Raw genomic sequence first — 57,063 nt, forward strand, 5'->3', positions numbered from 1 at the left:
CCCGGCGAGGGTCGGGTCGGGCGTGAACAACTCGGTGCGGACCAGCAACGCGCCGATGCCACCGACGAGGAAGAAGCCCAGCACCGTGAACATGTACATGATGCCGATCCGCTTGTGGTCGACGGTCGTCGCCCATGACCAGATCGTGCCCATGATGCCTTTTTTCTCGTCGCCGTAGGTCAGGTAGTTGTCGACCTGCGGCTCGGTCTCGGTCTCGGGCTTGGGAACCCCAGTCAGGATGCCGGGTTGGCTGATGGTGCTCATGCTCAAATCCTCTTTCAAACGCTCAAGAACTTATTCGGAAAACACCGCGCTCCACGGTCAAGCGGAGCGAGGCGGGGTGTGGGTCCGGATCAGTCGTCGTAATCCTCGCGTGGGTCGGAGACGGTGCCGTCCTCGGCGACGACCGCGCCGTTCTCGTCGATGGTGAATCCGTCGGTGAGCGACTTGATGTACTCGCCGACCGCGATGGTGTCCTTGACCGAAAGCTGGGCCGCGTAGGAGGGCATCACGTTGCCCCAGCCGGCCACGATCTTGCGACCGGGATAGCGGATCGACTCGGTGATGTACTCCTGATCGACGAGCACTTGTGAACCGTCGGCCATCTCGTGCTGCTGGCCCCAGATGTTCTTCCACGACGGGCCGGTGCCGACCGAGCCGTCGATACTGTGACAAGCGGCACAGCCCTGTTGTTGGTGAATCTTCTGGCCGACCTCCCAGAACGGCACGCCGCCGGCGTAGGGGTTGCTGATCTCCTCCATCTTCGCGTCGTACTCCTCGCGGCTCACGACGTGGACCTTGGTGACCATCTTGCTGTGCAGCGTGCCGCAATACTCAGCACAGAACAGTTCGTAGGTTCCCTCGACGTCGGCTTGGAACCAGAGCGTGTTGAACCGGCCCGGCACCACGTCCTTCTTCACGCGGAACGCCGGGATGTACAGCGAGTGGATCACGTCGGACGAATCGAGCGTGATTTGCACCGGCTCGTTGACCGGCACCCACAACTCGGGGGAACCCTGGCCGAGTGCGTCGGGGTAGCTGAAGAACCACGCCCACATCTTGCCGTTGGCCGAAATCTGGATCGCGTCCGGCGGGGCGAATCGGCTGGAGAGGTATCCACGGAAACCGAATGTGAAGATGACCAACACGATCAGCGTCGGGATCAGCGTCCAGGTGATCTCGAGCGTCGTCGAGTTCGAGGCACCCCGGCCTTCCTGAGGCCCGTCCTTGCGGTGGCGGAAGATGATCGCGAAAGCGACCATCGCGATGATCACGATGCCGCCGAAGAAGAACGAGATGTAGTTGATCATCCACATCGTCCAGTCGACGTCATCGCCACTGGACGAGGCATCGAAGGGCATGAAGCCCTGTCCCCAGCCGGTGTCGTTGGTCACCGGGGCTGCGGTTGCGATCAGGTCGGGCAGGATGCAAAGCGAGTCAGTCCACATGGTTCTTGTCTTTCGGTCTTATGCCGTCGCCGGCGTGCCGGTGTCCTTCGGATCCTTCTCGGCGTTGTCTTCGGTCCGGACGCGCTTTTCGCGGAACAGCCAGTATGCGATCACCACGCCCATCAACACCACCGTCAGCAACGCCGCCGACCGCATGAGCTTCACCGCGCTGGGCGTGTATTGGCCCATCCCCGCGTCGTAGCTGAAGCACGTGATGAGGGCGATCTTGTCCAGGAACGTACCGACCCGCCCGTCGGCGGCCTCGACCAGCGAGAGCCGGACCGTTTGCGGGTCGAAGTCCACGCCGGGAATCGACCGGGTGAGCTTGCCGGACGGGCTGAGGATGAAGATGACCGACGGGTGCGACCATTCCTGGGCGAGCTCGACCCAGCCGTAACCGAAGCCGACCGACTCGGTGAGCACGTCGATGTTGTCCTGGGTGCCGACTAGGAAATGCCAGTCGTCGAACACCTCGGGCCGACCGACCGCGTCAAGCGTGGTGGTCTTCTTGGCCGCACCGAGGGTGTACTTTTCGTTCGGGTCGAAGCTGACCGTGAGGATGCGATACTCGCCGTCCTCGAGCGTTAGGTTCTTGACCGCGTCCGCGATGCCCTTGCTGATCTCCGTGCAAAGCTGTGGACATTCGTAGTAACCCAGTTGCAGGATGACAGGGGTGGTGCCGTCGAAGTAATCGCCGAATTTCACTTCCTTACCGGTCTCGTCGGTAAAGGTCAGGTCCAACGGTATGTCCGTGCCGACCTGGGCAAGCCTGAGGTACGACAGTTCTTCCGCGTCTTGTTGTGCGAGGAAGTCGCGGTTGTTCGGGGCGTCGAAGCTGTCGGGCCGTTGGTACTGCGCGGACGCAACCCCGGCCGAGGCGGCCAAGGTGGTGGCGGCGAGGATGGCGGCGAGACACTTCATGGGCATGGATAACACTAACTACTTCGGTCGTCGGAACTTTCAGTTCTGATTTACTCAACCGACGCGGTCGCTCCGGAGGAGGGCGTCGTGCCGTCGGTCGCGTTGGCGTCGAGCCACATGTCCATGGCCATGTCGATGGGCACGGCCACGGTTTGCTTGGAATCGTCAGTGAACCGGACGGCGGTCATGTTCGCCGTCTGCTCTTCGCTGAGCATGCGCAGGTCACGGTCGCGGGCGTCCTGTGCCCGTTCGGCCATCAGTCGATCGGTCGACCAGTAGTACCAAGCCTGCACGCCCAGCACGAGGTTGACCATGATCAGCAGTGCGATCAGTCCCACCATGGAGACGACCGGCACGTTGATTCCCTGTTTCATCGCTGCCATGACAAATGCTTCTTTCTGCGGACCAACGTTACGCCAAAAACCGAGCCGAACTTGCCGCATGCGACGATCGGTCGCACGTCTTTCAAACAAAACCGATCAGATGTTGTGGAAAGCCAAGCTTTCTGGGAGCCGCGGGTCGCTGGCGGGCACCAACCGGTGCGCCGTGAGGTTGCCCAGGGCGTAGAACGCGAAGATCCCGCCGACGCCGACCGTCGCGAGGATCGGCACCACCGGCACCTTGTACCAAAGCCCGCCGGGCATCTCCGGCATGATCAGCCAGTAGATGTCGATCCAGTGGAAGATCAAAAGCCACACACCCCAGAACGAGAGCAACACACGGTTGCGCTTGACGTGCCGACTCAACAACCCGGCAAACGGGATGATGAAGTGACCGACCAGCACCGCCGCAGCCACGATCGTCCAGAAGCCCGCCGCGTAGATCGTGCCCTGGGCGGTGATCGCGAGGTTCTCGCTCACCATCGACGCGCCACGCCGGGCGAACCACGTGCTCTCCTCGGCGAGGGCGCCGTACCAGATCAGCATGTACTGGCTGAAGGCGATGTACCCCCAGAAGAACACGAACGCGAAAAGGAACTTACCGATGTCGTGAAGGTGCTCGGTCGTGACGGCGTCCTTGAGCAGGCCCTTGCCGAGCATGACCGAGTAGGCGATCGCCATGGTCGCGAAGATCGCCACGGCCGAGCCGGCGAAGAAGTAGACCGCGATGATCGTCGAGTACCAGTGCGGATCGACGGCCATGATCAGGTCGAACGCCGCCAGCGAAACCAGCAACGAGAACAACAGGAAGCCCGGATAGCTCCGAGCTCGCATCTTGATCGAAAGCTCGGGGTCCTTGGCCGTGTCCTGCTTGACCGACGTGCGGTAGTACCAGTTGCCCAGCACGAGCAACCCGCCGAGGTAGATCAGCAGCCGACCGGTCCAGAACGGGCCGTTGAGGTAAGCGGATTTACCCTCGGTGTACTCGTCGTAGATGAAGTGCTTGTAAACCGCATCGACGGTGGCGACCTGGTCGAGCTCGGTGAACGGCTTGGCGACGTGATGATCGCCCGCGTGATGGTCACCGGCGGCATCCGCGGCGACGTACTCGGCCGGGAAGTCGTTGGCGGAGACTTCCTCGCCGCTGCCGTGATCGTCACCGTGATCGTGCCTGTCGCTGTCATCATCGCCGTGACCGCCGGCGTACGGATCGCCGGGGCCGGACGCCCAGGGGTAGAGGTTGGGCATCTTCTCGAACATCTTGTGCGCGGCCCAGTTCTCGCCGGCCACCTCGGTGTCGACCTTGGCGATCTCGATCCGCCCGGGCAGGAACACCGACACCACCAACGGCAACGCCAGCAACACGAGGATCGGGAACGACCCCGCCAGCGCTTCGGGCACGCGCCGCACCACGACCGACCAGCCGGCCTTGGTCGCGTGCTGCAGCATCACCACGAACAGCCCGCCCACCGCGAAGCTCAGGCAAAACACATACGCCATCAGGTACGACAGGTAGAACTGCCGAAGCCCACCGAAGAACCAGCAGGTGATGAACGCACTGATCAGCCCGATCACGCCGCCGGCGAGCAGGAAGAACTTGAGCCCGTCGGCATTGAGCTTCTCGTTCACGGAGTCGGGCGGGGTGGTGGGGGCGTGGGCCATGTGAAGGTGCTGAATGCGAAAGGGAAAGTGCGAAGTTCCGTGTCGAACTAGCGGGCCGCGGCCTGCTCGGTGTCCGTTTCCTCCGCCGGCTCTTCCACCACCGGCGGCTTGCCGTTGGTCAGTGCCGGCTGGACCGGGGCGTTGGCGACGAGCGACGGGTCGACCTCGCCGGCCGGCACCGCTTGCGAGAGTTGCAACGCCCGGACGTAGGCCACCACGGCCCAGCGATCCTTGGGGTCGCGGATGAGCGTGCCGTAGCCGGCCATGTTGCGAATGCCGTTGTTGACCGTGTTGTACAGGTGTCCGTCGGCCCGGCCCAGACGGGTTTCGTCGTGCAGGTTGCTGGGTGTAACCCAAAGGGCGTTCTGGCCCTTGACCGCACGGACGTGGATCGGGCCGTTCCCGTAGCCGTCGTACCCGTGGCACAGCCAGCAGAATCGGTTGTACAACTCTTGGCCACGCTTCATGAACTTTTCGTCGACCTCAAGGCCGTCGGGCATGCCCTCGACCCAGGTAACGTTGCCTTGGCCGTCCATGACGTAGCCGAGGGCGTATTTCTCATCTTCGATCAGCTCGCCGCGGGCGACGGTGCCGGGCACGGGCAGCCGCATGGCCCGACCGTCCTCGAAGACCGGCGACGGGGCCTGGGCCTTGTACTTGGCCTGGTTATCCATATCGAGGAACAGGTGCGGCCGGGGATCAGGGCTTTTGGCAAAGCGGTAGTACACGCTCCAGGTGATCGGGATGAACGACGCGATGATCCCCGCAACCGCGAACCCGAGCAGCAGGAACGGCGGCCGACGGAATCGACGCAACGCACCGATCGCAAAGCTGAACGCCGGGTTTTGCAACGCGCTGCGCATCAACCCTTTCGGGGCGTAATCGTGATCGAGGGGAGTGCGGGACATGGGTGTATCAGGTGCGAACTTGGAACGGCGACCGGCGGGCCTTTCGGTCAGTCCTTGACCACTTCGATCGCCAACGGCGACGAGTCCTCAAGGATGTCGCGGGCCTGGTCGAACTTCTTGTCCTTGGCGTCGATCACGACGAAAAAGCGGTCGTCGGTGACCCGGCGAAAACGTTCATGTTTGAACAGCGGGTTGTAGAGCATCGGCAGCCCGTTGAGCAGCAGCATGCCGAGGCCAGCCGTGAAGGCCGCGGCGAGAATCGTGGTCTCGAAGATCACCGGGATGTATGCCGGCAGCGAGTTCAGCGGCTTGCCCGAGATCAGGTATTCGTACGGTGCGAGTGAGAGCAGCGAATCGAAGGAGCCGAACGCGCCCTGGGTGTACATCGTGAGGAAGAACCCGCCGGCCATGCCCGAGAGCCCCGCGCCCAGCACGATCCACGGCAGGATCGTCGGCTTGATGCCGATGACATCGTCGATGCCGTGGATGGGAAAGGGCGTGTGGACGTCGAACTTGGTGATCCCGGCTTCGCGGACGGCCTTGGCGGCGGCGACGACGCCGTCGACCGTGTCGTACTCGCCGAAGATGCCGACCGTTTCCTCGCGCTCCTGGTCGAGCGATGAGTCGATCGAGTAATCGAGGGAGTCCGGTGTTGAGAGCGGGCTCGTTTGGCGGCGCAGCTCGACGTCGGCGGTCTCGAGGGTGGGGTTGTCGTCAGTGGTGCTCATGGGGAGACCTCGGTCCGAGGGTTACTTCTCGGGGTGCATGTCCTCTTTGGCTTCGGGGTGAGCGTTTGTCTCGTGGGTCGAGTGGCCGATGTGGGCCTGGGGCATGATCGACTTGACCTCCGCCAGCGCGATGATCGGGCCGACGCGAACGAACAGAAGCATGTTCGTGAAGAACAGCCCGAACGTGCCGGCGAACATCGCCCAGTCGACCCACGTCGGCCAGAACGCGCCCCAGCTGCTGGGCAGGAAGTCGGCTTCGAGCGAGATGATGATGATCACGAACCGCTCGAACCACATCCCGAAGTTCACGCACATCGCCACCGCCATCGTGACCCAGAGGTTCTTACGCATCCGGCTCGACCAGAGCACCTGCGGGGCGATCACGTTGCAGAACATCATCGCGTAGAAGAACAACGCCTTGTCGCCGAACGGGCGGTAGAGGAACTGGAACTGCTCGTAGTGGTGCCCGGAGTACCAGGCGATGAAGAACTCGGTGATGTAGGCGAAGGACACGATGCAGCCCGTGAGCAACAGGATGCGGTTCATGTTTTCGATGTGGCGTTTGGTGATCACGCCCTCGAGGCCGAAGAGCCAGCGGGCGGGGATCGCCAGGGTCAGCACCATCGCGAAGCCGCCGAACACGGCACCGGCGACGAAGTACGGCGGGAAGATCGTCGTGTGCCAACCGGGCAGCTGCGAGACCGCGAAGTCGAACGACACCACCGAGTGGACCGAGAGCACCAGCGGCGTGCAGAGCGCCGCGAGGAGCAGGTACATCTTCTCGAAGCGGTGCCAGTGGCGGGCCGAGCCGTTCCAGCCGAGCGAGAGGGCGCCATAAGCGACCTGCTGGATGCGGGTCTTGGCTTTGTCACGCAGCGTCGCCAAGTCCGGGACCATGCCCAGGTACCAGAACAACGCCGAGACGGACGCATAGGTCGACACCGCGAACACGTCCCACATCAGCGGCGAGCGGAACTGCGGCCACATGGCCATTTGGTTCGGGATCGGGAACAGCCAGTACGCCAGCCAGGGCCGACCGATGTGGATGCCCGGGTACATGCCCGCACAGATGACCGCGAAGATCGTCATCGCTTCGGCAAAGCGGTTGATCGACGTACGCCAGTTCTGACGGAGCAGGAAGAGGATCGCGGAGATCAGCGTGCCGGCGTGGCCGATGCCGACCCAGAACACGAAGTTCACGATCGGAAAGCCCCACGCGACGGGGTTGTTGTTGCCCCACACACCCGGACCCGCCGCGAAGAGATAGATCTGTGTCAGCGGCAGCAGTTGCAGCAGCGTGAACGCGACGGCAAACGCCCCGAGCCAGCGGTAGGACGGCAGCTTGAAGTTCTGCCGGGTCGTGACCTCGGTCACCGCGCCGAACGACTCGGCCGGTGGTCCGAGCACCAACGGCTCACGCCCGCTGACCGGCTCGCCCAGATTGTCCGGGTAGAACGGCTTGTACCCGCGCATGCGGTCGATGAGTCCGGGCTGTGAGGGGATCGTTGCCATAAGGAAATGCGGACTGAGGAATGCGGCGTGCGAAACGGAGAAAGGACGGCGTTATGCCTGTTCCACGTCCGTCTTCTCGCTACCGCCTTCCGACTTATCTTCTTCGGGCTTGTTGCGAATCACCGCGAGGTACTTCGTGCGCGGTCGGGTGTTGAGTTCTTCCAGGACCCCGTAGGCGCGGGGCTTGCGTTGGTTTTTCGTGACGGTCTGGTCGGCCTGGTTGAGGTCACCGAAGACGATCGCCTGAGTCGGGCAAGCCTGCTGGCAGGCGGTGATGATCTCCATATCGTCGACGATCTCGCTGTCGGCGTTGCCCTTGGCCCACTCGTTGCGCTTGTTGATCGTGACCGCCTGGATGCGCTGGGTGCAGTAGGTGCATTTCTCCATGACGCCACGCATGCGGACCGAGACGTCGGGGTTCATGACCATCCGCTGGACCGCGTCGATCGCGTCGCCCTGCTGTTGGTCGGGGAGCCAGGGGTACAGGGCCGAGAGCGTGCCTTTGCGCGGATCCTTGTAGTGCCAGTCGAGGTAGTTGAACCGGCGGACCTTGTACGGGCAGTTGTTCGAGCAGTACCGCGTGCCGATGCAGCGGTTGTAGACCATCGTGTTGAGGCCTTCGGTGTCGTGCACGGTGGCGGCGACGGGGCAGACCTGCTCACACGGCGCGTTCTCGCAGTGCACGCACATCATCGGCTGGTGCGTGACCTCCGGACGCTCGGCGTCCGGATCGAGGTTGGTCTTCTTGTCGTCGGTCCACTTGGTCTTGAAGTACCGGTCGACGCGCAGCCAGTGCATCTCGCGGTTCATGTGGACGCCTTCCTTGCCGACGACGGGGATGTTGTTCTCCGACTGGCAGGCGATGACGCAGGCGTTGCAGCCGACGCAGGCGTTCATGTCGATGGACATGCCCCAGGCGTGGGGGGTGTTGAACTGGTTGGGCGGCTCCCAGAGTTGCAGGGCCACGCCGCCGTGCTGGCCCTTGTGCGGGGCGTACTTGTTCTTCTGGAAGTCGGCGAGCGTGGCTTCGCGAAGCACTTTGCCGGGCTTGCCGATCGTGCCGAGTCGCTTGTTCTTGCCGTACTGCTTGACATCACCGACGATGTAGTGTTCCTGGGTGGAGTCCAGCACGTGGGTGTCGGAAGTCGGCTCGACGACGGCGTCAGCGAGGTAGAAGTTGCCGGCCGAGCGGAGTGGATAAACGTCGAAGCCCACGGGTGACACGTTGGCCGCTGTGAGGCCGCCGATGTTGCCCGCGCGGGTCCGGCCGAAGCCGACCGCCACGCTCACGCATCCCCTGGGTTGGCCGGGCAAGAGGTAGACCGGCAGCTTCACCGTCGTGCCGTTGACCGTCACGTTGGCCATCGGGGCGTCGTCGGTCTTGTACCTGCCCGGGTCGATGCCGAGTACCTCGCGGGCATCGGCCAGGCTCATCAGCAGGGCGTTGTCCCAGGTGAGTTTGGTCAGCGGGTCGGGCGCTTCCTGGAGCCAGCCGTTGTTGGCATGGGTGCCGTCGTAGATCGTGTCGTGCTGGACAAACCGCAATGCCATGCCTTGCGGCTCGGGCATCGCTGGGGCCGGCACGTTTTGGGGTACCGCGTTGGCCGTGGCAAACCCGGCAAGTGGGCGCAGGCCGTCGTGCAGTACCTTTTGCCACGCCTTCTTGTCCAGTCCCCAGGTCTGAGCCCACGTCTGGGCGACCGCGGCCATCCCGTCGCCCAAGTCCTGGCCGAGCAGCATGCCCAGCGTTTGGACCATCGACATGCCGTTGTACAGCGGCAGGATGAGCGGTTGCTGGACCGACGGCGTGCCGTCGTAGGCCAGCGCGTCGCCCCAGCATTCGAGGTAGTGGGCCCGCGGCAGGTGCCACTTGCAGACGCCCGAGGTTTCGTTGTCGTCCTGCGAGAGGTGGGCGGTGAACGGAACCGAGATGAGCAAGTCACGGAAGGCCAGCTCGGCCGGAGCGTCGTAGGCGGGGTTGCCGCCGAGGATGACCAGGCCGTTGATCTCGCCAGCGCTGAGTTTGCCGGCCAGTTCGACGATTTCCTCGGGTGACGGCGGCAGTGCGTCTTCCGGAACGTAGAGCAACGTGATCGTGGTGCCGACCGAGCCGATTTTGGCATTAAGTGCCATGCAGGCGGCCTGCACATCGACGGGCAGGTGGGCACCGGCAGTCACGACGCCTCGCGCGCCAGCCGCTTTGAGATCCTTGGCGGCGCTCTTCACGAACTTTGTGGCGTATTCGTCGAGGCCGCTCACCGTGCCGCCGTCGAGCGCGGTGGTCAGGGCGTTGATCATCGCGACGAGCTTGGCCGGGTTGGCCGGCTCGCGGACGTCGGCGGCCGCGCCGGTGTTGGTCAGCGTCGTCTCGGCGACGTAGGTGCGCGACATCGTGCCCGTTTCGTCGACGGCGCGGCGCGACTTGGCCCAATCGCCGGCGTAGCGGATGGCTGCCGGGTGCAGGCCGAGGAAATCGTCGTCGAAGCTGACGATGACGTCGGCCTGATCAAGTTTGAGCATCGGTCGACCGGCAACGCCGAAGGCGGCTTTGGCCGCTTCGGTTTCCTGCCACCGGCTCAACGGTTCGTAGCGGTAGACCTCGACGCCGGATGCTTCGAGCTCGGCCAATAGCCGGCGGGCCGTGGGCGAGGAGGTGTGCTCGGCGAGAACCGCGACTTGGCCGGTCGACTTGGCGTCGGCGAAGGCTTGCTCGAACTCCGCGAACGAAGCCCGACGGGCTTGCGGGCCGCTACGGTCGATGACGTTCTTGGATCGGTCGGGGTCGTAGAGGTCGAGAATGCTCGCCTGGGTGATCGTGCCCGAAGCGCCCCACCTGCCGCCGGCGGTCGCGGTCATCGGGTGTTCGGGGTTGCCCTCGAGCTTGATCGGTCGGCCATCGAAGCTCGACACGAGCACCGGGCGACCCACGCCGCCGTATTCGTGGATCGAGGCGTAGTACTCCGGCACGCCGGGGACGCGATCGCGCGGCATCGCCGAGTAGGGGGCGAGCACTTCCTTGGGCCAACGCCGGCAGCCGCTAAGGGTCATGCCCGCCAGCGCCATCCCGGCCGCGGCGTACTTCATGAACCCGCGACGCGACATCCGCCGCAGCTCGTCGGGGTCGTAGTCCTGAAACTCGTTGGCCAGCTTCTCCTGAATCTCCGGCGAGTCGGCATATTCGGCCAGGCTGCGCCAGTATCCCGCGTTGGGCGATTCGATCGGCGATACGGATGGGTCAGAAGGCTGGTGCATTGCGGCTCTGCTGTCTCGAATCTGAGTCTTCAAGTCCCGTTCAACGGTGACACGTGGAGCAGGCGGTCATGTAGGCCTGGTCCTTGATGTTGTACTGCTCGACAAGAATCTTGCCGACGCGGAGTTGGGCTTCCTCGGGGGTTTCGTCGCCCATGACGACCAGGTCGCCCGGGCCGCCTTCTTCGGTGCCGCCCTTGCCGAGGTGGTAGTCCATGTTGGTCACTTCGCTGATCGGGCGGATGAACTTCTCCGGCTGGCGGTGACAGTCGAGGCACCAGCCCATGTTCAGCGGCTCGGCCTGGTAGACGCCTTCCTCGCCCATGTGATCGACCCGGCCGTGGCAGCTGTAGCAGCCGATGCCCTTGTTGATGTGGGCCGAGTGGTTGAAGTACGAGTAGTCGGCCAGGTCGTGAACCTTGGTCCATTCGATCGGCTGGCCGGTTTCCCAGGATTCGCGGACCGGGGCGAGCTTGAGCGATTCGGTCTCGACAGCCGTGTGACAGTTCATGCAGGTCTGCGTCGACGGGATCGCCGCGAAGCCGGCTTCGTCGACGGTCGTGTGGCAGTACCGGCAGTCCATCCCGAGTTGGCCGACGTGCAACGCGTGGCTGTACGGCACCGGCTGCTCCGGGCGGTAGCCCACGTTGAGCGTGGTCGGGTTCAAGGCACTGAAAACGACCGTCGGAACATAAACCGCAGCCCCGACGGCGTTTAACACGATGAATGGCAGAAGAAAGTTGGCCCACCGCGGGAACTGAAAACGGCCTGCGGGCTTGTCGGAGGGTTGAGAGGACTTGGCCATGAGCGTCGACGGCGGAAACTAAGGGGACGAAACGGGTCGCAGCATACGCACAAATCGCCACACTCCAAGCGCCGGGCGCACTGGGGCAGCACAATATAATTCGTGTGCGGCAGACTGTAAGGATCGGCCCGGCTCACTGCACCCCATTACTCCCGAAGATGACTGTGGCAATCCGCCACACCAAGCCGGCCCGGCAAATGAAAAGCCGTCCGCGTTCCAGGCGGAACACGGACGGCGAAGTCGGAAGGTCGGAATCTGTCGAAGTCGCTTAGCGGCGACGACGCACCAGACCAAGGCCGGCGACCGAAAGCAGGCCGAGGCTCGCCGGTTCGGGGATGGCGGTCAACGAGATGTTGGCCACGGTCACGGCCAGCGCGTCCGTACCGCCGAAGGGCGTCTGGAAGCTGGCTTCGGTGATGCCGGTGCCGGAGAACGCTCCGTCACCGCTGTTGAAGAAGAAGCTCTCGATCGGCAGGCTCAGCGTGGTGAAGGTCGAGCCGTTCAGGTCGGCCGTGGCAAAGCCGTAGCTGAAAACTTCGCCGTCTTCGATGAATGCGACGACCAGTGTGTCGCCGACGTTGCCGTCTTCCAGCTTGGCGGTGACGTTGATGGTGCTGCCGGCGGCCGGGACGGGGTTGGCGTCAAGGCTGACATTGGTGCCGGTGCCGCCGAAGTTCGAGGCCGGGGCGTCGACACCGGGAATGATCGCGGTGAGGCCGTCAGGGCCGGGGGTGGTGTTGCCGCCGAAAGCGTCGAACTCGAAGTCAGGTGCGACGCTGCCGGTGTAGTCGACGGCGATGACTTGGGCACCGGCCGAGGCGGTGACGGCGAAAGCGGTCGCAGCGGCGACCGAAGCGATGGATGTGCGGATGGACATGGTTTCTCCTCTGAGAAAAAATTGAGGCCCGCGGAGCGGCGGGCCGGTGAAACTGTTACAGCAAATCATGATGACGCGCCCGCGCCATGTGTCAAGGTGCGAAATCATGCGCCCGCCCCGACAGGTTCATCCCGCAAGGGTCATGCATGTCATTCTGGGAATGCTGTGACGCGTGTGAAGCCATCGACCCTCGTTAGCGCCCGCCAAGCGGTGTTGGAGGTGGTTGGCGTTTTCGAGAATATTCTTCGTGAAAAGCACCTCTGATCACCACGGTTGCCCCCGCCGGCCGACCGATATACGTTCGCAGACCATGGCCACCGCATCCGTCCCCGCCGTACCAACCACGAAACTGGACACCGACCAACGCGAGGCGGTCAATATGGCCATGCTTACCGCGTGGGGCGTTTATCTCGGGCTTGGCGGGCTTCCGGCTCTTGCCAGCGTCATCGGGATCTGGACGTCGCTTCTGGCCGAGACTTCCAGCCCCGAGGTCAACATGTGGTTCATGCTTGCCTCGTGCGCGTGGTTGACTTTCGGTGTGCCAGCGGCCCTGCTCTTTCGCCGGTCCGCGTTTTCGGAGTTCTACAAAGGCAAGCCCGTCTCGCCGGCCAACTTTCTCAAGGGGTCGATTCCGCTGTGGGTGGTGCTCGTCACGGGTGGCCTCATCGCACAACTCGGCTGGATCGTCAGCGGCACCCCGGTGGTCTCGGGCTTCATTGCCGCTTGTGCGTTGATCGTCTTCCTCGTCTTCTATCCGACCGGCGTCGCGATGCTTCATCCGGTGGGCGGACACGATGACGCAGCCGTTTACGAAGAACCGGCGTAGTCTCACTTTTCCATGACCAAATTGAGCACCGAGCGTTCGCCATCAATCGCGCTGACGTGGTTGGAACGTCTGCGCTGGGTTGCGGTCGCGGGGCAGCTATTGGCGGTGCTGGTTGCCGAGATGGCGGTGGGGTTGACCGTGCATTTGCCGGCGGTGTTCGCCGTGGTGTCGGTGACTGTCCTGACGAATCTCGCACTGCTCTGGTCGCGGCGTCGCCGGATGGTCGGCCCGTCGGTCGCGCGGGTCGCCGTGACGGGCAAAGGTCGTTCGATCTCCGATCGGCTCGTCCCGGCGGTGATTGTTCTCGACGTGATGCTGCTGACGATCATGCTCGCGTTCACCGGCGGTGCCGAGAACCCGTTCTCGATGCTGTACCTCGTGCACGTCGCCCTGGCGACGGTCATGCTCGGCACGCGCGGCGCCTGGGCGGTGCTGTTCCTATCGGCCCTGTGTTACGGGTCGCTCACGATCTGGTGGGTGCCGTTTAACGAGGACGCATTTTCCCGCAGCGTTCGTGTCGGGGGGCAGTGGGTCGCACTCCTGTTGATCGGCGGTTTGATCGTCTACTTCACGGCACGGGTGCTGGCCGCGTTGCGACGCCGCGAGCTTGATCTTGCGGAGGCGCACGAGCGCGCCCTCCGCAACGAAGGTCTGACCACGCTCGCCGCCGGTGCCGCCCATGAACTCGGCACGCCGTTGGCGACGATCAACATCGTCGTCGGGGAACTCGAGCACCAAACCGACGGCGACGTCCGCGAGGACATCCGGCTGATCAAGTCCGAGGTCGATCGCTGCCGCAACGTCATTGACCGCATGCGTGGCGAGATCGCCGAGGGGGCGGCGCTCAGCAAGCGGCACGCCGAATGGCAAGATGTTCTTGCGGGGGTGCAGCGTTCGCTGGGCGATCGTGCCGAACGGCTCGCGGTGGTCGCGACCGATGTGCCGCCGATCGGCGTGCAGCCGAGGGTGCTCGAGCAAGCGCTGGTCATCATGATCCGCAACGCCTTCGACGCTTCGCCGCCCGATGCGTGGGTGACGCTCACGGCCAAGCAGGTCGACGGCACGGTTCGGTTGGAGGTGCGTGACGATGGCGAGGGGATGAGCGCGGAAGTGCTCCGTCGTGCCGCCGAGCCGTTCTTCACGACCAAGCCACCGGGCAAGGGGATGGGGCTCGGGCTTTTTCTTGTACGACTCACGGCGGAACGGAACGATGGCGTGCTTGAAATCGACTCGACGCCGGGCGAAGGTACGGCGGTGACGATGCGCCTGCCGCTCGCCGCGGGCGCGGCGACCCGGCCGCACGTCGAACCCCCAGCGGCGGGGCGAAATGCCGCACTTGATGAGTCGGTGGATCAGCCCATGAACGCGACAAACGGGCCTTAATCAGATAAGATTGTCGCGTTATGGCCACGCTCACAATCCCCACGTCCGAGATCACCCCCATGACTGAGACGACCGATGACAACCACCGGCTGATGCTCGTTGACGACGACGAGATTTTCCGTCGCCGACTGGCCAAAGCCATGGATGCCCGCGGCTTCGAGGTCTGCCAGGCCGGCGATGCTGCTGAGGCCGTCAAGGTCGCTAAGCAGCAGCAACCCCACTACGCGTTGCTCGACCAACGCATGCCCGGCAAATCCGGCCTCGAACTCATCGGCGATCTCGCCAAGCTCGACCCTGACATGCAGATCGTTCTGCTCACCGGCTACGGCTCCATCGCCCACGCCGTCGAGGCGACCCGTGCCGGCGCGATCGACTATCTGACCAAGCCCGTCGACGCCGACCAGATCGTTGCGGCGTTCGAGCGGAGTCGAGACGTCGACAAGGCCGCCCGCCTCGCCGCCGACGAGACCACGCCGAGCCTGGCCCGCGTCGAGTGGGACTACATGCAGCGCATCCTCCACGATTGCGGCGGCAACATCAGCCAGGCCGCCCGCAAGCTCGGCATCCACCGCCGGTCGTTGCAGCGCAAGCTCGCGAAGTACCCGCCGGTCGATTGACGATCACGCAAACAACGCCGGCTCTTCCGTGACCACGCGTTCCGCTACGCTCGGCGCGGCGACGACGTAAAGGAACTCCTTGTTCCGCAGGTGGCTGACCTTGCCGACTTTCTTGCCGGTCAGGTCATGAATGCCGATCTGGGCACCGACGTAACGCTTGAAGTCGTTCTCGAGCGTGACCACCGCGCGGCCCGGGAACACCTCGGCGAGCAGCGCCTCCATCGCAACCCGATCGAGGTAGCCCTCGTTGTTGAACGAAATGATCAGCGCTTGGCACCGGATGTTGCGGAGGACTTGCTCGAAGGCTTCGGCGAACTTCGGTCGGCTGTTGAACAAGCTCCGCCTTTCCCGCACGTCGACGCGTTTGCACGCCTTGCCGTAGACCGCCGGCTTGTCCCAGCGGACCAGCGATTCCCAAACGTGGTAGTTGCCCAAGTACGAGTGTTGGTTGTACGGAGGGTCGAGGTAGACGACATCGGCCTCGAGCTTGCGGGCGGCATCGACGGCGTCGAGTTGATGAGCTTCGCCTTTGCCGTGTCGGGCACGAGGTAGCAGGACGGGGACGCGGAGCTCAAGGGCGTTGTGCGAGCGCGGTGCCCACTGCTTGAGATACGCCATCTGCACGCCGGTGGTCGAGTCGACGCGATCGGCCGCCTCCATCAACGACACGAGGATGACCGCTTCGAGTTCCGGCGGCAGGCCTTTCGCCGCGATCGCTTCACGGATGGCGTCGATCCGTGCGCCGTTCTTCGGCTGAAAGAACCATGATTTCTCGCAGAACGTCTCGGTGAAGTACCCCGGCTCGCCCCGGAGCGCGTTGAACTCCATCACCAGCTTCGCCGCGTCGTCGGCCCAATCGTCATCGGCCTGCACGTAGCACCGCGCCAACGTTGCCGCGTAAGCATTGTGATCGTTGCTCCGTACCGCGTACCCCGCCGCCTTGAGCGCATGCCCGACCCGCGCCGTTCCGCTGAACAGGTCCGTCACGGTCCGCACATCGGCAAGCTTGCCCACGGCGTTGAGAATCACTGGCAACAGCGTGCGCTTGGACCCGAGGTACTTGATCATCCGCCCACCACCCGCAGGGCGACGGCTCTGGGTGGTTTGACGTAGCCGTAGTCGCGCAGCTCCATGCGGATCGCGTCGGGCAGTGGCATGCGTGTCGCGCCGCCGGCGATCCACGTCGCGGCGAGTTCGCCGTTCCAGGCGATCTCCAGGGTCTTACCCGGTGCTTCGGCGACGGTTTCGATCGTGAGCTGCGGGTTCATGCGGTGGGCCATCGCGACGTTGTCACCGAGGCGGGCGTCGGCGAGGCTCGCCAGCCACTGTGCGGTAAGCGGCGGGACGATGCGGTCCTTGGTCGGTGTCTCGACCGGCAGCATGTACGGCACTTCCGGCCGGGCGGTGTCGGGCAGGGCCACCCGTCGGCCGTCCTCGGTGTAGCGCTTGTACCACACCCGCACCGCGCCTGGAACGCTGCCGACGATCAGGATGGCCACGATGATCCAGTTGATCTTCGTTTCACGCCGCATGTCGAATAGTACGGCGTTGTGGGCGTGAAGGGTTTCTCTGCTTTGCGCAGCCGGCCAGGTCGTTTAAGCTTCAAATCATGCGGAAGCTCAAGCGAACGGTCCTGGCCACCTGTGTTCTTGGCGTCGTTGGCGCCGTCGCGCTCTCGAACAGCTGGGCGGCCCAGAATCGTCAGACGGCACGCGGCCCGGAGGCTTACCTCTCCAATGCCGACGTTCAAGCCATCCGCCGCGCCGAGCTGCGCGACGATGACACGGGGGTCGGTTTCCGCTTCACCAACAACCTGATCCGCCGGTTCGTCGAAAGCAAGCAGGGCATGGAGCTGCGCGACTTCTCCCGCGGCACGGACCTGCAAAAGGCGTTGTACATCATCCGCAACACCGACGACCCCGACTTGCTCAACGATCTGGTCATCCGCAACGACCCGGCGTCGATGCGGGTCTGGCGGCAGAACGTGCAGCCGATCGTGTTGCAGGGCTGCGCGAGCGCCGGCTGTCACGGCGGCACCGAGCCGGTCGGCGGGCTCCAACTGTACCGAAACGCCCAGAACGAGAACGTCGCCTACACCAACTTCTACAACCTGGCGACGTTCGAGCAGGAAGTCGAGGGCGAGGGGATGTTCGGCGGCGGGATGAAGAAGATGATCGACCGTCAGCGGCCGATCGATTCGCTGCTGCTCCAGTACTCGCTACCGGCCAACGTTGCCGACACGCCTCATCCCAAACCGCCGGGCGGTCAGGACATCGCGATGTTCCGCAGCACCAACGACCAACGCTTCCGTGCGATCGGCCTGTGGATCGAGCAGGGCTTGGTGCCGATGGACAACAAGGGCTACGACGTCGAGTTCGCCATGCCGGGTCAGGGCTCGACGACCACGCCGTCCACCCAGCCCGCCGAGTGATCGCGGCGATGGCGGACACCGAAAACGTAGAGGCGGACGTGGTTCGGACCGACGGCGATCCGTTCGACGCCTCTGCCAAAGCCGTCCCGCATCTTCCGATGCTCGCCGCCGACATTCGCGTGCTGCGGACGCATTACCGTGCGACCGCCAGCGGTCCGCCGACGATCGTTCGGCTGGACGTGTCTTACGTCCTCGGATTACTGAGCCGGCGTCGAATCCGGTACGCGACCGTGGAGCTACCGGCCTCGGACTCGTGACCTCTTGCCTGTCCGTACGCGGCCGTGTGTAATCCGGATCACCGCGACGGCCCTACGCTGCCCGTTCATGGACGTCGGTGCGCTTCTCGACAACCTGCTTTCTCCGGCGATCTTGTTGTTCGTCGTCGGCATCATCGCCGCGACCCTGCGGTCGGACCTCGAAATCCCGCCGCCGATTCCCAAGGCACTGGCCTTGTTCCTGCTGTTGGCGATCGGGTTCAAGGGCGGCATCGGACTGCGGGCGGTCGAAGGGGATCAAGTCGGCATGGTGCTGGGGGTTCTCATCGTGTCGGTGGCGGCGTCGGCGCTGTTCCCGCTCGGGGCGTATGCGCTATTGCGGCTCAAGCTCGGTCGGCCCGATGCGGCGGCGATCGCGGCTTGTTACGGGTCCGTCTCTGCCGTCACCTTCGTCACGGCGCTGGCGTTTCTCGACTTCGAGGCGGCGGTTTACGGCGGCTACATGGTCGCCGCGCTCGCGCTGATGGAGTCACCCGCCATCGTCACCGGTGTGCTGCTCGGCAAGGGCGGGGGCAATCTCAAGCTCAAACCACTGCTCCACGAAGCGCTACTCGGCGGGCCGGTCGTGTTGTTGGTCGGGGCGATGGTCGTCGGTTTCGTCGCCCAGCCCGATGCCGCCGCGAGCCTGAGAAAGCCGTTGGCCGGGGCGTTCGACGTGGCGTTGGCGGTGTTCCTGCTGGACATGGGGCTGCTCGCGGGTCGACAGATGCGCAATCTGAAAGACGCGGGTTGGCTGCCGCCGACGTTCGCCCTCGTCGCGCCGCCGGTCCAGGCGAGTCTCGGCGTCTTGTGTGCTTACGTGCTCGGACTCGCGCCCGGGGACGCGCTTTTGTTGGCGGTGCTCTTCGGCGGGGCGAGCTACATTGCCGTTCCCGCCGCGATGCGGATCGCCATGCCCGAGGCGTCGCCGGGGTTGTACGTGCCGATGTCGCTGGGCATCACCTTCGCCTTCAACGTCACGCTCGGCATCCCGCTCTACTGGCTGCTGATCCAAACGCTTTGGGGTTTCTGACCATGCAGCCGATCAAACGCATCGAGATCGTGATGGATTCGTCCGGGGCTGGTGAGCTGGAGTCGGCCTTGGCGGCCGCGCGGGTGACTGGCTGGTCGAAGATCCCCGACGTCGAGGGCAGCGGCCATCGCGGGCGGCGGACCGCGAACCTGCCGATGGACGTCGGGAGCAACGTGCTCTTCCTGATCGCGGCCGAGCCGGCGGTGGCGGACAAGGTGGTCGCGGCGACCCGGCCGATCCTGGAAACCTGGGGCGGGATGTGCTTGGTCAGCGATGCCGCGTGGGTGACCCATGATTAGCCACAGGATCATGCCGGGCTCATCGGCCATCGGTTGACGCGCAAGCCCCGTGGTGCTTTCGTTCGTCCCGACCGTCGGTACAATCCGGGGCCCGCCGGGTGCAATGCCCGGCTTTTTGACCCCACCTTTCCCGACACGGAGAAAAACATGGCCGAGCCCGGCAATCAGGAATATCCGACCATCATTGGCCCCGACGCCGAGTTCAAAGGCGAGCTGAAGTTCGACAAGGGCTTGCGCCTTCAGGGCAAGTTCGAGGGCCAACTCAAAAGCTCCGGCAAGCTCCATGTCGCGAAGGAAGCCAACCTCTCCGGCGATGTCGACGCCAACAGCGTCGTTATCGAGGGCAACGTTCGCTCCAACCTGAACGTCTCGGACAAGGTCGAACTCAAGGCAAGTGCCAAGTACGAGGGCGATCTCAACGCCTCGAAGCTTGTCGTCGAAGAAGGCGCCGTGTTCGTCGGGCAGGTCTCGGTCGGTCCCGATGCGGTCAAGAAGGGTGGCGGCAGCCCTGGGATCAGCCGGCCCGCCGCCCCGTCGGGTCAGAACCAGCCCCAGAATCAGGGTTCCAACAAGTCGTAGTTGACAGGTGATAGGCGTCCGCGACGCTTCCCGTTAGACTGCCCCGGTGGCCCGCCAGCCGAGCAAAAAACTCAAAGAGGAACGGTCTGACGACAAGGTCCTCATCCACTGCCACGAGTGCGGCGGCGAGAACGAAGTCTCGCGCCGGGCCATGACGATCACATGTTCCAAGTGCTTCAAGCCGTTGAAGCTCGAGGACATCGTGGTCGAGCGGTACGACGCCCGTCGGACCCTGGCGACGGTCGGCGTGGTGACGGTGGAGAAGAAAGGCCAGATCGTCGCCGACACGATCAAATGCGGTGCCCTGATCCTGCGGGGACAGGTGAAGTCCAAGCACGTGTTCAGCAACGGGGCGGTGCTGGTGAGCCCGCAGGCCGAGTTGCTCGGTGACGTGAAAGCCCCGAGCCTCGCGATCGGCGGTGGCGCGAAACTCGACGGGTACTACGAAATCGGCGACCTGAGCACACTGCCCTGGCGGGAGAACGGAAAAGTGGTCGCCGAGGAAAACCCGGACGAGTCAGCCGCTTGATTCGGCGCGGGACCGGGGTATTGTCTTTGCCCGCCGATCGGCACGTTCGGCGACACACCACTCGCGGGTGTAGCTCAGTGGTAGAGCGTCACGTTGCCAACGTGAATGTCGTGGGTTCGAATCCCATCACCCGCTTTCGCAATGACGAGTGACGATCATCGTCATTCGTCATTTTGTTTGTTCCCGTAGCTCAATTGGATAGAGTGTCGCCCTCCGAAGGCGAAGGTTAGTGGTTCGAGCCCACTCGGGAACGCTGCGGAGCAAGGCTCCACGCATGCCTGAGCCGACTCCCGTCATCATGTGCAAGTTTCCGGTCCCTGGCCGCGTGAAAACGCGGCTCTGCCCGCCGCTTTCGCACGCACAGGCTGCGGATGTGCAGGCGGCGTTCCTAAAGCATCTCGCAACCCGGCTTCCGGCTGCGGTGTTTTGTGTCGATGACCCCGCTGCATTCGTCGAGCGATTCGGGGACGTGCGGACGATCCAGCAGGGCACGGGGAACCTCGGCGACCGCCTGATTGATGTTCGGAGACACCTACCTGATACCGACCTGCTTTTTCTCGGGGCGGACGTGCCGGACCTGCCGGCGGGGCCGTTGCTCGACGTGATGCAAGAGCCGTTCGACGTGGCGATCGCACCCACCGACGACGGCGGCTATTGGTGCGTGCGGGTCAACGCCGACGTGCCGATCGAGTCATTGTTTGGCGACGTGGATTGGTCCAGCGGGCGGGAGTATGAGCAGACGCTGGCCAATGCCGCGAGGATTGGTGCAACCACGTTCATCGGCGAGTCCTGGCGGGATTGCGACGAGATCGCCGATCTGCGGGCGTTGCTGGGGCGGTTATCGGACAGCGTTGATCCGAACGACGTGGTTCTTCGGGAAGGATTGGCTTTCCTGGGTGACCCCGCGACAATGGGAGACGCATGACCCGCCAGGACAGCCCCCACGCCGACCTCGCCGACCACGAGTCGTTCCTGCCCGACTCGCGCGTGCTGATCGTCGACGACAACCTGCAAAATCTGGAGCTGCTCCAGGCGTTTCTCGAAGCGTTGCCGGTGCAGATCGACACCGCGACCGATGGCGAGGAAGCGCTGGCCAAGATCCGCGAGTCCAAGCCAGACCTCGTGCTGCTCGACGTGATGATGCCCAAGCTCAGCGGCTTCCAGGTCTGTCGCGAGGTCAAGAGCGATCCCGACACGCGTGACATCCAGGTCCTGATGGTCACCGCCTTGCACGAGTTGGGCGACATCGAGCGCGCCAACGAGTGCGGCACCGACGACTTCGTGAGCAAGCCGGTCAACAAACTCGAGCTGCTCACCCGCGTTCGCAGCCTCCTGCGGGTTCGGCATCTCAAGACCGAACTCGAACGGGCGCTGGGGTATCTGCAAGAAATCGAAGGCGACGACGAAGAAGAGGTCTGACCAGGCCGCATGGTTACGATGTGTCATGCCGATTGATACTTCCGTCAGCGTTCAGGACTTCCTTGAAGCCGCCGCGGCGAAGCAACCGTTTCCCGGCGGCGGGGCGTGTGCGGCACTCGTCGGCGCGCTCGGGGCGGCGATGGGGACGATGACGTTGCGTTACACCAAGGACGACTCGGTCGCGGAACCGATCGCCGAACTCGATCGGGCTCGGGCGATGTTCGAGCAACTCGTGCTCGAGGACCAGACCGCGTACCAATCGCTGACCGAAACGAAGAAGTCCGGCGGTGGTGCGGGGGAGGTCGAAGCCGCCGCGGCGTTGGCCGTTGCCGCTCCGCAGGCGATCGCGACGACCGCCTTGGCCGTTCTGCGGCTCGCCGAGTCGGTCGTTCCGGTCGCCAACAAGTGGCTGCTCTCCGACCTGGCCGTCTGTTGCGAACTGTCGATGGCCACCCTCCGCTGCGGCATCTACAACGTCCGCATCAACCTCCCCGACGCCAGCGATGACACCGTGAAACGTGCCAGCGCCGACTGCGCCAAACTCCTCGATGAGGCCGCAGCGGTGATTCAGCGCGTCGTGCCGGCGATTCATGCACGCATGAACGAAGCTTAAGCGGTGCGGTCGCACTGCTAAACGCGGGACGTGGCGAATGCCGATGGAGTACGGGTGCCGTCTTCCCGTCCCTTCCTCTCCATCCGCTTCGACTGTTGCCAGACGTATTCGCGGATCTACCTCACCAAGGACGGCAAGCGGTACGCAGGGCATTGCCCCAAGTGCGCGAAGCCGGTGAGCATCCGCGTCGGGCCCGGCGGGACCGATTGCCGGACGTTTTCGGTGAGTTGAGTCGGCGTACCATATCACGATGGCCGCAGACACCGCTTCTTATTCAGTCACCAAGCCCGGCGGCGTCTGCTACGTCTCGGGCGCGGACATCGTCCCGGGCACGCTCTTCCACTCGGCCCTGCGTGACACCGACGAAGGCCTGCAACGCGTCGATGTGTTGCCGGGCTCGTGGGAAGCCTTCGACCGCAACGGCGTGATCGCGCACTGGCAGGCGACCATGCCCGAGCCGACCGAGAAGAAGAAGCTGCTCGTCGACGATGCGGTACTCTGCGACCTGTTCGAACGGCTCGCCGACAGTGAGGAAGATGACAAGCGACAGTTCCGTTTCGTGCTCGGTCTGATCCTCATGCGAAAGCGGCTGCTGGCGTACGACGGCAGCGAGGGGAACGTCTGGCAGATGCATTGGTCCAACCTCGGCGCGGCCAAGGCCCACGATGGTGCCGTCGAACTACACGATCCCAAGCTCAGCCAAGACCAGATCGCCGACGTCAGCGCGAACCTCGGCGAAATCCTCAACGCGGAGTTGTGATGGACCGGTTCCATACGCGTGTCGTGGTGCTCTTGGCGTTGCTGGGCGGTTGCGCAACGGCGACGGAACCCGTCGCGATGAACGACGGCCCATACCTCGGGCCGACGCTGGAACCGGCGGCACTGATCGCGGAGCTACGCGCGCGGGCGGAGTCGCTGCCGACGCTGTGGGCCAACGGCACGTTCGAGGCCGAGTTCGTCTCGCCGGACCGCACCGACTTCGTCAATGGTTCGCTGGTCGTCCAACACCGCAAGCCCGGTGATCTGCGCGTCCTTGGCGACAAGGCCGGCCAACGCGTCTTCGACGTCGGGCTCAACGCCGACACGTATTGGGCCTTGGTCAAAGGCGGCACCGACACGCTTTGGTACGGCGCGATCGACGGCATCGATGCGGTCGACCAGCGTGCCTTGCCCGTGCGGCCGGATCAACTCGCCGACGTGTTCGGGCTCGCCGGCTTCGACGCGGACCTGCTCGCCGAGCCGTTTCCGGTGGTGCGGTTCAACCCGGACGACGACGTGTACATGGTGACGTGGCACGAGCGGCGGGACGATCTGCCCGGCGGGTCGCGGGTGGTTGCGGTGCGCGAGGTGTGGTACGACCGCGCGACGTTATTGCCGCGCTACGTGCATTTGTTTGATCCGCAGGGCCGGGTGATCGTGCGTGGGGATCTGTCGGATCACACCGAAGTCACCGACGCCGGCGGCACTCGACTTGCCCGCCGCTACGATCTCTTCTTTCCCGAGACCGGCAGCGTCATGCAACTCACGCTCGGACAACTTCGGCTCAGACGCGGACGCTTCCCGATAGCCCGTAGCTTCGCCGCACCCGATCCGGCCCGGCCGGGCGTGGGGAACGTGGTGAACCTCGACGATGCCCCTCTCAATGCGGGCGGTGTGCGTTGAGCCGGCTGTGGCCCATCCTGGCGGTGTTGCTCTCGGCAGCATCAGCCGACGCCGGGCTGCACGCGGCGTCCAACGACACGCACCTGTTCGTCACGGTGCCGACCACGGTCGAAACATCCGACGGTTCGGAGACGGTGGACGTCTTGGTGCGGCGTGAACGGTTCGCCGAAGGGCGTTGGCAGCGCGTTCGCAAACTCACGTCGTCGGCGGTGGGTCTGGCGGTGTTTCGGGGCGATGCGTTGGTGCTCGACGAAGCGGGCAACCTTCGACTCATCGCACCGGGCCGGGCTTCGGCCGTGACCGCGCCGCGTCCGATCACCGCCTTGGCAACGGTCGATGGCACCATCCTGGGCAACACCGCCGACGGACCGCTCGCGTTCGACGGGGCGTGGGCCGAGACGACGCTTGTGTTTCCCGAACCGGCCGACGAGGTGGCGGTGGAGTTTGCGGGCAGCCGTTATGTGTTCACGCCGACCGACACCGGCGTGTCCGTACAGGCGTTCGACGCCAGCGGTACACCTGTCGGTGATTCGACGCCGATTGATTTCAACGTGACCCCGCCGAAGCCGCCGTCGTGGCCGGTGTGGTTGCTCCTGGCGATGCTCGCGGCGACGGCGTGGGGAACGATGTCGTTGCGCAGCCCACCGCCACCGATCGCCGAGGCGAAGGTCGCGCCCGCCGGGGCGGGGCGCCGGTTCTTCGCGGGTGTCGTCGACATCATCCTCGGCTATCCGGTGGGTAGCTACCTTGCGTACACGTATGCGATCGACGCGCTGCCGGCCGGGACGGCGTCGGTCGTCGTGCTCATTGGCGGTTTCAGCCTGTACTTTCTGCTCACCGCCGCGGTCGAACTGGCGACCGGGCGCTCGATCGGCAAGTGGATCGCCGGGCTCGATGTCGTCGACCTCGACGGTAAGCCCGCGACCTTGGGCGCGCTGCTCACCCGCAACATCCTTCGCATTGCCGACGTGTGGCCGATCTTCCCGTTGGTGATCGTGCTGGTGCATCCCCTGCGTCAGCGGTTGGGCGACGCGGCGGCACGGACGATGGTCGTGCAGCGCACGCCCCCGGTGTCGGTCGGGCCCACGTCCGCGCCGTCGTGACCTGGCCCGTCGTGATCTTGTCCGGGCGATCGCGTATCCTTCGACGTTCCGTGCCCGACACTCCCGAGCTAAACCCGCCCGCCGATACGAAAGCCCGCGTGATCGGCTGGTTGCGTTTTGCACTGCGTTGGGGCATCGCCATTGCCGGGATCGCATGGGTCGTCACCCATCTGACCATCCGCGATCAGACGCTCGTGCTCGATGCCGACAACATTCCTCGCGATGCGGCGATCATCGAGCCGTTCGATGGGTCGAGGTTCGACGTCGAGTACCACGACGACGGCACGACCGAGACGGTGCCGCGTGACCGGCTCGTGCGCGGCCCGGACCGCGGCGAAGTGACCGTTGCCGGCGCGCCGACGGCGTTGCTCGGCATGCGGCTCCGCGAGGTCGACCGCCAACCCGTCGTCGAAGCGTTGCTCGTTCGTGATGGCGAGGTGGGGCGCTGGATCGACCCGGAACTCGCCACGGTCAACGGCCGGCCATACCGCCTGTCGATGGAGCAGCCGTTGATCCAGATCGGGCTCAGGCATCTCGTCGCCGACGCCGACCCGTTGCTGCTCGCGCTGGGCATGCTCGCGTTCCCGTCGACGTTCTTGCTCACCACGGTCCGCTGGCAGAAACTGTTGCAGGGTGTGGGGATTACGCTGACGTTCGGTCGGACGCTCACGTTGAACATGGTCGGGCTGTTTTACAGTTCGTTCCTACTGGGCAGCACCGGCGGCGACGTGATCAAGGCCGTGTACGCGGCCCGGCAGACCTCGGCGAAAGGGCGTGCCGTCATCAGCGTGCTCTTCGATCGCGGCGTCGGGCTGGTCGCGCTGATCATCCTCGGCGGCAGCGGCGCGGTCTACGGCTGGGTCACCGCCGGCAGCGACACGCCCACCGGTCGGGCATGCATGCAGGTCGCGATCATCAGTTTCGTCGTACTCGCATTCCTGCTGGTCGGCGCGTTCGTGCTGTTTCATCCGGCGTCTCGCGACCGGTTCGGCATTGTCGACCTCCTGCCCAAGCTCCCGGGTGCGGCCAGGACCAAGGGGCTGATCGAAGCCCTCGAGGATTACGCCCGTCGGCCCGGGCTGGTGGCGTATGCGATCGCGCTCACGTTCCCGGTGCACATCGCCGTGGTGCTCTGCGGCTACCTCGGAGGCAGGGCGTTCGGGCTGGAAGTGACGCCGATGTTTTACCTCGTTGCGGTGCCGGTGATCATTCTCGTCGGTTCGATCCCGATCACGCCGCAGGGGGCGGGGGTGCAAGAGTTTTTCGCCGTGCTGCTGCTCCAGCGGCAGGGCGTCACCGTCGGCGAGGCGTTCGCGCTCACGATGTTCATCCGGCTCGCGCACATCCTTTGGTACCTCACCGGCGGACTGTTTGTGCTCAAGGGCGGATACGGCGAAGGCAAGACGTCGGACGATGCCGAGCCAGACACGCCGGCAGCGGAACCGATCCCCTCCGCGTCGTGATCCCCTCCGCGTCGTGATCCCCTCCGCGTCGTGATCCCCGTGTGGCGACGGGAGACTACGCTTGGCGAATGCTCGGCCTCGATCGACTTCTGCTGCGTGTGCAAAACGTGCCGGCCGCCGCGCGGTTCTGGACGCAGACGTTCGGGCTCGAAGCCATCCGCTCCGACGAGCAGGTCGCATTGTTGAAGTTCAAGGAAGGCGGCGAGGTGTTACTCCACGCTGACCCGGACCTGCCGGCCGAAGGCGTCTTCATCCGCGTCGAATCGGTCCGACAAATGTACGAGCAACGTGGCGAACTCCGACTCACCTTCACAGGCCCCCCGACACGCATCGCCCGTGGCTACCGCGCCACGATCAAGGACCCGTTCGGAAACGTCATGCTCATCCTCGATCGCAGCGTCGACGAGAAAGCCGCCGAGGACACGCGCAGCAGCGGCGCACTTTTCCCCGGCGTCGAGACACCCGTGACGCCCAAGCGCGAGGTGCTCGGAAAGCTGTACGAGGAAGTCGGGCGCACCGCCGACGACCTGCCCTACACGCCGCACTTCGAGGCACTACACGAGCGTTACGCCCAGCACTTCAACGACCCGCAGCCCACGCGGCAGGAGACCTGGCGGCACCTGCTCAACTGCCGCAAGGCCGGCCAACTGCCCAAGCTCACCGAAGACGGCGAGAAGGCGAAGGCGCGTCTCAAGCCGCCGCCGGTGTCCGATGATGCCCGCAAGCTGCTGGCTGACCTGCTCGGCGACGAACTCAGCCGCCGCGACCGACTTCCCTACGCACCGCGTTTCGACGAAGTGAATGAGGCGTTCAACAAAGCCATGCATGAGCTTGGCCAGCGTCCGGTGAGCCCGCACCAACTCTGGCGAATGATCGCGACGCTGGCGAAATGAGGGGTTAACGTGTGGGCATGGTGCCGTCGTTGTTGTTGACGTGTTTGTTCGTCGTCGTGCCCACGACCCGGCAGGCCGAAGTGTCGTCGGAAGTTGCGGCGCTCGTCGAACAACTTGGCTCGGAGCAGTTCCGCGATCGCCGTCAAGCCATGCGCGGCCTGCGGGAGCAGGGCGAGGCGGCCCGCGTCGCCTTGGAGCTGGCCCTCGATAGCGATGACGCGGAAGTCCGCGCGTTGGCCCGGACACTTTTGGTCGAACTCGGTGCAGCGAGCCGGCTGCGTGAGTCGCGCGTCTCGCTCAAGCTCGACAAGGTTCCCGTGGCTGATGCGTTGGCCGCGTTGGAGGAGGCGATCGATTTCAAGTTCGTCGTCGAGCCGAACAACTGGCAGGAGTTCGGCCAGCACGGTAACGTCAGCGTCGACTTGCAGGACGTGCCGTTGATCGATGCGCTACGCGAGGTGATACCACGTTGCGGCTTGTCGGTCAGCGAGCACGGGCAAGGCCAGCTCTGGGCGTGGGGCGAGCAGGATTGGCCGGACTATCCGTTGCACCGCGCCGGTGCGGTTCAGATCGAGGCCCGCCGTATCGAGCTGAACCAGCACGCGTCGGTCAACCTCGCGCACGGGGCCGCCGACCGTCACACCAACGGGAGTATCACCTTTCTCGTGCTCGTCGAGCCCAAGCTCCGCACGCTCGGACAACCGACGATCGAGTTCGAGCGCGTTGTAACCCCCGATGGCAAGGAGATCCGCACCGGACCCAACGATTACGGACATCACCACGGCCAAGCCAGCGGCGGCCTTTTCCACATCGTCACGCGACCACTCGATCTGTCCTTCGCCGAGGACGCGCCCGAAGCCATCGGCAAGCTCACCGGCACCGTCTCTCTCCGTGTCGAAACACGCAGCGACGAGTTCGTCATCGACAACCCGCTCGAAAACACGGGCGAAACGTCGTATCTCAAGACGGACCTTTCGGTCGGTAAGCTCCGCGAAACCGGGGCCGGTCGGTTCACCGTCCACGTGAAGATCAAGAACGTCGGCGAGATTACGTCGGACCCCTCGTTTCTTGCCGGTCTTCGCTTGGAGCTCAACGATGGCCGTACGGTCCGCCCCATGGTGCCCCGCTCCAGACGCCACGAGCAGTCGATCGAAGCCGACTTGCGCTACCAGTTTCACAACGAGAATGCCGACAACGACGCCCCCGTGGCCCGTCCGACCCGCCTCGTCTGGCACATCCCGCTGGAAATGGAAGAGCGTGTGATCCCGTTCGAGTTTAACGATCTGCCGTTGCCGTGAGGTTTGCCGCGACGGTCGCTATCGTGGCTTTCATGTCCGATCTGCCCCGCACGCATTCGTCGAAAGTCACCGAAGGTCCCTCCCGCGCGCCGCACCGGGCGTTTTTCCGGGCGATGGGGTTGGATGACGAACAGATTCATCGGCCTTGGGTCGGCGTGGCGAGCACGTGGAACGAGGCGACGCCGTGCAACATCACGCTCGACCGCCAAGCCCGTGCCGCCCAGCGCGGCGTCGATACGGCGGGCGGCACCGGACGAATGTTCACCGCGATCAGCGTTTCCGACGGCATCGCGATGGGCCATGAGGGGATGAAGGCGTCGCTGGTGTCGCGCGAGGTCATCGCCGACAGCATCGAGCTGATGATTCATGGTCACGGCTACGACGCGGTCGTCGGCGTGGCCGGTTGTGACAAGTCGCTGCCCGGGACGCTCATGGCGATGGCCCGGCTCAATCTGCCGAGCGTGTTCCTCTACGGCGGCACGATTCTCCCCGGCAACTTTCGCGGCAAGCCCGTCACCGTGCAGGACGTCTACGAAGCCGTCGGCGCACACGCGGCGGGCAAGATGTCCGACGACGACCTGTACGAGATGGAATGCGTGGCGTGCCCGAGCGCGGGCAGCTGCGGCGGGCAGTTCACGGCCAACACGATGGCTTGCGTCGCCGAGGCGCTGGGCATGAGCTTGCCGATGAGTGGAAGCCCGCCAGCGGTCGACGAGACCCGCGACGAGTACGCCGTCGAAGCCGGCAAGGCGGTGATGCGCCTGCTCGCCGACGGCATCACGGCACGCGACATCATGACCCGCAAGGCGTTGGAGAACGGCGTCACGATCGCCGCCGCGACCGGTGGCTCGACCAACATCGCGTTGCACCTGCCAGCCATTGCCAACGAGCTCGGCATCGACTTCACGCTCGACGACATCGACCGCATCAGCCGACGCACGCCGATCATCGCCGACCTCAAACCGTTCGGCCGATACACCGCCCTCGACGTCCACGAAGCCGGCGGCATCCCCGCGATCCTCAAGGTGCTTCTCGACGCCGATCTCATCCACGGCGATTGCCTGACCGTCACCGGCAAGACCATGGCCGAGAACCTCGCCGACGTGAAGCTCAAGGACGGTCAAGACGTGATCGTCCCGGCGTCCAAGGCGTACTCGCCGACGGGTGGCCTGAACATCTTGCGCGGCTCGCTCTGCCCCGACGGCTCGGTCATCAAGACCGCCGGCGTGAAGAAGCTCCAGCACCGCGGCCCGGCCAAGTGTTTCGACTGCGAGGAAGACGCCATGGCTGCCGTGAGCGCGAACAAAATCGTCGCTGGCGACACGGTCATCATCCGCTACGAAGGCCCCAAGGGCGGGCCCGGCATGCGCGAGATGCTCGGCGTCACCGCCGCGATCGTCGGGCAGGGTTTGGGCTACGACGTGTGCATGATCACCGACGGCCGGTTCAGCGGCGCGACGCGCGGCCTGATGGTCGGCCATGCCGGTCCCGAAGCGATGGTCGGCGGCCCGATCGCGCTGGTGCGTGACGGCGACATGATCGCCGTCGACGCCGAGGCCGGCACGATCGAGTTGGAAGTCGACGACAACGAGTTGGCCCGCCGCCGCGCGGCGTTCGTGCCGCCGCCGATCAACTACGACGGCGGCGTGCTCTGGAAGTTCGCCACCCTCGTCGGCCCCGCCAGCGCGGGGGCTGTCACCAGCCCCGCACGTGTCAAGTCCCTGCAACTCAACGAGCTGTGAGCCCTGTGCATCACCGCCGGCGTCGGACGAGCATGACGGCCCCGACGAGTCCTGCCAGCGCCGATGCCGGCTCGGGAACTTGGTTGAACTCGCCGACGATGAAGAAGCCGCTCACGAACGTCGGTCCCGCGTTGGGGGCGGCGAAAGTGATGTCGAGCGTGCCGTCGACGTCCGACATCACGTCGACGAAGTTGAACAGCGTTCCCGTGCCTGCGGTGCCGACCGCGGCGGGGAGGAACTCGACACTTGCCCCACCGACTGTCGCCAGCCCGGCGTTGTCCGGCCCGATCCCCGCCGCGATGTTCGAACTGAACGACGCGATCGTGTAGGTGCTGCTCGGGAGCAGGTCGTTGTAGGTGAACGTCACCGAACTGCCGGGCGCGAACTCATAGAAGTCGGCGGCAACCTCGGTGGCGGCGACGCCGTCGAATGTGTCATCCGCGTCGCCGATGCCGGGTCCGACGAAGCCGGTGCCGGTCAACTCACTGATCGTCAGCGACACCGTGGTTTGTGCTCCCGCGTCCGCGCCGAGGCTGACGAAAAGGTTCGAGCCTTCGGGATTCACCTGCAGCGGCGTGTCGAGCGGGACCGACAAGCCCGAGCCGTCCTGGATCGCGCCAATGGTGCCGCCGAAAGTCGCGTCGAGGTCGTCGGCCGTCAGGCCGTTGATCGGCACGGCCGACGGGGCGATCGACCCGGAGCCGATGTCGCCTTCGAAGTCGAGAATGACGACGCCGCTGACGGTCGATTGTGCATGTGTGTTGGTGGTCGAGAGGGTGACGCACGCGGAAGCCGCGGCGATGGTGAGCGCGGCAGGTGTTCTGATGGACATGGTTTTCTCTCCTCGAGAAAGCGGGTGAAAACGAGGGGTGAAACGTAGCCCGGTTCAGGAAATTCCGGCATGTACCATTCGTCGTTGGTGGTGGTGCTATTCGGTGTACTTTCGAGTAGTTCCCTGCGCGGCGATCAGATGCTGCGGAACGGGGCGAGAGTCGCTAACCTGCTCACATGGCCAAGCCGCCCGCACCTCCGGCATTCAACCCCGACGGCACACCCAAGGGTCACCGGGCGACGGTGGCGGGCCACGATTCGTCGGGCGACTACGCGCTCGAGCCGGCCGAAACGTTGCCCAAGCACGACCTTAAGCCGTCGGCCAACCCGATCTCGCCGGACCTCGAGAAACTTAAGTCCAAGAAGACGACGCCCGAGCAGGAGACGCCGACCAAGGGCGAGCCGGAGAGCGGAAAACTGGATTCGGACGTCGAGTCGCACGGGCGTTACGCCGCCACTCCCGATGCCACGGTGTACAACACCGACGCGAATCGGTTCAGCATCACGACCGCGACGGTTATCTCGATTTTCGCTCTAGCGATTTTCTGCGTGCTTTTCTGGCTGATTATTCTCTAAGGCCGTGGGCGAGTTGAATATCAACTAATCGTATCTTTTTGTCGTCCAATTGGGTGGCAGCGGTCTTGCTGTCGGTCGATGATTCGGGTGAACGAGAGGTTCGCCCATGAATCATCCGCAGCGACCCGATTCCGGGATCTCGGAGTTGAAGCTCGCATACCTCGAGGTGTTTACCGACACGCACCGCCGGTTCGCCCATGCGCCGCCGGCGGTTCGCGAGGCCGCATGCCTGCGGTTGCAGGTTCCGTTGCAGTTCGCGCCCCTGCGACGAGGCGACGTGTTTGCGGGCCGACTCAACGAACTGCCGTTGCTGTTTTCCCCGGAGGATCAGGGGCTGGGGTTCTGCTTCCATCCGGATCGGCTTCCAGATTGGCTCGGAGAGCGGACGCGGGGGATGCACGCCGATCGGATTGGACAGGTCGAACGCTATTGGCACGACCATCGCACCGACAATCTTGTCCGCCAGACGTATCCGGCCGATCTGACGGCAACACTGCCGAGCGACGCATGGACGGACGAGCCGGGCGAGGCGTTCCCGTTGTACCGGCTCGCGGGGTTCAGCCCGGACTTCGGGCGAGTTCTCCGTCTCGGTTTACCGGGGCTTGCCGAGGAAGCACGGCAGGTCGAAGACGCCATGCTGCGCGGGGGGCTGGTCGACGCGGTCGAGGTGTTGACCGGGCTTTGCCGGCGGTACGCGGTTGAGGCCGAGGCGATCGGTGACGGGCATCTTTCGGCCACGCTCGACGGTCTCTGCAGGCGCCCACCGGAGACGCTGCGTGAAGCCCTCCAACTGGTGTGGTTGACGGTGCTGATCAGTGGCGGGCGAAACTTCGGGCGCATGGACGATTACGCCGGCCTGTTTCTGGCGGCGGACCTTGCCGCCGGTCGGCTCGATGACGCTTCTGCCCAGCGGTTGGTCACTGCGCTCTGGCGGTGCATCGAAGAACGAAAGACCACGTTCAACGGGCGCGTCATCATCGGCGGTCGCGGCCGACGCAATCCCGAGGCGGCCGATCAGTTCGCCCGGCTCGCGTTGCAGGCCACTCGCGAAGCCCCCGCGCCCGAGCCGCAACTCACGCTCCGCCTTGATGACGCACAAGACCCGGCGCTGTACGAGACCGCGCTCGACATGATTGGCTCGGGGCTGACCTACCCGATGCTTTACAATGACGCCGTGAACGTGCCGGCCGTCGAACGGGCGTTCGGCGTCAGCCAGGATCTGGCCGAGCGGTATGTGCCGTTCGGTTGCGGGGAGTACGTGATTGAAGGGCATTCGTTCGGCTCGCCCAACGGCGTGCTGAACTTGCCGGCCGTGTTGCGGAACGTCGTCCTCGACGCGCCCAGCCAAGGCTTTGCCGACTTCAACGCATTGCGTTGTGCGTACGACCGGCGGGTCGAACGCAATGTCGCTGCGCTGGCGGAGCAGGAGGCGTTGGCGTACGACGTCGCCGCCGCCGAAGGGGCGTTCCTGTTTTTCACATTGCTCGACGAAAATTCGATGCGACGCGGTCGGGCGATGTTTGACGGCGGCTGCGCCCACCTCGGCGGCACGCTCGAAACCTACGGCAATACCAACGCCGCCGACGGCCTGGCCGCGATCCGCCGTTGTGTCTACGAACAAAAGTCACTGACCTTCGGCCGACTCCGGTCGGCGGTACGGGCGGATTTCGTCGGCCACGGCGAAGTACGGGCACGACTCGTCGCCGCGCCCAAATGGGGTAACGACGACCCTGCCGTTGACGACCTCGCTGCCGAGCAGCACCGCACGCTCTGTGGGGTCACCCGCAAGCACGGCAAGCGTGTCGGGCTCGACAGTTATCTCGTCGTGATCATCAACAATCAGGCCAACACGATCCTCGGTCGACACACCGGCGCGACGCCCGACGGTCGCCCGGCGGGCAGGCCGTTTGCCAACGGTAACAACCCCGCCGGCGGGGCCGACCGAAACGGCATCACCGCGTTGCTCCGCTCCCTTGCTCGCCTTGATCCGACCGTCCACGCCGGTGCGGTGCAGAACCTCAAGCTCAGCCCGGATTTGTTCTCCGAGTGCAACTGTCCACGGACCGACGCATTACTCCGCGGCTACTTCGGCCTCGGCGGGACACAACTGATGATCACCGTCGTCAACGCCGACGATCTGCTCGACGCCTACGAGCATCCCGAGCGTCACCCGAATCTCCTAGTGCGTGTCGGCGGGTTCAGTGCGCGGTTCGTCGAACTCGCCCGGGATGTGCAGCGTGAAATCATCAGCCGGACCTGTCACGGGAGTCTTCGATGAGCGACGTGCGAGGCATCGTGTTCGATGTTCAGCGTGCGGCCTATCACGACGGGCCGGGCTTGCGGACGGTGGTGTTTCTCAAGGGCTGCCCGCTGCGTTGTCCGTGGTGCCACAACCCCGAGTCGCAACGGCTCACCCCCGAACAACGGACCGCCGCGGACGGGTCAGCGAAGACGGTCGGCCGGGAGATGGGCGTCGGCGAGGTGATGGACATCGTCCGGCGTGACGATGCGTTCTACCGAAGCAGCGGTGGCGGGATGACGATCTCGGGCGGCGAGCCGATGATGCAGCCCGAGTTCGCGGTGGCGTTACTCTCGGCCGCGCGGGATGCGGGGGTTCATACCTGCCTCGACACGTCTGGTGCAGTCAGTGCCGATCGGCTGCGACGGACCTTGCCGTACACGGATCTGTATCACTTCGACTACAAGATCACCGGTGATGCCGAGCATCGCGCGATGGTCGGCGCGCCGGCCGATTTGGTACTGGACAATCTCCGCATGCTCGCCGAAGCCGGTGCACGGATTCAACTGCGTTGCCCGATCATCACCGGCGTTAACGACACCGCCGAGCACTTCGACGCGATCAAGCAACTGCGCGACACGCTGCAACTGGGTGGCGTTGAGTTGTTGCCGTACCACGACGCTGGCGTCGGTAAGTGGCGCGACGAGGCCACGGTCCGGTTCCGCTTGCCACAAGCTGACGAGGTGGCGCGGTGGAACAAACTTGTCGGGTGACGACCTTCAAAGCTTGGGCCTGTAGCGCTGGGCGATGGGCATGCGGCGGCCGAAGCCGAAGGCGCGGCTGGTGACCTTCAGCCCCGGAGCGGCTTGGCGGCGTTTGTATTCGTTGATGTCGACAAGCCGGATGATCCGTTGCACGATTTCCGCGTCGTGGCCGGCGGCGATGATGTCGGCGATGGGGGCGTCGTCCTCGACGTATCGCTCGAGAATGTCATCGAGCACGTCGTAATCCGGCAGCGAATCGGTGTCGAGTTGGTCCGGACGCAACTCGGCCGAGGGCGGTTTGGTGATCGTGTTTTCGGGGATCAGTTCTCGGCCGGCGTGCTCGTTGATGTGACGGGCCAGGGCGTAGACGTCGGTCTTGGGCACGTCGGAGATGACCGCGAGTCCGCCGCACATGTCGCCGTAGAGCGTGCAATAACCGACGGCAAGTTCCGACTTGTTGCCGGTGGTCAGCAGTAGCGCGCCGGTCTCGTTGGAGTGGGCCATGAGCGTCGCGCCACGGATGCGAGCCTGGAGGTTTTCCTCGGTGAGTCCCTGCACTTTGAACAGCGGGTCGATAGCCTCGGCGTATGCGTTGTGCATCGGCTTGATCGGCACGATGTGGAACGGCATGCCGAGATTGTCGGCCAGCACTTCGGCGTCGATGACCGAGTGCCCCGACGAGTAGCGTGACGGCAGCGCGATGCCGGTGACCGCCTTGGGGCCGAATGCTTCGACGGCCAGCGCGGCGGTGACGGCCGAGTCGATGCCGCCGGAGAGTCCGATGACGACTTTCTCGAAGCCGCACTTGTGAACGTAGTCCCGCAGGCCGAGCACGAGCGCACGGCGGATCGATTCGATGCCGGTGCTGTGGAGTTCGTTGCGGTAGTCGCCGGTGTCGAGGTCGACGATGAGGAGGTCTTCCTCGAAATCCTTGGCTTGGGCGATGATGTTGCCGGCGGCGTCGATCGCGAGAGAGTTGCCGTCGAAGACCAACTCGTCGTTGCCGCCGACCTGGTTGACGTACACCAGCGGCCGCCCGACGTCTTTCACCTGGGCGGCGAAGAGTTCGCGGCGGAAGTCATGCTTGCCGACCACGAACGGCGACGCCGACGCGTTGACCATGAGGCTCGCGCCGGCGGCATGGAGATCGCGGATCGGATTGCTGTGGTAAAGCCGACGTGGGATGAGCCGTTCATCGTTCCAGAGGTCTTCGCAGATCGACACACCGACCGGCGTGTCCTCACCGCGTGAGTCGTTGACGGTGACGATGTTGTTGCGTTCGTCGTTGGGGCCGGGTTCGAAGTATCGGCTCTCGTCGAACACGTCATACGTCGGCAGAAGCGTCTTGAAGTGTCGCGATTCGATCTTGCCATGGGCGAGTAGGGCGACGGCGTTGTGCAGTGGCCGGCCTATCGGGGCCGTGTTCCGCTCGGCGTAGCCGACGAGGGCCGCGATGCCGTTGGACATGCCCGCGAGTTCGCCGAGCGCGTCCAGTTGCGCGTCGATGAACTCCGTCTTGAGCAGCAGGTCCTTGGGCGGGTAGCCGGTGAGCGACAGTTCGGGGAAGACGACCAGCGTCGCTCCCGCATCGGCGGCCCGTTGAATGCAATCGGCATGCTTCGCAACGTTCCCCGGCAGGTCGCCGACCGTCGGGTTGATCTGTGCAAGGGCGAGACGCATGCGTCAGCTTAGGAAAACTACTTACGCAACGCGGCGAGTTGGCGTTCGTCGCGGCGCTCCGTGTCGACCAGCGAACGCCGCGCTTTGGCCCGTTGTCGTGCACGTTCACGCTTGTGGAACTTCTCGAGCTTGCTCATCGCGTCGTCACGTTCAACCTTTTCGAAATGCTGATGGACCCAGCGGAAGTCTCCGTGGTGTTTGCGGTAGACCAGCCCGAGTGAGAAGCACGCGAGGTGCAGCAGGTAGACGCCGATGAGCGTGCCGGCCGATCCGGCCAACACGAATGCCCAGGTCGGGATGGCCACCGGCGGGAGCTGATCGAAGGCCAGGGCGAGCGCGACGTTGAACGCGCCGGTCGATCCGAGCGTGACGGCCAACGCCATGGCGAAAAGCATGAGACACCAGATGTAGCCGAGCCCGCCGCCCCACATGGTGCGTGCGATGCGGTGAGGTGCGAGGTTCGCCATCGACCCGCTGGTGCAGGTGATGAGCAGCACGGCCGGGAAAGCGAAAAACGTGATCGCACAAAGGCCCAGCGCGATCAGTGCGGCTTCGGACGGCAGTGTCGGCTCGGGCGCGGCGCGTCCGGCGACCCCCGCGGAAATGCCGGCCGCTCGGTCGTACAGCCCGACGGCCTGCACCAGGATCATCGGCCAGAAGCAGACGCACGTCGCCACCACGACCCGCACGAACGGCAGCCAGATGTCCTCGGCGAAGCTCGCGTTGCGGAAGAGCGTGGGGATCTCGTCGCGCTGCTCGGGGCCGGTGTCTTCGATGGTGTTCCCGTAGTGCCCGACGACGCCGAGCATGAGCAGGAACCCGGCAAGGCTCAAAAACAGGATGAACGCCAACGGCAACGCGAAGTACACGTTGAGCAGGATGTGCCCGGCGAACAGGATCATGATCACGAACGCGTTGTGCGCCATGAACAGCTCGACCGGTAGACTGACCAGTGACACGCGTGGTTGGGTGTTGCGGTCGGCGTAGCGGAGCGTGCTGCTCTTGTCGGCTTGCCGGGGGTCGGTGTGGCCCCCGGTTGAAAGATGGGGGTCAGATTCGTCTATCGGCGTGACGGTTTGCGCGTCGACTCCGCGATCGGCGATGTCGAGCGGCGCGATGAGTTCGCCGGTCTCAGGGTCGTACTTGGGTCGACTTTTGGCCGGCTTGTCGAAATCCGCAGGCGCGCCGGCGGCCATGAACTTCTCCAACGAAGTCCGGCGGTCGGGGCTTTTGCCCTTCTTCCCGCGGTACTCGAGTACCACGCCCTGCCCGGGGACCTCGTCGAGTTTGTTGTCTGGATTCGGCGTGTCGACGTTTATCTTGAACGCGCCGTCCCTGTCGATCTTGTCGAGGTCTTCGAGGTAAGGGATGTCGACCAGCCGGCCGCAACGACCGCATTGGGTGACGTCGCCGGCCATGTCTTCGCGAACGGCAATCTCGTTGCCACAGTTGCACGGGAATCGGATCAAAGCGGCGACCTCCGGCGGGGGTACGAAGCGGGGACTGGTGTGAACCATGCGCCGGCGGGGCGGGAGTTGCCGACGGCGGTATGCTATGGGAGATGACGCTTTCACGCTTCCCCCGAAGTTGCCTCGCGGCCGGGTTGTGCCTGGCCTTGTTTCCGGCCGTCGCGGCGGCCCAGGACAGTCGCGACTACAAAAAGGACTACGAGGACGCGCTGGCCCAACTCAAACAAGCCCAGGACCGCAAGTCCGAGCTCAACCGGGAGAACGAGCAACTCAAAGCCCAACTCGCCGCGCTCGAGGCCGAGGCGAAAGTCCTGCGGCGTGACGCGGCCGACCATGCCGAGCGGACGTTTTTTCTCCGCAGCCACTACGCCGCCTGGAAGCGATTCATCGCGGCGAATCCCGAGTTGAAGAAGCGGTGGGATCAGTATCTCGGCGCCGCTGCGGCGGAATTGCCCGCGCCGTTGGTCGACCCGTTGGTGCCGCTCGAGCCGGCGGAGTCGGAGAAGCCGGGACCGTCTGAGGAGGAGCGGGTCGAGGAGCCGGCAACGGACGAGCCGGCTACGACGCGTCCGGCTCCGGAGCCGGGCCCGACAGAGCCTGAGCCGACGCCGGACGCCCGGCCCACCGATCCGCCAGCGGAACCCGTGTCCACACCAGCCACAGCGCCCAGCACTTCGCCAGCGTCTGAGTGACTCCGAGCGCGAGTAGGGCGTTGTCGGAGACGTTGATCGGACCCACGTCGGTCCCGCCGGTCGACGCCGCCGACGCCGAGAGTGTCAACACCCGCATCGGCGGTACGTTCGGCTCGGTCGCCAGCAGAAACATCGACGTCAACGTGTACAGCACCAACACGCCTGCCAGCCACGGCTTGGGTCGTACGAGGATCGCCACGCCGCCGACGTGCAACAGCGTGAGCAGTGTCATCAACGCCGTGTCCTGCACGGTGGTCCCGGTGAGCAACACCCGGATCGCCAACGGGAAGAACGCGATCGGGAGCAGCAGCCAGTAGGCCCGGAATCGTCGGGGTTCGGTTGTCGATCCCTTCGCCAGCCACAACGCCGACGTGCTCACCACCAGCGCGACCGGCACGCCGATCCACGCGCTCGCCGTTCCCCAGGTCGCGAACCCGCTCGGGCTCACGATCGCCAACGGCAACAGCCACGCAGCCCGTCCCCCCAGAAGTGGCCAGAGCACCGCGAACATCCCGCCGATGCCCAGCGTCCAGACGACCGCCGTGCCCAGCACGTTGAACGTGTACCCCGTCGGCAGCCCCGACCCGCTGGCGGCGTTGGTCGCGGCGAAGACCGAACGTGCGGCCGAGAGCTCCGCGCCCGCCGGCGTGCCGGCCAATCCGAGCAACGCCACGCCGAGCAGCGTAACTGTCGCATACGCTGTACACACCAACGCCGGGATCCATCTTGACCGTCTGGGCACCTCGCTTAGCATCGCGCCCGCCCGGCCGAAGGAAAGCGCCCAAACCATGAAAAAGACCGTCGCCGATATCGATGTCACTTCCAAGCGTGTGCTGATGCGTGTGGATTTCAACGTGCCGCTGGACGGCGAGACGATCACCGACGATCGCCGCATCACCCAGGCGCTGCCGACGATCAAGGCGGTACTCGCCGGCGGAGGCAAGCTGATCCTCATGTCCCACCTCGGTCGGCCCAAGGGCCAACGAAAGCCCGAGTTCACCCTCGCTCCGGTCGCCAAGCATCTTGCAACGCTGCTGCCCGGCACCTCGGTCGACTTCGCCGACGACTGCATCGGTGACGCGGTGGCCGCCAAGGTGGATGCGTTACAGGATGGCCAAGTGCTGTTGCTGGAAAACCTCCGTTATCACGCCGGCGAGGAAAAGAACGACCCCGACTTCGCCAAACAGCTCGCCGTCTTCGCCGACGTCTACGTCAACGACGCCTTCGGTACCGCCCACCGCGAACACGCCTCGACCTTCGGCGTTCCGCAGCTGCTCGACGGCAAGCCGCGTGTCGCTGGCTTTCTCATCAACAAGGAACTGGAGTACCTCGGCGGCGCGCTCGAAGAGCCGAAGCGGCCGTTCGTCGCCGTGCTCGGCGGGGCGAAGGTCTCCGACAAAATCAAGGTGATCGAGCGTTTGCTCGACAAGGCCGACACACTGCTCATCGGTGGCGCGATGGCGTACACGTTCTTCCTCGCCCAAGGCAAGAAGGTCGGCGACTCGCTGGTCGAGCCGGACAAGGTCGACCTCGCCACGAGCCTGATGAAGAAAGCCGGCGAGAAGCTCAAGCTGCCGGTCGACACCGTCACCGCCACGGAGATGACCGACGACGCCACGACGACCATCGTCGAGGGCGACATCCCCGACGGCCGCGAGGGCTTCGACATCGGCCCCGAAACCCGCAGTCACTTCCTCGACATCGTCGAGAACGCCGGCACCGTGGTCTGGAACGGCCCGATGGGCGTGTTCGAGAAGGTGCCGTTCGCTGCCGGGACCCAGGCGATCGCCGACGCGTGTGTGGCATGCACCGACAAGGGCGGCATCACGATCATCGGCGGCGGCGACAGTGCCGCGGCCGTCGAAAAGCTCGGCCTCTCCGAACGTGTCAGCCACGTCTCCACCGGCGGTGGCGCGAGTCTCGAGTTCCTCGAAAAGGGCCGGTTCACCACCCTCGACCTGCTGGACGATTGATCATGTTCAACCTTGCGACCCCCAAAGCCCACGGCTTTAGCCGTGGGTCCGCCAAACGCCTCGCCGACCCACGCCTGAAGGCGTGGGCTTTGATCGTCTTTGCATGCACCCTCGTCGGTTGCGGCGGCGATGACGCTGGCGAGCCGGGCGTGATCGCGTCGTTCAACGGCGACGAGTTCGCCGCGACCGAGTTCATGGCCGCCTACGAGCCGGCGATCCGTTCCCAGGACAACGGCAACCGCCCCGAAAAGCCGACCGGCATCGACACGCTGACCGGCCGGTTCCGCCTGATCGCCAAATCCGGCGACCGGCAGGGCAACGGCACCGAGCCCGCCCGTGAGTTTGTTCTGACCGTCTCCGGCGTCGACGGTCCGGGCACCTACCCGATCATCCGCGGCGACCAGAACATCGAGTCGTTCCAGCTTTATGCCAAGGATTATGCCGCCGGTTCCCTGGCCGCGCCCGTCGAGTACTACGCCCCGGTCGGCGATACGCAGGTCGGCACGTTGATCATCGACGAACTCGGCCCCGACGCGGTCGGCAGCTTCTCGTTCAGCATTCCGTCCGCGGGCGGGGAAGTCGCCGAAATCACCGACGGTGCGTTTCGCATCGAGGATGTGTTGCCGGCATCGGACGAGTGATCAAAGCGTCACGAGAAAACGTTCCACCGCCGGGCCGACGTTGGCGAAGCCAGTCTTGATCCGCCGGTCCAGCAGGGCGAGTTGATCCAGCGCGCGCCGCAGCCCGACGTCGCCCATCGTCTCGGCCTGTGCCAGTAGCGGCCCGACGTTGCTCGCGGGCCAGATGCGTAGTTCCTTGCCGATGGCGAAGTCGCTGGCGTTGCTGCGGAGCTTCATCCGCCTGGCGGCGGTGGCTTTCTCGACCCAGATCGCCAGCCAGGTCACGGCACGGAAGGCCGCGGAACTGTCGGTCTGCTGAAGTTGTCGCCAGCGTCGCACGGCCTCGGCCGTGTCGCCGCTGCTCAGCGCGTCGGTCATGCTCCACATCTGCTGCTCCCGCTGGAATGCCACGCCGCCGGCGCGGATGGTCTGGGCGGTGACCGGGCCGTCCACGTTCAACGCGAGCTTCGCCAGCTCGTTGTCGATCCGGCCGAGCTCCGCGCCGATGAGGTCGGCGAGCAGGTCGGCCGCGTCGCGATCCATCTCGAGGCCGTGCGCGGTCCGCGCCCGTTGCTCGATCCACGCCGGTAGCTCGCGCTCCTTGGGCGGCTCGCACTTGATCACCTGACCGACCTTCGCGATCGACTTGGCGATCCGCTGGTTGCCCGGGAGCGATCGGCAACGCAGCACCAGCGTCCCCGAATCGGCGGGCGCGGCAACGTAATCTTCGAGTTGGGGGCGGTGCTTGGAAATGAACTCGTCGGCGTCGCGAACAACCACGAGCTTCTCGCCGCCAAACATCGCAAAGCTACGCAACTCGTCGAGTACCTCGGCGAGTCCGGCCCGCTCGCCGTCCACGTCGATCCGTTGCGGCTCATCGGATAGCGTTGCCGTAATCGCCGCCAGACTCTGTTGTTGAAGGAACGGGACTTCGCCGACGAGTGCGTAGACCGGGAGTCCGGGTTTGACGGTCGTGCCGGCTGTGTTCGTGGTGGCGGTCTTGGCCATGAGGCGAGTGCGAGCGGTCGGCGGCGAAAAATCGTTGGCGTCTGGCCCTTTGCGGCGTACCTTGACGCGATGCAGGGTGTCCACGGTAGCAGGTGTGGTGGCGCGTGCCGCCCCGACCGATACATCTCGACGGAGAACCCACACTGATGGCGACGCCGTACGGCACATTTTGCGACGACTTCTACGTCAACCTGCGGCTCGGCACGCAGATGCGCTTGCCCAACACCCGCGAGACGTTGCTCCATTTCTTCGAGCAGGCCCAGAAAGCATTCCCCGGCATGACCCGCTTCAGGCGAGGCGGCGAGGGGGAGTTTTCCATCGAGGAAGACCGCTCCACGCCGACCTACCGCTGGCTCAGCGTCGAGCCGACCCGCCTGTCCGCCGGGCATGTCAATCCCGAAGAACTCGAAGACGCCGCCGGCTTACATCGCATGGTGCTCGAACAAGCGCCGTACGGCCTGGGCATCTCGCCGGTCGAGATCGATTACATGGACGTGCTTTTCGGCTTCGACCTTGAGTTCACCGGTAACCACGACGAGGTCGTGGCCAACGCGCTGCTGAGCGACGCGCCGATCGCCTGCCTGTTCGACGCCGGGGCCGGCAAGCCGCTCGACTTCCAGCCCAAGACGACGGTCGCGCTCAGCGAGGACTGCCGCCTGCAGGCCCGCCTCGAAGTCGTCACGCGCACCGGGAGCTACGAGGTCCGCACCGGTGACTTCGACGAGGACGTCATCAGCGTGTACTTGGTGATTCGTCAGTATTGGGGCAATCGCCGCGAAGGCGCGACGCCGCAGCTGTTCGACGAACTCCTGAACAAAGCCGACGAGCTCGCCAGCGATCGCATCGTCCCGCAGGTGCTTCAGCCGATCAACGCACTGATCAGCAGCAAGAGTTGACGCTTACTTCAAAAACGGCTCGACACGGATGCTTCCGTCCAGTCCGAGTCCGATGGTGATAGCGCCGTCGCGGCCGGTGCGCAGGAGCGGGCGGTCGCCGACCAGTGCCTCGAACGCCTTCTGCTTGCGTGTCGGCGTCGCGTCGTCGCTGCTGACGATCCAGTTGGGATCGACCGCCTCAAGGAACTTTGGCGTGAGTTCTTCCGCGCTGCCGTGGTGCGGGGCGAGCAGAACGTCGGCCGACAGATCGGCCGCGCTCCGTAGCAACTCGCCCATGGCCGCGTTCTCGATGTCACCGGCGAAGAGCATCGTGCGATCGGCGACGTGGAGCCTAACCACGAGCGACGTGTCGTTGGCCGTCCATTGCTCCCCGAGCACCGGTGGCCAGAGCACTTCGAGGTACGCATTCCGGCCCAGTGGCACACGCTCCCCGGCGGAGACGACCGTGGGCGGCAGGTCCGCGGCGTTGAGTTGCCGAAGCACCGCCAGGCCGGCCGGGTCGCGCTGGGCGTCGTCGATGAACCTCGGCCCGACCAGCACGGTGCCCGGTGCGTAGCGCGTGGCCACATCGCCGGCCGCGCCGTAGTGATCCGCGTTGGCGTGCGTGATAAGCAACCCCTCAATCGCGGTGAGCTTGGCACGCCGCAGGTAAGGCCCGATCGCCCGGCCCATCGGGTCGCTCATCGTCGCGCTGCCCGCGTCGATCAACCAAGTCCGACGTTGAGGTGTTTCGATCACGACGCATTGGCCTGCTCCCACCGCAAGCACCGTCACGCGGACTTCGTCAACCTCGCCCGCCAACGCCTGGGGCGCGGCGATGGTCAGGGCGGGTTTGCGCTGCAGGTACGGCCCGACGATGAGCACGAATGTCGCCGCGGCCAAGGCGCCGCGCGTGCTCCATCGCATGGTGCCGGTCGGCCACTTGCGCACGGCCGCGGCCAATGCCGCGAAGTAGATCAGCACGATCAGCAACGCCGGTTGCGGCAGCGGCACGTCGGCGGCGGGCAAGCCGGACAAGCTCGCCGCGGAGCTTCGCATCCAGCCGGCAGGAATCGCCGCGAGGTCGGCCCACAACGCATCGCCCCACGGGACCGCCGTGCTCGCCAGCACCTTCAGCAAGCCGACGCACAGCGCGAGCATCGTCGGCCCGCTCAGCAGGATTGAGCCGGCCACGCCCCACGGGTTGAGCTGGCCGAAGTGCCAAGCCACCAGCGGCATCGACACCGCCCACGCCACGAGAGTCGCGGCGACGACATTGATCGTCTTGTTGTCGAACCACCGCGCGGCCACCGACCAACCGCTGGCCAAGTAGGCGTCATCCGGTCGGGCCCATTCGGTGACGCGCTCGACGACGATCGGCGTGAGCACCAGCAGCCCGAACACCGTGCCGAACGAGAGTTGAAACCCCGCCGAGAACAGGTCGTGCGGTTGCAACAGAAGCACGATGATCGCGGCGACCGACAGCGATTGCAGCGGGTCGGCCTTGTGCCGTAGTAGCAAACCGACGGCAAACGCGGACCAGAGGATCACCGCTCGCGCGACCGACGGTGTCGGCTGTGCGAGCCAGCCGTAGGCGAGGACGAAGACGGTCGCCGCCAGCAGTGCCGGGCGCGGGGGCAGTTGCGTGAGTCGGGCGACGAGGAACACGAACCCGCCCATGATTGCGACGTGCATGCCGCTGATCGCGAGGTGGTGGCCGGCCCCGATGGCGCGGAAGTCGTCGGCGACATCGCTCATCAGCGGGTCACGTTCACCGAGAATCAGCGCCGTGAGCAGCGCGGCGTCGATCACGTCCATGTCGTCGAACCCGGCGGTGAGACGTTGGCGAACGAAGGCCCGCGCGGCGGTCCGTAATGGCGGGGCGGCCGTGTCGATGATGCGAAGCTGATCCGGGCCGTTGATCGACACGCCGGCGAGAATGCGGTCGGCACGGTAGTGCCGGGACCAATCGAACTGTCCGGGGTTCATCGCCGGGGCCGGTCGGCGTAGCAGTGCGAGTGCTTCGATCGTCTGGCCGGCGGCGAGACGTGGGTCGACCCGGCGGACGTTGAGCAAGACGCTGCCACGGGTGTTCGCCCAACCGTCGATGGTTTCGATGGCCACGACTTCCGCGATGCTGTTTTGCATGGGCGGCATCGGGATCATCGCGTCGGCGTCCGGGATTCGGACCCGTGGCGGCTCGTCGAGTCGAAGGCGGACGCGGACCAGTTGCGGCTTGGCCGTTGTGAAATGGGCAACGTCGTTGGGGGCGTAGCGGTGCCAGTGATGCTGTGCCGCCGCGAAGCCGAGTGCGGCGAAACCGAGTAGCAGGATCGTCGTCGACCGCCCGGCGAGCGAGATGACGAACGCCATCGTGGCGATCGCAAGAGCCACCCACGGCCAGGGGGCGATATGCGTCGAGAGAACGATCCCGCCGATCAACGCCAGCGCCACCGGCAATGCCGCACGGCGAAATGACGCTGGCGAGCCCACCCGTGCCAAGTTACCGGTGATGGCGTTGTGTTGCGAAAGAAACACAACTTTGGCAAGCCGGCACGATACTGGCGCGGTGCCCGGCTTGTGGGTCATCGGCCCCGTGTTACCCTACAATGCCCGTCAGCGCCCGGTGACAGGTCACGGTCGGCCCCGCTTCCGACCGGTGTTTCGAGCGAAAGGCAGTATGTCATGGCCAAACTCCAGAAAAAACTCGGTGAAATCCTCGTCGATTGGGGCATCAATAAGCCCGAAGAGATCAAGCAGGGCCTCGACCACGCCAAGGAAAAAAAGCTCCGCATCGGCGAGGCGCTGGTCGATTTGAAAATCTCCACCGAGGCCAACGTTTACAAGGCATTGGCCGCCCAGCAGAACCTGGAGTTCGAGGACCTCGACGCCAATAGCGTGCCGCCTAATGCGGTCAACGCGATCCCCGACGACCTGATGCGTAAGCACCTGATCCTCCCGTTGGGCAACGAGGGGGGCAAGATGCGCGTCGCCATGCACGACCCGCTCGATTTCGAGCTTCAGGAAATCCTCCGCTTCCGTATCGGCAAGGAGATCAAGCCGGTCCTGGCACCCAAGACCAAAATCAAGCAGGTCATCGACTCGCTGTTCAACGCCAACGCGACCAGCACCATCGACCAGACGATGGACCGCACCATCGACCGTTTGCGCGACACGATGGACCGGTCCATGGACGGCTCGATCGACAAGTCCATCGACAAATCGATCGACAAGAGCATCGACAAATCGATCGACCTCGGGAGCATGGGCGAGGACGCCGACGACCCGACGCAGGCACCGATCATCAAGCTGGTACAGGCGATGATCGCCGAGGCGGTGCGGACGCGTGCGTCGGATATTCACATCGAGCCGATGAAGGACCGCGTCAAGGTGCGCTACCGCATCGACGGCGAGTGTGTCGAGCGCGACAAGATCCCGCTGCGCATGCGTGGTCCGCTGATCTCGCGCATCAAGATCATGGCCGGCATCGACATCGCCGAGAAGCGCCTCCCCCAGGACGGCCGCATCAAGATGACCGTCGACAACCAGCAGATCGACTTCCGTGTCTCGACGCTGCCCGCCTACCACGGCGAGTCGACCGTGCTGCGTATTCTGCGGCCCGACAACGTCCGCATCGGCCTAGAGAACATGGGCTTCGAGTCCGAGGACTACGCGGAGTTCGAGAAGATCATCAAACGCCCCAACGGCATCTTCCTCGTCACGGGCCCGACCGGTTCTGGTAAGACGACCACGCTCTACGGTGCGCTCAACGTTCTGAACCGCCCGGACCGCAAGATCATCACCGCCGAGGACCCGGTCGAATACAACTTCGCCGGCATCAACCAGTGCCAGGTCCGCGAAGCGATCGGTCTGTCATTCGCGAAAATCCTTCGGGCCATGCTGCGTCAGGCACCCAACATCATTCTCGTGGGTGAGATTCGTGACCTCGAAGTGGCCGAGGTCGCTATCCAGGCGGCACTCACCGGTCACTTGGTGTTCTCTACGCTCCACACCAACGACGCCCCGTCGGCCATCACGCGTCTGATCGACATGGGCGTGAAGCCGTTCCTGGTCGCATCCGCGGTGCAGGCGATCATGGCCCAGCGTCTGGTGCGCGTGCTGTGCCCGAAATGTAAGGTGATCGACAAGGAACCTGACGAAAACTGGCTGCGCTTGGCGGGCATCACGCAGGAGATGCTCGAGGGCAAAACTCTCTACAAGCCGCGCGGTTGCGACCACTGCGCCGGCACCGGCTTCCGTGGCCGACAGGGCATCTTCGAGCTCATGAAGCTCAACAACGAAGTCCGCCAACTCGCCTTCGACCGCGCCCCGACCAACAAGATCCGCAAGGCCGCCCGCGACAGCGGCATGAAGACCCTGCTGCAGGACGGCGTGATCAAAGTGCTCAAGGGCGTGACCACCGCCGAGGAAATCGTCAAGGTCGCCCAGGTCGAGGGCGTTGCCACAGAGTAACTGAGTACAGAACATGGCCACGATTCAGATCGACAGACTGCTTGAGACCGTCGTCAAGCGCAAGGCGTCCGACCTTCACCTTGCCATTGGCAAGCCGCCGACGTTGCGCCTCTCCGGGCGGCTGCGTGAGTTGCAGACCAAGGTGCTCGACCCCGAGGACACCGTCTCGCTCATGAAGGCGATCACGCCCGAGCGCATCCAGCAGGAGTACGAAGAGACCGGCTCGGGCGACTTCGGTTTCGCGTATGGCGAGGAGGCCCGCTTCCGCGTGGCGATCTTCAAGCAGAAGGGCGCTTGCTCGTTGGTGCTGCGGCGAATCCCGAACACGATTCTGACCTTCGAGCAGATCGGCTTGCCGGAGATGGCCCGCCAGATCTGCCGGCGCCCGCGTGGCATCTTCCTCGTGACTGGCCCGACCGGCTCGGGCAAGACCACGACGCTCGCGTGCATGATCAACTACATCAACGAGCAGTTCGATCGGCACATCATCACGATGGAAGACCCCATCGAGTACTACCACCCGCACAAGAAATCCATCGTCGTGCAGCGCGAGATCGGCGTCGATACGCCGTCGTTCTCCGAAGCGCTGCGGCGTGCCTTGCGTCAGGACCCCGACGTCATGCTCGTGGGTGAGATGCTTGACTTGCCGACGATCTCCTCGGCGATCACCGCCGCGGAAACCGGTCACTTGGTCTTCGGCACGCTCCACACCTCCGGTGCCGCTTCAACTATCAACCGAATCATCGACGCGTTCCCGACCGACCAGCAGGAGCAGGTTCGTGTGCAGCTGGCGAACAACCTCATCGCCGTGCTTTCGCAGGCGCTGATGCCCCGCGCCGACACCGACGGCATGCTCGCGGCGTACGAGTTCATGTACGTCACGCCCTCGATCCAGAACCTCATCCGCGAAAACAAGTCCTACCGCATCGACTCGGACATTCAGACCGGTAAGAAGTACGGCATGCAGCTGCTGGACGACAACCTCTGGATGCACTACCTCGCCGGGCACATCACCGCCGAGGACGCGGTCGACAAGTCCAAGAACCCCGGCGGCATGGTCGATCGCATCCAGCGTCACGGGGCCGACGACATCGATGACCTCGACGACGGCCTGCTCGCCGAGGTCGACGATGATGATGACGGCGGTGGTGCGGGTGCCGAGCCCGAGGACGCTGCCGCCCTCCAGGCCCGTCGTGACCGGATGAAGAAGATGTAAGATTCGCGCCGCTTGTTTGTATGATCCGTATCCCCGCACCCGGAGTATTCCATGCCCCCGACCGCCACTGCCGACGCCCCGACGAAGATGCCCCCGATCGACCAGCTCAAAGGACGTCCGATCGGCCGCGTGCTTACGAAGATGGGCAAGGTCAAGCGCGAGCAGGTCGTCGAAGCGCTGAACTTCCAGAAGCAGAAGGGCGGTGCGCTGGGGCAAATCCTGCGCGACTTCGATTACATCTCCGAGGCCGACCTTAACATCGCCCTCGCCGCCCAGCAGGGCTACGAACTTCTTGATCTGCGTGGGATGGAGATTCCGCCCGAAGCGATCAAGGCCGTCCCCGCCCAGACGGCGCAGACGTACGAGTTGATCCCGATCAAGTTCGATGAAGCCAGGAAGCGGCTCACCGTCGCGATGGCCAATCAGGACAACTTCCAGGCACTCGACGAGCTGCGCAACCTGTTCGGCTTCAAGGTCGAGGCGAAGATCGCCGAGGCCGACCAGATCAAGTCGTTGATCACCAAGTACTACGACACCGCCGACGAGTCGCTCGGCGACGTCCTTGGCGAACTCAACACCGACGACAACCTCGCCGACCTCAAGAAGAAGTCCGGCGGAGAGAGCCTCGACCTCGAGACGCTCAAGGATGCCGCGGATTCCAACCCGGTCCGCAAGCTGATCAACCTCGTGTTGCTTCAAGCGATCAAGGACAAGGCGTCCGACATCCACTTCGAGCCGTTCGAGGACGAATACAAGCTGCGGTATCGCATCGACGGTGTGCTGTACGAGATGATGCCGCCGCCGAACCACATCGGTGCGGCGCTCTCGTCGCGTGTGAAGGTCATGGCGAACCTCGACATCGCCGAGCGCCGCATGCCTCAGGACGGCCGTATCGAACTCAACGTCAACAACCAGCAGATCGACCTTCGTGTGTCGGTCTTGCCGACGATGTTCGGTGAGTCGGTCGTGATGCGTGTGCTGGACCGCAGCAACGTGAACCTCGATTTGGAGATGATCGGGCTCAGCCCCGAGGAGCTCAAGATCGTCCGCGTGCTGATCAACAAGCCAAACGGCATCGTGATCGTCACCGGCCCGACCGGCTCGGGCAAAACCACCACGCTCTACTCCGCTCTCAACGAACTCAACGACCCGACCGAAAAACTCATCACCGCCGAGGACCCGGTCGAATACGACATTGACGGCATCATCCAGTGTCAGATCCGACCCGACATCGAGATGACGTTCGCGCGGATCCTCCGCTCCATGCTGCGTCAAGACCCGGACACCATTCTCGTGGGTGAGATCCGTGACCGCGAGACCGCCGAGATCGCGGTGCAGGCATCGCTCACCGGTCACTTGGTCTTCTCGACCTTGCACACCAACGACGCACCCTCGTCGATCGCACGTCTGCTCGACCTTGGCCTCGAGCCGTTCCTGGTGACCGCGACGCTCGAAGGCGTGATCGCCCAGCGCCTGGTGCGAAAGATCTGCCTCGACTGCAAGACCGAGTACACCCCCGCGCTCGAACAGCTGATGGAGCTCGAGCTCAAGCCCGAGGACGTCGAAGGGCAGAAGTTCTTCTACGGCAAGGGTTGCGACAACTGCAACAACACCGGCTACAAGGGCCGGCTTGGCGTGTTCGAGATCATGACGCTCGATGACGACATGCGCGAGATGATCGTCAACCGTGACTCGACGCAGAAGCTCCGCGATGCCGCCAAGGCCCGCGGCATGACCACCCTCCGCGATGCCGGCTTGAAGGCGATCTTCGACGGCCTGTCGACCATCGAGGAAGTCGTCCGCGAGACGATCGTCGAAGAATAGCTTCTGGCTCTCCACGCGTGGCAACCCTCACGCGCATCTTTCATGCCCGACATCCATCCCACTGCCATTGTCGCCGACACCGTCACCATCGGCGAAGGCACGACCGTGCTTCCCTACACCATTATCGAGGGGAACACGGTCATCGGGCGCAACTGCACCATCGGCCCCCACGCGGCCATCGGCGGGCCGCCACAACACCGCAATTCGCCGATCGACGATGGCTGGGTCGTCATCGGCGATGACTGCGTGCTGCGTGAACAGACGACCGTCAATCGTGCGACGAAGCCCGGACGAGACAACGCCACGGCCGTTGGTGATCGTTGCTACCTGATGACCAGCGTTCACCTCGGCCATGACACCAAACTCGGTGCGGACATTACCCTCGCTAATCAGGTGATGATCGCTGGCCATGCGGCGATCGGCGACGGGACGTTTTTCGGTGGCGGCACGGGCATCCATCAGTACTCCCGTGTCGGGCGTCTCTGCATGATTCACGGTAACGAAGGCCTCTCGCTCGACGTGCCGCCATTCGCGTTGGTGCAGCACACCTGCGTCCGCGGTCCGAACGTCATCGGGCTTCGGCGTAATGGCTTTTCCTCGGAAACTCGCCAAGCCATCGCCCGCGCGTACCAGACACTGCGCCGCGTACCCGTGATGAGCAAGGCTTTGGCACAGCTCGAGTGTGTCGACGTGCCTGAGGTTCGAGAGATCGTCGAGTTCTACCGGGCCAGCAAGCGTGGCGTAACCACAGCCCGACGAAAGCGTGTCTAGACCTTGCCGAGCCGCGAGAGGAGGGTGATGCCGGTGATGAACACCACGGCATTGCCGCCCCAGATCATCATGATCCCCAAGCCCAGCGGGTCGTTGAAATCGGCGGTCACGTTGGACGGGATGTTCTCCGCGACGTGCTGGCCGCTGACGATGAGCACGATGCACAAGATCGCCGGCACCACCGACAGGGCGAACGCGCTCAGGAAGTTCCCCGTTCGGAAGAGCACGCCGATCGCGATGCCAACGAGTACGAGACTGAAACAACTCACCGCGAACGACAGCCGCGCGTGAATCTCGCTGTGCACGCCGTTGAGCAATTTGTACACCTCGCGCCGCAGTCGGCCTTTCATCTTCGTCGAGACCTCCGGATTGGTCAGGTACGTCTCGGCGGTGCGCATCTTCAGGTCGCGGATCTCCTTGGGTGTCGGCACCATGATCGTCGTCTCGAAGCTGGTGCGCGGCGTCTCGACGAGCGCTCCGTCCGGCTCGACGGTGGTCACCACCGGATTGACCAGCCGAACCTGCACCGCGAGTTCGGTGCCGTCGGCGGTGTTGCCCACGCGGACTTGCGCCGACTCGGCACTGGCCGCGAGCAGCATCTCCGGGCCCTGCTCCGTGCGGGTGGTGCGTTGGAACCGAATGTCGGGCATGGCCTCGGGACCGGGACCGATGTTCACCGTCGCTCGGCGCAGACGGTAGTCGGTCCCGCCGTGGGCGAGCGTATAGATGTCGCCGTCGCTGCTGACCAGGACGAACTCACCATCCCGCTCGAGCCCGGCCATGACGATGTTCTGGAGGTATGCCGTCTGCTGATCACCGCGGACGTAGTCGTTGAGCACAAGCGCGACGCGACGCGACTGCTCGGGCTGGACGCCGAGCTTGCGGAGCTTGGCGAAGTCCATGAACTTCGTGTTCTCGCGCAGCGGTGACGGGAGAGGGTACGGGCCGAACTGGCTCTTACGAAGCGTTGCCTGCCGGGCTTGGTCGACGCCTTCGATCGTGCGGGGCAACGCCATGCCGTCGACGAGACTGATGGTGACCTGCACGTCCTCGTCGGGGTTGCCGGTGTTTTCGATGAACGCGGTTGCCTGGCGGGCGACGTAGATCTCCTCGACCGGCCGCGGCGTCGTGTTCGGGTCGGCGTCTTCGGGGAGGTCGGCGTAGCGGGCGATGGAAATGTCGAGCAAATGCACGACTTGCGTCCGCCCGTCGTCGGACGATTCGCCGACCCGCGCATCGGCCGCATACAGCGTCACGCCACGGTTGAACCCGCCGAGTTCGAGTTTGTTGTTCTGGCGGATCTGGAAGGCCGCGAACTGGGCGAGGTTGGAAAACACCACCCGCTCCACGGCCAGCGTCGCCCGCGGCACGATGAAGCTGAGCATCGCCCCGCTCAGCAGCGCGACCGACAACCCCATCACCACCCCCGGCAAGGCCAACTCCCACAGCGGTACACCCGCCGCCCGGCACGCGGTCAGTTCGTTGTCCGCCGAGAGCCGGCCGTAGACGAACGTACACGCGAACAGCGCCGCCACTGGCAGCGAATACGTGAGCATCGCCGGCATCAGGTAGGTGAGAATCCGACCGACTTGCGACGCCGAGAGTCCGTTGTCGGTGAGCGGATCGAGCAAGCCGCCGAACGCCATGATGCCCGCCAACGCCGTGTTGGCGAGGAGGAAGATGCGAAGCAGGTCGCGGAAGACGTACCAGAAAAGCGTGGTGCCCATGGCGTTGCGGTGAGGTTACGGGATCACCGGCGAGAAGGCACGGGGGATCAACTCGTGGCGATCAGTTCGCGCCAACGGCGGCGGCGAGACGTTCGATCCCCAACTCGATCTTGTCGATCGGCACCACGCCGAAGCTCAGCCGCATCTGGTTGCGGGGCGTGTTCGCGCCGGTGTAGCAGTAATCGCCCGGCACGTACATCACACCGCGCTTCACGCAATCGGCGAACAACGCCGACTCACGAGCCGTGTCGATCGACTCGGGCAGGGTCGCCCAGACGTACAGCCCGCCGCGCGGGTGGGTCCAGGTCACGCCATCGGGCATGTGTCGCTTCAGCGCGTCGAGCATGGCGTGCATTTTGGCGCGGTAGCCGTCGTGCAGGGCCTTGAGTTGATCGGCGTACACGTCGGTCCGCAACGCTTCGGCGGCAATGTGCTGGGCGAGGTTCGCGCTTCCGAAGTCGTGGTTGCCCTTTTGCTGCAGGACCGCGTCGAGGACGGCCCCAGGCAGTGCGGCGTAGCCGAGCTTGATGCCGGGCGCGAACGGCTTGGAAAACGTCTGGCTTAGCGCGACGTACTCGTTGCCGACGTCGAGCGACTTGATCGTCGGTGGGGCCCATGGTTGATCCTCCGGGCCTTCGTACGTGAGTTCGCGGTACGCCGCGTCCTCGATGATGATGATCCGGTGGCCGGCCAGCGCGGAGTACTTCTTCACGAGTTCGAGAATCGCCGGCCTGCGGTCCGCCGCGAGGGTCAGGCCCGTCGGGTTTTGGTGGTAGGTTTGCACGTACACGAACCGCACCAGTTGCAACCGGTTTTGGTGCTTGAGTTCCTCGAACGATCGTTCCAACGCCTCGACGCACATTCCGCCTTCGTCCATCGGTACGCCCACGACCTCGACGCCGATGGATTGGAGCGTACCGGTGTAGACGAAGTAGTCCGGCTGGCAGCAGATTCCGATGTCGCCGGGGTCGGCCAACACATCCGCGAGCATGTAGATCGCCTGTTGGCTGCCGGTCGCGGTGACGAGATGGTCGGGCGTGACTCCCTGTGCCGTGTAGTCGACGCCGTCGATGTCGCAGAGGTGTTGGTGGAGCAGTTGGCGTAGCTCCGCGAAGCCGTGCGTGGTGCCGTACTGCATGACCACCCGGCCGCGCTCGTCGTTGCCGAGCAGGTCATCGACGATCTTCCGCACCGGCATTACCGGCAACGTCCGCGGATCGACCAATCCGGCGGCGAACGAGATGATGTCCGGGTTTTCGACCGCCGCCGCCATGAGGTACGAGATCGGCTGTTCGGTCGTCCGCCGGGCCTTGGCGGAGAATGGGATTGGGGGCGTGTCTGGCAAGACCACACCATAGAGCCGGCGCGAGCGGATCACAGGCGAAACTCGTGACAGCCGCTCCACATGGCGATCAAGCAGGGATGTGCGGTATCGTGCGAAAATGCATTCGCTGCTCCACCGCACCTTCACAACCACGGTCGCCGCGTCACGGTGGGCGTGGCGGGAGTCGGTGCATTTCGCCTACCCGCAGACCTGCGTTCATTGCGAGGCGGGGGCAGAGGGCATGTTTTGCGAGGCGTGTGAGGCCGGCTGGTCCGCGACGCTGGCCGAGCCGTGCTGTTTCGCGTGCGGCCGCCCCGTGGCGGATGCGGAAGCGCCCTGCACATGGTGCGGGGGCAACGGCCGACGCCGGCTCGATCGCGTCGCCCGCCTCGGCGTGCTCAACGGCCCGCTCCAGTCGGCCGTGATTGCACAGAAGTACAAAAGCCAGTGGTGGATCGCGGAACGCCTGGCCGACACGCTCGCGGACCGGCCGATGGCAAGGTCGGTGCTGGCGGACGCGCACGTGATCGTCGCGGTGCCGTTGCATTGGTCGCGGCGGGTATCGCGTGGGTACAACCAAGCGGCGGTCATCGCGGACATGCTCGGCAAACGCCGTGGCGTTCCCGTCGTTCGGCCCGCGGTGCGACACCGCCGGACCCTGCCGCAGGTGCGAACCAAGAGCATGCGCGAACGCTGGGAGAACGTCCGCGACGCGTTCCGTTTGACCAATCCCGACGCCGTGGCCGGCAAGCGGGTGGTGATCGTCGACGACGTGATGACCACCGGCAGCACGATCGGTGCCCTGGCCCGCGCGATCGACCCGGCCGGGCCGGAAGCGATCAGTGCCGTCGTCCTCGCCGTCGCCGACCCCAAGCACAGCGATTTCGAGCGAAAGTGAGGCGTAGCGTGGACAGATTTTGGCACCCCGCGATTGGCGCGGTAGCGTTGGCCGATGCCCGATGTGGTTGTGATTATCCCTGCTCGCCTGGCGTCCGAGCGGCTGCCGCGGAAGATGCTGCTGGCCGAGACGGGCAAGCCGCTGGTGCAGCACACGGTCGAGCGGGCCATGGCCGCCGATGTCGGGCCGGTCGTGGTTGCCGCGGATCATCAGGAGATCGCCGACGCCTTGGCCCCGTTCGGGACCGAGGTCGTGCTGACGGACCCGAACCATCCCTCAGGCACCGATCGCATCGCCGAGGTCGCCGCCGATCGGGGCGAGCCATTTGTCATCAATGTGCAGGGCGACGAGCCGGAGATTGACCCGAAGATCATCCGCGATCTGTCCTTTCGCCTCGACGACAGCGGGGCGGTGATGGCGACGGTGAGCGTGCCGTACATCGGCGATGTGAGCGACCCGAATCGGGTGAAAGTCGTCACCGGTACCGACGATCGTGCGTTGTACTTCAGTCGCAGCCCGATTCCGTTCAGTCGTGGTGAGCCCGTCGAGCCGCGGCTGCACGTGGGCATCTATGCTTACACCCGGGATTTCCTATTGCGGTACCCCACGCTCGAGCCGACGCCGCTGGAGCGGGCCGAGAAGCTTGAGCAGTTGCGCGTGCTGGAGCACGGTTTTCGCATTGATGTTCTCGCGGCCGACGGACACGCCGCGGGGATCGACACCGCCGAGCAGTACGCCGACTTCGTTCAACGATTCACGAGCACCAAGCCATGAGCATGAACAGCCAAGACCTCCTCGCATCGACCGGTCACGCCCAGGATGAGACCGAGTTCTACACGCCGCTGCCCGAGGGGTATGTGCGTGGCAAGACCAAGTACGTCGTGGTCGTCGGCACCGTCATCAGCGGCTTGGGCAAGGGCATCTTCGCCTCGTCGCTGGCGAAGTTGCTCAAGGACAAGAAGCTCACCGTCGCGCCGATCAAGATGGAGGGTTACCTCAACATCGACTCGGGCACATTGAACCCCTTCCGCCACGGCGAGGTGTTCGTGCTGGACGACGGCATGGAAACCGACATGGACCTGGGCACCTACGAGCGCCTGCTCGACCAGAACCTCGGCGGCGAAAACTTCACCACCAACGGCCAGGTGCTCAGTGCCGTGCTCAAGAAGGAACGCGAGGGCGGGTACCTCGGACGCGACGTGCAGGTCATCCCGCACGTCGTCGGCGAGGTGAAGTTGAAACTCCGCGAACTCGCCGTCAAGAGTCAGGCCGACGTCGTTTTCGTCGAGATCGGTGGCACCGTCGGCGACTACGAGAACTCCTTCTACCTCGAAGCTTGCCGACAACTCGCTTACGAAGAAGGCGAGAACGCGGTGATGTTTGTCGCGCTCACGTACGTCCTCCAGCCCAACGCGCTCGGTGAGCAGAAGTCCAAGGCGGCGCAGCTCGGTATCAAACGCCTCATGGAA

General features: G+C 64.7%; 54 protein-coding genes and 2 tRNA genes (1 of these 56 only partly in view). 35 read left to right on the plus strand and 21 right to left on the minus strand.

Features of this window, described 5'->3' with window-relative positions:
- The 11 genes from AAGD32_06800 to AAGD32_06850 form a co-directional block, all read right to left on the minus strand.
- On the minus strand, positions 1-264 hold a 264-nt coding region (locus AAGD32_06800; GenBank protein ID MEM8873953.1), incomplete at its 3' end, for a hypothetical protein.
- An 89-nt stretch (positions 265-353) separates the two neighbouring features.
- Complete coding sequence (coxB, locus tag AAGD32_06805; GenBank protein ID MEM8873954.1) at positions 354-1,448, minus strand: cytochrome c oxidase subunit II; 1,095 nt, start codon at positions 1,446-1,448, stop codon at positions 354-356.
- 18 nt (positions 1,449-1,466) lie between these two features.
- Positions 1,467-2,369, minus strand: a complete 903-nt coding sequence (locus AAGD32_06810; protein ID MEM8873955.1) for an SCO family protein — start codon at positions 2,367-2,369, stop codon at positions 1,467-1,469.
- A 50-nt stretch (positions 2,370-2,419) separates the two neighbouring features.
- Entirely contained in the window at positions 2,420-2,752 is a 333-nt protein-coding gene (locus tag AAGD32_06815; GenBank protein MEM8873956.1) for a hypothetical protein, read from the minus strand.
- 96 nt (positions 2,753-2,848) lie between these two features.
- Positions 2,849-4,411, minus strand: coding sequence for a hypothetical protein (locus tag AAGD32_06820; protein MEM8873957.1), 1,563 nt, complete (start codon positions 4,409-4,411; stop codon positions 2,849-2,851).
- A gap of 47 nt (positions 4,412-4,458) precedes the next feature.
- A complete protein-coding gene (locus tag AAGD32_06825) occupies positions 4,459-5,319 on the minus strand; it encodes a cytochrome c (GenBank protein MEM8873958.1) in 861 nt (286 codons plus the stop codon).
- A gap of 47 nt (positions 5,320-5,366) precedes the next feature.
- On the minus strand, positions 5,367-6,047 hold the full coding sequence (locus AAGD32_06830; protein MEM8873959.1) for a DUF3341 domain-containing protein: 681 nt from the start codon (positions 6,045-6,047) through the stop codon (positions 5,367-5,369).
- A 21-nt stretch (positions 6,048-6,068) separates the two neighbouring features.
- Entirely contained in the window at positions 6,069-7,520 is a 1,452-nt protein-coding gene (nrfD, locus tag AAGD32_06835; protein ID MEM8873960.1) for an NrfD/PsrC family molybdoenzyme membrane anchor subunit, read from the minus strand.
- Positions 7,521-7,610: 90 nt separating this feature from the next.
- On the minus strand, positions 7,611-10,811 hold the full coding sequence (locus AAGD32_06840; protein ID MEM8873961.1) for a TAT-variant-translocated molybdopterin oxidoreductase: 3,201 nt from the start codon (positions 10,809-10,811) through the stop codon (positions 7,611-7,613).
- A 40-nt stretch (positions 10,812-10,851) separates the two neighbouring features.
- Positions 10,852-11,613 carry a cytochrome c3 family protein gene (locus tag AAGD32_06845; protein ID MEM8873962.1) on the minus strand — a complete coding sequence of 254 codons (762 nt, stop codon included), beginning with the start codon at positions 11,611-11,613 and terminating at the stop codon, positions 10,852-10,854.
- Positions 11,614-11,881: 268 nt separating this feature from the next.
- Positions 11,882-12,490, minus strand: a complete 609-nt coding sequence (locus AAGD32_06850; GenBank protein MEM8873963.1) for a PEP-CTERM sorting domain-containing protein — start codon at positions 12,488-12,490, stop codon at positions 11,882-11,884.
- Positions 12,491-12,800: 310 nt separating this feature from the next.
- Here AAGD32_06850 and AAGD32_06855 point away from each other — a divergent pair, with 310 nt between their 5' ends.
- The 3 genes from AAGD32_06855 to AAGD32_06865 are packed head-to-tail and all read left to right on the plus strand — an operon-like array spanning position 12,801 to position 15,316.
- Complete coding sequence (locus AAGD32_06855) at positions 12,801-13,316, plus strand: hypothetical protein (protein MEM8873964.1); 516 nt, start codon at positions 12,801-12,803, stop codon at positions 13,314-13,316.
- 12 nt (positions 13,317-13,328) lie between these two features.
- A complete protein-coding gene (locus AAGD32_06860; GenBank protein ID MEM8873965.1) occupies positions 13,329-14,699 on the plus strand; it encodes an ATP-binding protein in 1,371 nt (456 codons plus the stop codon).
- Positions 14,700-14,758: 59 nt separating this feature from the next.
- Positions 14,759-15,316, plus strand: a complete 558-nt coding sequence (locus AAGD32_06865) for a response regulator (protein ID MEM8873966.1) — start codon at positions 14,759-14,761, stop codon at positions 15,314-15,316.
- A 3-nt stretch (positions 15,317-15,319) separates the two neighbouring features.
- Here the strand turns inward: AAGD32_06865 and AAGD32_06870 are convergent, their stop codons facing one another.
- Together AAGD32_06870 and AAGD32_06875 are read right to left on the minus strand one after the other, a co-directional pair.
- Positions 15,320-16,384 carry a DNA adenine methylase gene (locus AAGD32_06870; GenBank protein MEM8873967.1) on the minus strand — a complete coding sequence of 355 codons (1,065 nt, stop codon included), beginning with the start codon at positions 16,382-16,384 and terminating at the stop codon, positions 15,320-15,322.
- A complete protein-coding gene (locus tag AAGD32_06875; GenBank protein MEM8873968.1) occupies positions 16,381-16,848 on the minus strand; it encodes a hypothetical protein in 468 nt (155 codons plus the stop codon). The genes AAGD32_06870 and AAGD32_06875 overlap by 4 nt, the downstream gene beginning before the upstream one ends.
- A 77-nt stretch (positions 16,849-16,925) precedes the next feature.
- Between AAGD32_06875 and AAGD32_06880 the strand changes: the two genes are divergently transcribed.
- From AAGD32_06880 to ilvD, 19 genes are all read left to right on the plus strand, one after another.
- Entirely contained in the window at positions 16,926-17,747 is an 822-nt protein-coding gene (locus AAGD32_06880; protein ID MEM8873969.1) for a hypothetical protein, read from the plus strand.
- Between the two features lie 8 nt (positions 17,748-17,755).
- Positions 17,756-18,004, plus strand: coding sequence for a hypothetical protein (locus tag AAGD32_06885; protein ID MEM8873970.1), 249 nt, complete (start codon positions 17,756-17,758; stop codon positions 18,002-18,004).
- A gap of 67 nt (positions 18,005-18,071) precedes the next feature.
- Positions 18,072-19,034, plus strand: coding sequence for a sodium-dependent bicarbonate transport family permease (locus AAGD32_06890; GenBank protein MEM8873971.1), 963 nt, complete (start codon positions 18,072-18,074; stop codon positions 19,032-19,034).
- 2 nt (positions 19,035-19,036) lie between these two features.
- The gene (locus AAGD32_06895; GenBank protein MEM8873972.1) at positions 19,037-19,333 is read left to right on the plus strand and encodes a hypothetical protein; all 297 of its coding nucleotides are present in this window, start codon (positions 19,037-19,039) and stop codon (positions 19,331-19,333) included.
- A gap of 147 nt (positions 19,334-19,480) precedes the next feature.
- Positions 19,481-19,912: a polymer-forming cytoskeletal protein gene (locus AAGD32_06900; GenBank protein MEM8873973.1), complete on the plus strand. Its 432-nt coding sequence runs from the start codon at positions 19,481-19,483 to the stop codon at positions 19,910-19,912.
- A gap of 46 nt (positions 19,913-19,958) precedes the next feature.
- On the plus strand, positions 19,959-20,441 hold the full coding sequence (locus AAGD32_06905) for a polymer-forming cytoskeletal protein (GenBank protein MEM8873974.1): 483 nt from the start codon (positions 19,959-19,961) through the stop codon (positions 20,439-20,441).
- Between the two features lie 63 nt (positions 20,442-20,504).
- Positions 20,505-20,576 (plus strand) — tRNA-Gly (locus tag AAGD32_06910).
- Positions 20,577-20,620: 44 nt separating this feature from the next.
- A tRNA-Arg gene (locus AAGD32_06915) sits at positions 20,621-20,694 on the plus strand.
- A 21-nt stretch (positions 20,695-20,715) separates the two neighbouring features.
- Positions 20,716-21,366, plus strand: a complete 651-nt coding sequence (locus AAGD32_06920) for a DUF2064 domain-containing protein (GenBank protein ID MEM8873975.1) — start codon at positions 20,716-20,718, stop codon at positions 21,364-21,366.
- Complete coding sequence (locus tag AAGD32_06925) at positions 21,363-21,860, plus strand: response regulator (GenBank protein ID MEM8873976.1); 498 nt, start codon at positions 21,363-21,365, stop codon at positions 21,858-21,860. Before AAGD32_06920 ends, AAGD32_06925 begins: the two co-directional genes overlap by 4 nt.
- Before the next feature lie 25 nt (positions 21,861-21,885).
- Positions 21,886-22,473: a cyclodeaminase/cyclohydrolase family protein gene (locus tag AAGD32_06930; protein ID MEM8873977.1), complete on the plus strand. Its 588-nt coding sequence runs from the start codon at positions 21,886-21,888 to the stop codon at positions 22,471-22,473.
- A gap of 54 nt (positions 22,474-22,527) precedes the next feature.
- The gene (locus tag AAGD32_06935; GenBank protein MEM8873978.1) at positions 22,528-22,704 is read left to right on the plus strand and encodes a hypothetical protein; all 177 of its coding nucleotides are present in this window, start codon (positions 22,528-22,530) and stop codon (positions 22,702-22,704) included.
- Positions 22,705-22,723: 19 nt separating this feature from the next.
- A complete protein-coding gene (locus AAGD32_06940; GenBank protein MEM8873979.1) occupies positions 22,724-23,233 on the plus strand; it encodes a hypothetical protein in 510 nt (169 codons plus the stop codon).
- The gene (locus AAGD32_06945; protein MEM8873980.1) at positions 23,233-24,135 is read left to right on the plus strand and encodes a hypothetical protein; all 903 of its coding nucleotides are present in this window, start codon (positions 23,233-23,235) and stop codon (positions 24,133-24,135) included. Before AAGD32_06940 ends, AAGD32_06945 begins: the two co-directional genes overlap by 1 nt.
- A complete protein-coding gene (locus AAGD32_06950) occupies positions 24,132-25,238 on the plus strand; it encodes an RDD family protein (protein MEM8873981.1) in 1,107 nt (368 codons plus the stop codon). The genes AAGD32_06945 and AAGD32_06950 overlap by 4 nt, the downstream gene beginning before the upstream one ends.
- 50 nt (positions 25,239-25,288) lie before the next feature.
- Complete coding sequence (locus AAGD32_06955; protein MEM8873982.1) at positions 25,289-26,701, plus strand: lysylphosphatidylglycerol synthase transmembrane domain-containing protein; 1,413 nt, start codon at positions 25,289-25,291, stop codon at positions 26,699-26,701.
- Positions 26,702-26,769: 68 nt separating this feature from the next.
- Complete coding sequence (locus AAGD32_06960) at positions 26,770-27,594, plus strand: VOC family protein (GenBank protein MEM8873983.1); 825 nt, start codon at positions 26,770-26,772, stop codon at positions 27,592-27,594.
- Positions 27,595-27,611: 17 nt separating this feature from the next.
- Positions 27,612-28,892 (plus strand): hypothetical protein, encoded by a 1,281-nt coding sequence (locus AAGD32_06965; protein MEM8873984.1) that lies wholly within the window; start codon positions 27,612-27,614, stop codon positions 28,890-28,892.
- 32 nt (positions 28,893-28,924) lie between these two features.
- Positions 28,925-30,634 (plus strand): dihydroxy-acid dehydratase, encoded by a 1,710-nt coding sequence (gene ilvD / locus AAGD32_06970; GenBank protein MEM8873985.1) that lies wholly within the window; start codon positions 28,925-28,927, stop codon positions 30,632-30,634.
- Positions 30,635-30,644: 10 nt separating this feature from the next.
- On the opposite strand, the gene AAGD32_06975 is transcribed toward ilvD, so the two are convergent.
- Positions 30,645-31,466, minus strand: a complete 822-nt coding sequence (locus AAGD32_06975) for a hypothetical protein (protein ID MEM8873986.1) — start codon at positions 31,464-31,466, stop codon at positions 30,645-30,647.
- 176 nt (positions 31,467-31,642) lie between these two features.
- On the opposite strand from AAGD32_06975, the gene AAGD32_06980 reads away from it, so the two are divergent.
- The 3 genes from AAGD32_06980 to AAGD32_06990 all read left to right on the plus strand — a co-directional run bounded on the left by AAGD32_06980 (position 31,643) and on the right by AAGD32_06990 (position 35,053).
- Positions 31,643-32,041, plus strand: a complete 399-nt coding sequence (locus tag AAGD32_06980; protein ID MEM8873987.1) for a hypothetical protein — start codon at positions 31,643-31,645, stop codon at positions 32,039-32,041.
- Between the two features lie 106 nt (positions 32,042-32,147).
- Positions 32,148-34,319: a pyruvate formate lyase family protein gene (locus AAGD32_06985; protein ID MEM8873988.1), complete on the plus strand. Its 2,172-nt coding sequence runs from the start codon at positions 32,148-32,150 to the stop codon at positions 34,317-34,319.
- The gene (locus AAGD32_06990; GenBank protein MEM8873989.1) at positions 34,316-35,053 is read left to right on the plus strand and encodes a radical SAM protein; all 738 of its coding nucleotides are present in this window, start codon (positions 34,316-34,318) and stop codon (positions 35,051-35,053) included. The genes AAGD32_06985 and AAGD32_06990 overlap by 4 nt, the downstream gene beginning before the upstream one ends.
- Positions 35,054-35,059: 6 nt before the next feature.
- Here AAGD32_06990 and AAGD32_06995 read toward each other — a convergent pair whose 3' ends face one another.
- The 3 genes from AAGD32_06995 to AAGD32_07005 form a co-directional block, all read right to left on the minus strand.
- On the minus strand, positions 35,060-36,724 hold the full coding sequence (locus tag AAGD32_06995) for an NAD+ synthase (GenBank protein ID MEM8873990.1): 1,665 nt from the start codon (positions 36,722-36,724) through the stop codon (positions 35,060-35,062).
- Between the two features lie 17 nt (positions 36,725-36,741).
- The gene (locus tag AAGD32_07000; protein ID MEM8873991.1) at positions 36,742-38,193 is read right to left on the minus strand and encodes a hypothetical protein; all 1,452 of its coding nucleotides are present in this window, start codon (positions 38,191-38,193) and stop codon (positions 36,742-36,744) included.
- A 558-nt stretch (positions 38,194-38,751) separates the two neighbouring features.
- Positions 38,752-39,675, minus strand: a complete 924-nt coding sequence (locus AAGD32_07005; GenBank protein MEM8873992.1) for a hypothetical protein — start codon at positions 39,673-39,675, stop codon at positions 38,752-38,754.
- On the opposite strand from AAGD32_07005, the gene AAGD32_07010 reads away from it, so the two are divergent.
- Together AAGD32_07010 and AAGD32_07015 are read left to right on the plus strand one after the other, a co-directional pair.
- On the plus strand, positions 39,674-40,858 hold the full coding sequence (locus AAGD32_07010) for a phosphoglycerate kinase (GenBank protein ID MEM8873993.1): 1,185 nt from the start codon (positions 39,674-39,676) through the stop codon (positions 40,856-40,858). The two genes, AAGD32_07005 and AAGD32_07010, sit on opposite strands and share 2 nt — an antisense overlap.
- A gap of 2 nt (positions 40,859-40,860) precedes the next feature.
- Positions 40,861-41,499 carry a hypothetical protein gene (locus AAGD32_07015; GenBank protein MEM8873994.1) on the plus strand — a complete coding sequence of 213 codons (639 nt, stop codon included), beginning with the start codon at positions 40,861-40,863 and terminating at the stop codon, positions 41,497-41,499.
- Here AAGD32_07015 and holA read toward each other — a convergent pair whose 3' ends face one another.
- A complete protein-coding gene (gene holA, locus AAGD32_07020; protein ID MEM8873995.1) occupies positions 41,500-42,486 on the minus strand; it encodes a DNA polymerase III subunit delta in 987 nt (328 codons plus the stop codon).
- 146 nt (positions 42,487-42,632) lie between these two features.
- Between holA and AAGD32_07025 the strand changes: the two genes are divergently transcribed.
- Positions 42,633-43,382 (plus strand): hypothetical protein, encoded by a 750-nt coding sequence (locus tag AAGD32_07025; protein ID MEM8873996.1) that lies wholly within the window; start codon positions 42,633-42,635, stop codon positions 43,380-43,382.
- Between the two features lie 3 nt (positions 43,383-43,385).
- Here the strand turns inward: AAGD32_07025 and AAGD32_07030 are convergent, their stop codons facing one another.
- Positions 43,386-45,950 carry a ComEC/Rec2 family competence protein gene (locus AAGD32_07030; GenBank protein ID MEM8873997.1) on the minus strand — a complete coding sequence of 855 codons (2,565 nt, stop codon included), beginning with the start codon at positions 45,948-45,950 and terminating at the stop codon, positions 43,386-43,388.
- Between the two features lie 96 nt (positions 45,951-46,046).
- Between AAGD32_07030 and AAGD32_07035 the strand changes: the two genes are divergently transcribed.
- The 4 genes from AAGD32_07035 to AAGD32_07050 are packed head-to-tail and all read left to right on the plus strand — an operon-like array spanning position 46,047 to position 51,645.
- Positions 46,047-47,834, plus strand: coding sequence for an ATPase, T2SS/T4P/T4SS family (locus tag AAGD32_07035; protein MEM8873998.1), 1,788 nt, complete (start codon positions 46,047-46,049; stop codon positions 47,832-47,834).
- A 13-nt stretch (positions 47,835-47,847) separates the two neighbouring features.
- Positions 47,848-49,050, plus strand: coding sequence for a type IV pilus twitching motility protein PilT (locus AAGD32_07040; protein MEM8873999.1), 1,203 nt, complete (start codon positions 47,848-47,850; stop codon positions 49,048-49,050).
- A 51-nt stretch (positions 49,051-49,101) separates the two neighbouring features.
- Positions 49,102-50,874: an ATPase, T2SS/T4P/T4SS family gene (locus AAGD32_07045; protein MEM8874000.1), complete on the plus strand. Its 1,773-nt coding sequence runs from the start codon at positions 49,102-49,104 to the stop codon at positions 50,872-50,874.
- 42 nt (positions 50,875-50,916) lie between these two features.
- Complete coding sequence (locus tag AAGD32_07050) at positions 50,917-51,645, plus strand: acyl-[acyl-carrier-protein]--UDP-N-acetylglucosamine O-acyltransferase (protein MEM8874001.1); 729 nt, start codon at positions 50,917-50,919, stop codon at positions 51,643-51,645.
- Here the strand turns inward: AAGD32_07050 and AAGD32_07055 are convergent.
- The gene (locus tag AAGD32_07055) at positions 51,642-53,372 is read right to left on the minus strand and encodes an LptF/LptG family permease (protein ID MEM8874002.1); all 1,731 of its coding nucleotides are present in this window, start codon (positions 53,370-53,372) and stop codon (positions 51,642-51,644) included. The two genes, AAGD32_07050 and AAGD32_07055, sit on opposite strands and share 4 nt — an antisense overlap.
- 61 nt (positions 53,373-53,433) lie before the next feature.
- A complete protein-coding gene (locus AAGD32_07060) occupies positions 53,434-54,717 on the minus strand; it encodes a PLP-dependent aminotransferase family protein (protein ID MEM8874003.1) in 1,284 nt (427 codons plus the stop codon).
- A gap of 97 nt (positions 54,718-54,814) precedes the next feature.
- Here AAGD32_07060 and AAGD32_07065 point away from each other — a divergent pair, with 97 nt between their 5' ends.
- The 3 genes in view from AAGD32_07065 to AAGD32_07075 are tightly spaced (at most 54 nt apart) and all read left to right on the plus strand, a layout consistent with a single transcriptional unit that may run on beyond the window.
- Positions 54,815-55,594, plus strand: a complete 780-nt coding sequence (locus AAGD32_07065; protein ID MEM8874004.1) for a phosphoribosyltransferase family protein — start codon at positions 54,815-54,817, stop codon at positions 55,592-55,594.
- Between the two features lie 54 nt (positions 55,595-55,648).
- Positions 55,649-56,368 carry a 3-deoxy-manno-octulosonate cytidylyltransferase gene (gene kdsB, locus AAGD32_07070; protein MEM8874005.1) on the plus strand — a complete coding sequence of 240 codons (720 nt, stop codon included), beginning with the start codon at positions 55,649-55,651 and terminating at the stop codon, positions 56,366-56,368.
- 2 nt (positions 56,369-56,370) lie between these two features.
- Positions 56,371-57,063 carry the beginning of a CTP synthase gene (locus AAGD32_07075; GenBank protein ID MEM8874006.1) on the plus strand. 1,068 nt of this gene lie beyond the right edge of the window, so the window shows 693 of its 1,761 coding nt (coding positions 1-693); it begins with the start codon at positions 56,371-56,373; its stop codon lies beyond the right edge, outside the window.

The sequence above is a fragment of the Planctomycetota bacterium genome (assembly GCA_039182125.1).
Lineage (GTDB): Bacteria > Planctomycetota > Phycisphaerae > Tepidisphaerales > Tepidisphaeraceae > JBCDCH01.

Coding starts and splice junctions, on each gene's coding strand:
- coxB (MEM8873954.1), bottom strand. CDS start 1,448: ATGTGGACTGACTCGCTTTGCATCCTGCCCGACCTGATCGCAACCGCA.
- AAGD32_06810 (MEM8873955.1), bottom strand. CDS start 2,369: ATGAAGTGTCTCGCCGCCATCCTCGCCGCCACCACCTTGGCCGCCTCG.
- AAGD32_06815 (MEM8873956.1), bottom strand. CDS start 2,752: ATGGCAGCGATGAAACAGGGAATCAACGTGCCGGTCGTCTCCATGGTG.
- AAGD32_06820 (MEM8873957.1), bottom strand. CDS start 4,411: ATGGCCCACGCCCCCACCACCCCGCCCGACTCCGTGAACGAGAAGCTC.
- AAGD32_06825 (MEM8873958.1), bottom strand. CDS start 5,319: ATGTCCCGCACTCCCCTCGATCACGATTACGCCCCGAAAGGGTTGATG.
- AAGD32_06830 (MEM8873959.1), bottom strand. CDS start 6,047: ATGAGCACCACTGACGACAACCCCACCCTCGAGACCGCCGACGTCGAG.
- nrfD (MEM8873960.1), bottom strand. CDS start 7,520: ATGCGCGGGTACAAGCCGTTCTACCCGGACAATCTGGGCGAGCCGGTC.
- AAGD32_06840 (MEM8873961.1), bottom strand. CDS start 10,811: ATGCACCAGCCTTCTGACCCATCCGTATCGCCGATCGAATCGCCCAAC.
- AAGD32_06845 (MEM8873962.1), bottom strand. CDS start 11,613: ATGGCCAAGTCCTCTCAACCCTCCGACAAGCCCGCAGGCCGTTTTCAG.
- AAGD32_06850 (MEM8873963.1), bottom strand. CDS start 12,490: ATGTCCATCCGCACATCCATCGCTTCGGTCGCCGCTGCGACCGCTTTC.
- AAGD32_06855 (MEM8873964.1), top strand. CDS start 12,801: ATGGCCACCGCATCCGTCCCCGCCGTACCAACCACGAAACTGGACACC.
- AAGD32_06860 (MEM8873965.1), top strand. CDS start 13,329: ATGACCAAATTGAGCACCGAGCGTTCGCCATCAATCGCGCTGACGTGG.
- AAGD32_06865 (MEM8873966.1), top strand. CDS start 14,759: ATGACTGAGACGACCGATGACAACCACCGGCTGATGCTCGTTGACGAC.
- AAGD32_06870 (MEM8873967.1), bottom strand. CDS start 16,384: ATGATCAAGTACCTCGGGTCCAAGCGCACGCTGTTGCCAGTGATTCTC.
- AAGD32_06875 (MEM8873968.1), bottom strand. CDS start 16,848: ATGCGGCGTGAAACGAAGATCAACTGGATCATCGTGGCCATCCTGATC.
- AAGD32_06880 (MEM8873969.1), top strand. CDS start 16,926: ATGCGGAAGCTCAAGCGAACGGTCCTGGCCACCTGTGTTCTTGGCGTC.
- AAGD32_06885 (MEM8873970.1), top strand. CDS start 17,756: ATGGCGGACACCGAAAACGTAGAGGCGGACGTGGTTCGGACCGACGGC.
- AAGD32_06890 (MEM8873971.1), top strand. CDS start 18,072: ATGGACGTCGGTGCGCTTCTCGACAACCTGCTTTCTCCGGCGATCTTG.
- AAGD32_06895 (MEM8873972.1), top strand. CDS start 19,037: ATGCAGCCGATCAAACGCATCGAGATCGTGATGGATTCGTCCGGGGCT.
- AAGD32_06900 (MEM8873973.1), top strand. CDS start 19,481: ATGGCCGAGCCCGGCAATCAGGAATATCCGACCATCATTGGCCCCGAC.
- AAGD32_06920 (MEM8873975.1), top strand. CDS start 20,716: ATGCCTGAGCCGACTCCCGTCATCATGTGCAAGTTTCCGGTCCCTGGC.
- AAGD32_06925 (MEM8873976.1), top strand. CDS start 21,363: ATGACCCGCCAGGACAGCCCCCACGCCGACCTCGCCGACCACGAGTCG.
- AAGD32_06930 (MEM8873977.1), top strand. CDS start 21,886: ATGCCGATTGATACTTCCGTCAGCGTTCAGGACTTCCTTGAAGCCGCC.
- AAGD32_06940 (MEM8873979.1), top strand. CDS start 22,724: ATGGCCGCAGACACCGCTTCTTATTCAGTCACCAAGCCCGGCGGCGTC.
- AAGD32_06945 (MEM8873980.1), top strand. CDS start 23,233: ATGGACCGGTTCCATACGCGTGTCGTGGTGCTCTTGGCGTTGCTGGGC.
- AAGD32_06960 (MEM8873983.1), top strand. CDS start 26,770: ATGCTCGGCCTCGATCGACTTCTGCTGCGTGTGCAAAACGTGCCGGCC.
- AAGD32_06965 (MEM8873984.1), top strand. CDS start 27,612: ATGGTGCCGTCGTTGTTGTTGACGTGTTTGTTCGTCGTCGTGCCCACG.
- ilvD (MEM8873985.1), top strand. CDS start 28,925: ATGTCCGATCTGCCCCGCACGCATTCGTCGAAAGTCACCGAAGGTCCC.
- AAGD32_06975 (MEM8873986.1), bottom strand. CDS start 31,466: ATGTCCATCAGAACACCTGCCGCGCTCACCATCGCCGCGGCTTCCGCG.
- AAGD32_06980 (MEM8873987.1), top strand. CDS start 31,643: ATGGCCAAGCCGCCCGCACCTCCGGCATTCAACCCCGACGGCACACCC.
- AAGD32_06985 (MEM8873988.1), top strand. CDS start 32,148: ATGAATCATCCGCAGCGACCCGATTCCGGGATCTCGGAGTTGAAGCTC.
- AAGD32_06990 (MEM8873989.1), top strand. CDS start 34,316: ATGAGCGACGTGCGAGGCATCGTGTTCGATGTTCAGCGTGCGGCCTAT.
- AAGD32_06995 (MEM8873990.1), bottom strand. CDS start 36,724: ATGCGTCTCGCCCTTGCACAGATCAACCCGACGGTCGGCGACCTGCCG.
- AAGD32_07010 (MEM8873993.1), top strand. CDS start 39,674: ATGAAAAAGACCGTCGCCGATATCGATGTCACTTCCAAGCGTGTGCTG.
- AAGD32_07005 (MEM8873992.1), bottom strand. CDS start 39,675: ATGGTTTGGGCGCTTTCCTTCGGCCGGGCGGGCGCGATGCTAAGCGAG.
- AAGD32_07015 (MEM8873994.1), top strand. CDS start 40,861: ATGTTCAACCTTGCGACCCCCAAAGCCCACGGCTTTAGCCGTGGGTCC.
- holA (MEM8873995.1), bottom strand. CDS start 42,486: ATGGCCAAGACCGCCACCACGAACACAGCCGGCACGACCGTCAAACCC.
- AAGD32_07025 (MEM8873996.1), top strand. CDS start 42,633: ATGGCGACGCCGTACGGCACATTTTGCGACGACTTCTACGTCAACCTG.
- AAGD32_07030 (MEM8873997.1), bottom strand. CDS start 45,950: ATGACCCACAAGCCGGGCACCGCGCCAGTATCGTGCCGGCTTGCCAAA.
- AAGD32_07035 (MEM8873998.1), top strand. CDS start 46,047: ATGGCCAAACTCCAGAAAAAACTCGGTGAAATCCTCGTCGATTGGGGC.
- AAGD32_07040 (MEM8873999.1), top strand. CDS start 47,848: ATGGCCACGATTCAGATCGACAGACTGCTTGAGACCGTCGTCAAGCGC.
- AAGD32_07045 (MEM8874000.1), top strand. CDS start 49,102: ATGCCCCCGACCGCCACTGCCGACGCCCCGACGAAGATGCCCCCGATC.
- AAGD32_07050 (MEM8874001.1), top strand. CDS start 50,917: ATGCCCGACATCCATCCCACTGCCATTGTCGCCGACACCGTCACCATC.
- AAGD32_07055 (MEM8874002.1), bottom strand. CDS start 53,372: ATGGGCACCACGCTTTTCTGGTACGTCTTCCGCGACCTGCTTCGCATC.
- AAGD32_07065 (MEM8874004.1), top strand. CDS start 54,815: ATGCATTCGCTGCTCCACCGCACCTTCACAACCACGGTCGCCGCGTCA.
- kdsB (MEM8874005.1), top strand. CDS start 55,649: ATGCCCGATGTGGTTGTGATTATCCCTGCTCGCCTGGCGTCCGAGCGG.